This window comes from Streptomyces sp. NPDC102258 (assembly GCF_055584685.1).
The window spans coordinates 53,946-108,835 of sequence record NZ_JBVJLO010000016.1 but is presented as its reverse complement, the minus strand read 5'-3'; the positions used below and the strand labels follow the sequence as shown (position 1 = coordinate 108,835).

Here is a 54,890-nt window from a genome sequence, read left to right as displayed (position 1 = left end):
TTGGCAAGACTGACACCCCTGCCGGCAGCGGTGGGCAGGGTGTGTGAGATGAGCCGGGGCGGCCGCGATGAGGTCGGGGGCCTCTCGTTCTGCTTGGAGTGCCGCGATGGCACGTGGGTCGGCGTAGGCAGCACGCGGGTTCATCGAGGAATCGGGGTGGCGCCGGTCGCTGTGACCGACAGTTCCCATAGCCGTGCGGCCCTGTCGGGGTCAATGGCGTACTCGCGGACGCCGCCGTCGTCCATGGGCTCGGCGGGAGCGGAGATGCGCGCGACATCGCAGTCTTCGAGGTAGAGCCCGCCGCGACCGTCCAGGAGCGGAGATGTGGCTGCCCACAGACCGGTGGCGGCGCCCTGGGAGGGTGTCTTGAAGTCAGCGCCGATCACCTTGCCGTGCTCGTCCACCCATCCTCGTTCGATCTGCTCCCGAAGCTTCATCTCCCGCTGGAGTTCGGTAATGATCTTTCCCGGGTGGAGGGAGAACGTCCGGACTCCGTCGTTGCGCCCGAGGGCGTCGAGCTGCACTGCGAACAGGGCGTTGGCGGTCTTGGCCTGGCCGTAGGCCAGCCACTTGTCGTAGCCGGTGCGGAAGTGCGGGTCGTGCCAGCGGATGTCGGTCAGGGTGTGCCCGGCGGAGCTGTTGATGATGACGCGCGCGCCGTCGGCGGCGGCCAGGAGCGGGTAGAGCTCACAGGCGAGTGTGAAGTGTCCGAAGTGGTTGGCGGCGAGCTGGTATTCCCAGCCGGGCCCCACGCGCCGCTCGGGGGTGGCCATGACGCCGGCGACGGCCATCAGAAGGTCGAGCCTGTTGGTGGAGTCGCTGATCGACGCGGCGCCGGCACGCACGCTGTCGAGGTCTGCCAGATCCATGGGAATGACTTCGCAGCCATCCACATCCTCAAGTGCCGCGCGGGCCACGGGGGGCCGGCGTGCCGGAACGATGACCCGGGCCCCGGAGGCCGCCAGGCTCCGGGTGGTTTCCAGGCCGAGCCCGGAGTAGCCCCCGGTCACGATGGCGGTCGTGCCGGAAAAGTCGCGGCCGGCCATGACGTCCTCGGTAGTGCTGGTGGCAGAGAAGGGCGAGCCGAGTGGCTGCTGATCAAGGGTGGTCATGCCGATGACGCTACGAGCTAGAGCAGGGTCTAGATCAAGTCCTAGACTGCGCGGCATGGAGACTACCGAGACGCCTGCGGAACCACTGAGCATCGGCGAGGTGGCCGAGCGGACCGGACTCAGCGTGCATGCGCTGCGCTTCTACGAACGCCAGGGTCTGCTCGTCGGACCGGTCCAGCGCACCACGGGCGGCCGACGGCGATACACCACAGTCGATGTCGACTGGCTGCTGATCTGCGTCAAACTGCGTGAATCCGGCATGCCGCTCGCCGACCTCCAGCACTTCGCCGAGCTGGTACGCCACGGCCCGGGCAACGAGGCAGAACGTCTGCAGCTCCTCGATGCTCATCAGCAACGTGTGGTGGCACAGATTCAGGCGCTGGAGGAGTGCCGTTCCCTCATTGCCTGGAAGGTCGACGTTTACGCCGAGCACCTCACCCGCGGCGAGGCCGGAGGGCTCTGGGACCCGACGGGCTGAGACAGGGACGGACACGACCTCGTCTCGTCGCGGACCCCCGCCCTCGCGCTGCCCTTCGCCGACCCGGACCGAGCCGGCGCCGAGCTCTCCCTCGTCCACCAGCTCTGAGTGTTGGACCGCTCGTCGAGGCTTTCGAGGACCATACGCACCCGTTGGCAGCACCTCGTCCAGACTCGGCGGACCGTACCGGCCGATAGCCACACCGCGGCGCCGAGCGGAGGGTCGTGGGCACGGACCGCACACGAATCGGGGCCCGGAGCACGTGTGGTCCAGGCCCCGATTTCAACCGGGCCGGCTGTTCAGCCGCAGGACGTCGAGGTCACCGGGTGTCGTGTCTCTTGCCCGCGAGCAAGGACAGCAGCTCGACCATGGTCGCGTTGACCGTGCGCTGCTCGTCGATGATTCCGGCGATCTTCGGTGGTCGGTCGCCGGGATCGGGTAGTTGTTCTTGTCCGTGGCGGAAGATCGGCAGCAGGGTCTCGGCGGCATCGCAGCCGGTGCACGCCGTGGTGCCCGACACGGTCAGTACGTCGAGGGCGGCCATCGTCTTGATCGGGACGGTCCGGTCGCCGGCCAGGGGGCAGCCTCTGCATGCAGGGTGACGGGCCGCCCGCGGCGGCTGTCCAGCACCCACGCCCAGGGCGTGGCGGTCGCCGCCAATTCGGTACATCCATAGGCAGGATTCGAGCTGCTGGCGCCCGTGGAGCCGTACGCGTTCAATTTCCTGGCCGTCGCAAAGGAGGAGCGTGATCGGGGCGGTGGCGGTGCGGGATCCGTCACGGTGAGGTGGGGCAAGCTGCTCTCGCCGGGCCCGCTGGCACGGGAGGCAGAAGGGTGAGGCCGGGAATCCGTACCGGGCAAGGGGATCCGCGCCGGGCACATGGGCCGGTCTGGCTGAGCGCCCTCCTGGAACGCGGCTACCAGCGTCCGCGCCCGCACATCGACGCACACCCCCGGCACGAGATCCGCGCGCCCCTCCACGTCGAGAAGAGGCCCGATGCCCACCCCCAGGGGCATGCTCACTGACGAGGTGAGCGCAGACGGGAAAAGAGCGCACCTGACCCCGTCCAGGCGAGCTGGTGGGTGACCCTGGCCGCGGCCCGGTCGGGTGAGCCGACATGCCGTTCGCCCTCCTACCACGCGCCCCCTCGCCGCCAGGGTTCGTGCTGCTGGACGGGCACCTTTCCGTGCATGCAGGTGGCGTCTTGACGTCCAAAGTAATTAGCTGCCATATTATGAGCATGACGACGGACGGGGACGGCAGCGAGCAGCCCACACTGGAGCAGGCCGACTGGCAGGTGCGGCACTACGGTCTGGAGGTGGACCCACAGGCGGTGCTGGTCGCGGTGCGACTGATCTCCGCGGGTGCGAGGGTCGGCCGGGCGGCCGAGGCCCACTTCGCCAGGTTCGGGCTGTCCACGGGCCGCTACCGTCTCCTCTCCGACCTAGAGGGGCACGGCGGAGAGAAGTCCCCTTCGCAACTGGCGACCGACCTCGATGTCTCCAGGGCCACGGTCACCGGTCTGCTCGACGGACTCGAACGCGAGGGACTGATCGCCAGGCGCCCGTCCACCGAGGACGGCCGCGGCACGGTGGCGGTCCTGACCGCGCGCGGTGCGCAGCGCCTGCGTGACATGGCGCCCGAACATTTTGGGCGGCTGGAGGCGATGGTGGGGGGGCTCACCGTCGAGGAACGCACGGTGTTCCTCGACCTGCTCGCCCGCGTCGTGCGCGGTAGTTCGGCCCTGACCGCCGACTGACCGCAGACTCACCGCCACAGGCGGTACGGGGCTCTCATCCCGCGGATGAGAGCCCGTTTCACGACGCGATAATTAGGCACCTAATTATCAAGTGGAAACGGTCCCTTCAACCGTCCGGCCGATCCCTTTCTCCTTTCCGAACTCGAACGAGATGAAGAGGCCCACATGCCTGCGACGAAGCCTGCGATGAAGGAAAGAACCGGCCCGAGCAGGGCGGCCGCCCGGCCGTTCTCGCTGTGGCGCGAGGTGCTGACCGCCTACGCCGCCCCCGCGGTGATGGCCGGCAGCGCAGGAGTCGTCACCGGTCAGGCGGACCTGACTCGGGCGGCGTGCACCTCTATCGCCGGCACCTCCGCCGTCGTGGCGTTCCTGGTCGGCACCTGGCTGCGGCACGGTGGGCGGCCACGCCGCTGGACCACGGCCCTGCCACGTGTCGTCCTGACCGTGGTGCTCGTCAGCGCGGTCGCCAGTGTGGCGGCCGGGGTGGGATGGTTCGCCGCCGAGTGGCTGCCGACCCACAGCTCACTTCACGCCGCCCCCTGGCTGCGGCGTATGCGCATCGACCTGCCCGTCTCCGCCGTCCTCGCCACCACCATCGTCACCCTGCGCTGGCGCAGCACCATCGCGAAGCACCAGCTGTAGCCGACCCGGCACCGTACCCCCGGTGCCGGACGCCCGACCGAACTCACCCGGCGGCTCCCCCGCCCGGGAACACCAGGCATTGAGGACACACGATGATCGTTGTCTTGGGAGCGACCGGCACCACCGGAACCGCCCTGCTCCACAGCCTCCGGGCACTCGACGTACCCGTCCGCGCACTCACCCGCACCCCGCACCGTCCGCTCCCCTGCACCCCCCGCCCGCACAACCGGCCCGTCGAGGTCCAGTACGCCGACGCAAGCGACCCCGACTCGCTGCGCGCCGCCTTCAAGGGAGCCGACCAGCTCTTCCTCGCCATGGCCAACGGCCCCGCCCAGGTGGAACTCGAAACCCGCGTCATCGACATCGCCGCCCACAGCGGCATCGGACACATCGTCAAGCTCTCCGCACCCGCCGCCGAGCCCGACTCGCCCGTCGCGATATCCCGCGGCCACCACGCCGTCGAGGAACACCTGCGCGCCTGCGGGCTCACCGGCACCGTCCTGCGCCCCTACGCTTTCATGCAGAACATCCTGCGCCTCGCGCCCACCGCGGCGCAGGGCCTCGTCCTCGGCGCGATGAGGGACGCCCGCTGCAACTACATCGACTGCCGGGACATCGGCGACGTCGCGGCCGCCGTCCTCACCCGCAGCCACCTCGCCGGCGGCACCTACACGCTGACCGGGCCGGAGGCCCTCTCCCACCCCGACCTCGTCGCCCGGCTGACCGCCCTGACCGGGCGTCGGATCCAGTACGTGGACCTCGCCCCGGACGAGATGCGCGACAGCCTCGTTCACCAGGCGGGCATGCCCGCCTGGCTCGCCGCCCATGTCGTGGAGATCCAGCGCCTCGCCATCGCCCGCCCCGAAACCCCCACCAGCACCGTCGCCGACATCCTCGGCCGCCCGCCCCGCAGCCTGGACGCCTTCCTGAACGAACACCGGGACCACTTCCTCCGGTAGCCCGACTCGTAGCCCCGGCCACCCCCGCCCCGGGCTTCCGGCGCTGGGGTGGTGGGCCCTGGACCCGACCGCAGAGTTCGGCCCGGCCTGGGTGGTGCTTGTGGCGGTGATGGCCTTGGCGCGGCCGGCACCCGGCGTTCGACGCCCACCCCCGCCGGCAGCGCCCCGGATGCCGCTGGTGCGCCCGAAAGCGTCAAGCGGGTGCACGCCTGCAGGACACGCGCCGGCCCATCCTCGCCGAGGGTGTGACAGCAACCGAGGCGGCGACCGCCGTCGGCTACGTCAGCACCTTCCAGTTCAACCGCGAATACCGTCAGGCGTACGACCTCCCGCCCCAGGACACCGTACGAATCCGACCGACACCTCGTCGCCCTCGCCGACGCAGGAGGAAGTCGGCCCGGCATGTCGAGGGCGACCGGCAGCTCCAGCGCCGGTACGTCCTCCTCGACGGCGGCGTGGTCGGCCATGAGGTCGGTGACGGCCCCGTACGGAGCGCGCCGCGGCTGACGCCGTGGTCGCGGGCGAGGGCGGCGATCGAGCGGCCCTCCAGGTGCGCGGTACGGATGCTCTCGGTCTTCGCGGCAGCCAGGGCGGGCGGCGCCCGCCCTTGTTCCCCTTGGCCTCGGCGGCGGGCAGTCCTTCGTAGGTCGGCTCGCGCTGGAGGGCGCGCTGGAGTTCTCTGGCGGCGGCGAGGGTCTGCACCATGAACCTCAGGGTGGACAGCAGCTCTCCCGTGCGAGGGTGACGGGCGGTGAGGTCCCTCGCGAAGACCGCGCCGTCGTGGCTGCGCAGCGCGACCTGGTCGCGGTGCAGGACATCGAGAGCACGTCGAGAATGTGCCATGTGCCCGGTGCCCCGGACGAGGCGGAACGTCTCGGAGATGTGCCCGGTGTCGCCCGGCCCCGCGTACACGAGCAGCTCGGCGAACTTCGGGCGCTGAAGCAGGCGGAGGCGCCCCCAACGAGAACACCAGCCGGCTACTGCGGCAGTACCTCCCGAAGGGCGCCGACCTCCGCACATCCGACCAGGCCGACTGGACGCCATCGCCCGCGCAAGGTTCATGGCTACCGCGCTCCGGCAGAGGTCTATGCTGACCTCCTGAACAGCGGGGACGCACTGACCGCTTGAGTCCACCATCGTTCGCCGACAGAGCCCTCGGGGGTGGAGCGCTCCTCGTCCGGGCCCATGGGGCAGCCAGAGCACACAGCCTTGGTGCGACTGCTGCTGGATCAGCGACCGCTGTTAGCCTGCCGTCCATGATCAAGAGCGGCCTGGCAGGCCGAATAGGCCGCATGGCGGGGGACAGCAGGCCTGAGCGCGTACTGATCGCCGCCAGTTTCGTCAACCGCGTCGGCAATGGTCTGTTCAACGCGGCGTCGGCGCTCTATTTCACCTTGATCGTGGGCCTGCCGGCAGTGCAGGTCGGCGCCGCGCTCACGATCGCCGGGGTGATCGGCCTGTGCGCGGGGATACCAGGCGGACATCTCGCCGACCGGCGAGGGGCGCGCACGATCATGATGGTGGCCCTCGCGGTCCAAGCGGTGTCGATGGCGGCCCTCGTCCTCGTGGAGAGCTGGGCCGCGCTCACGATCATCACGACGGTCGACCAGATCGCCGCGGCGGCTGGTGGGGCGGCCTGGGGCGCTCTGGTGGTCCGGGCCGGGGGTGAGCGCCAGGCCCTGTTCCGTGCCAAGCTGCGCACGTTCGTCAACCTGGGCGTCGTCCTGGGAACGGTGGGTGCCGGGCTGGCGCTCGCCGCGGACACCCGCAAGCTCTGTACGCCGTGGTCGCCGTCGGATACATCGGCTCCCTGACCACCCTGGGTGCCGTGCTGCGGCAAGGCATGGCACTCGGCGTCGCCTACGGCATCTGGGGCGCGAGCGGGGTCGCCCTGACCGCTGTCCTGGCCGCGATCCTCTTCGGAGACCCGCTGACCGCATTGGTGGGCCTCGGCCTGGTCGTGATCGTCGCCGGCGTGCTCTGCGTCGAGCTCGGCTCACAGGCCGCCCGCGCCCGGCGGATACCCGAACAGGAAGAGAGCGTGATGACCTGGGGCTTCCTGACCCTTGCCATTCTCACCAAGGTGGCCGCGACCCTGTCGCTGCGGATGGCCTCCCAAGGGGGCGGCATGAAGTGGCGCGTGGCGACTACCGCCGGCTACGCCGCCGCGTTCATCTTCCTCACCCTGACCCTCCACCACGGCATGGTCGTCGGTGTCGCCTACGGCATCTGGGCAGCTGGCGGCGTCGCACTGACCACCAGCGTCTCCCGCCTCCTGTGGAACGAACCTCTCACCAAGATCATGGCTCTCGGCATCGGCCTGATCATGACCGGCGTCCTGATCGTCGAACTCGGCGCCGACACCGCAGCGGCGCGTGCCTCGGCTGGGCCGAGGGCAGGTCGACGGTGCCGGCGCAGACCGCCTTGTACCGCTTGTACTCGACGGTGCCCTTGTCGACGGCGGTCGAGCCGCCCGCCTGGTAACAGGGTGGTGAGGCCGTCGCCCTGGGGCTTTTCAAGCCCTTTTTTGACTGTTTGTGAATGTCTCCGTCACAGGGTGGGGGTGATGCGTAACGTCCTGGTCCGGCATGAGCCGCTGGGGCCGGTGCCGCGGACTAGAGGTGGGGTCTCGATGCGGGATGCCAAGGACACGACGGCGGAGCAGCGGTTGGAGATGCTGCGGGGGCTGCTGGCGGGGGCGCGGGGTGATTCTCGTGCCGGGCAGGTGCTGGCTCGTGGGGGCGGTGTGCTGGTGGGGGTGGCGTTGCACGGGGCGGACCGGTTGCGGGAGGGGCTGGAGCTGACCGGTCTGGAGAGCAGTGTGCTGAAGGTGCTGCGGGCGGTGGTGCCGGATGCGGAGATCAAGGAGTGGGGCCGGGTCTACCGGGAGGCGGTGGATGCTTCGGGGGATGTGGCGGTGGTGCCGGAGGTGTTCACCGGGCGGGCGGTGTCGTCGGGGTACGGCTTCGCTGACCTGGAGGCCGTTCTGAGTGCGCTCGCGGAGAAGTACGCGGCGGCGGGCAACGGGGCGATCGTGGACCGGGAGGCGCTCGCGCTGGGCAAGAGCGTCGACAGTGACGCGTTCAGGGCGGCGACGCGGGTGAACCGGTTCGGCGCCACCGTCCTGGACCGCACCCGGCCGCCCGGCGGACAGGCGGCCCAGAGCCCGGAACCCACCGCGGAGGACGGGCAGGCGGAGGCCGTTGAGCGGGCGGCTGCGCCGGTGTTCCAGGTCAACATCGAGGCGGACAGTTTCTATGTCCATCGGGCTGTGGGCGACCAGTGGGGAGGCAGGGACGAGATCTACTGGTGTGCCTCGGCCGCCAGCGACAAGACCAGTGCCCCCGCCTACCGGTCCAACGAATTCGGGGCGGTCACGGCGGGCCAGACCCGCTCCTTCAGCGACCGGCCCCGTACCCTGTTCAAGGGAGCGGCCAGCACCGGTGTGGTGCTGACCGTCTACGCCTGGGAAGCCGACCAGAGCACCAGTGCGTACTACGACAAACTCGAACTCGCCCTGAACACGCTGTCCAAGGAACTGTTCGACACCTGGCAGTGGCAGCTCGTCTCGGCGGTCGCCGACCCCGGCAGGATCATGGGTCTGCTGATGGAGTTCCTCGGCTTCGCCATCTTCTCGCTGGAGTGGTTCCGTAACCAGGACGACCTCTCCTGCGCCCGTGCCTTCTTCCTGGACCAGTACGACCTGGCCGTGCTGGCGCACCGCAAGACCGCCGACTGGCACTTCGACGGAGACGGCTACCACGTCCTCAAGGTGCGCTACGCCGGCGACCCGGTGCCGTTCCCCACCGGCACCCTGGAATACGTCGTGCGGGAAGGCGGCACCTGGAGCGTCCCGATCGCCCTGCCCTTCGAAAGCATCACACCCCCGGCGCTGGCCTCCTACAAAGACCATCTCTACGTCATGTACGTCCAGCCCGGCAGCCGGATGGTGGTGTGGTCCCGACTGGAGGGACAGCACTGGACCCAGCCGCTCCAGGTCGGCGGCGACACCACCTACTACGCCCCCGCCCTCGGCGTCGCCCACGGAAAGCTCTACTACGCCGTCACCGGCGACAGCAACACCCTGCACTGGCGGACGTTCAACGGCACCTCCTGGACCTTTCAGACGCTCTCCGGCTACACATCCATCATGGCCCCGTCCCTGTCAGCAGAAGAGTTCGGCGGGAAAATGTGGATGAGCCACACCGGGGCGTGGAAGGACGTCCCCTACCTCAACACCCATGACGGCCAGAATTGGAGCCAGTCCCACCAGGACAACGTCTGGCTGTTCTCGCACAAGCCGGTCGCGATGTTCCCCTTCGCCGGCAGCATGCACCGCTTCGCCCGCGACAACGACGGCAGGATGCACCACAGCACCTCGACCAACGGCACCAGCTGGACCTCTCACGGCACCATCGCCAACTGGGCCCCCACGCACGGCCCGGCCCTCGCCGGCCAGGACAACAACATGTGGATCTTCCAACGCGGCGCGGACCGCAAGCTGTGGGCCGCCCACACCACCGGCGCCAGCGCCGCGTTCACCACCGCCCACATCATCGGCGGGGACAGCGGCCTGACCCTGATGGACGAGCCCGCCGCTACCACCCACAACGGCAGGATGTACGTCATGTACCGGCGCTGACCGCACCCACTCCACGTCGGCGGCCTCCACCAGCGTCCGCCAAGCAGGCACAGCCCCGATCGCCCGTTCGGTGCCCGCGCGTCGGGCGGGTGAGGGGGAACGCCGTGCTGCCCGGTACCGTCGCCGGGTTTCACCGCGCAGCACTGCGCGTCGACATCGGTGGTGATCCTGTGTGGAGGTGCCACCCGTTGGCCTTCGCACATTCGCTCCGCTTAGGCTTCACGTTGGCCCGCGCCACACCTGGTGGTTGCGGAAGTCAAGGAGGTGGAAGGCCGATGCTCGAGCAGGCTTCGGCACCCGAGGGCGGCGCTACTGACAAGCGCCTGCATCTGGTGCCCGACGAGGTCGTCGAGGTCGGCCGGATGGAGGCGGTGCGCCGCTACGACATCCTCGACACCCCGCCCGACGGCGCGTTCGACCGGGTGGCTGCGCTGGCGGCCCGCCTGTTCGACGTCCCCGTGGCGACGGTGACGATCGTGGACGAGGGCCGGATCTGGTTCAAGGCCGCGCACGGCCTGGACGGCGTCAGCGAGATCGGCCGCGACCCGGGCCTGTGCGGCTCCGCGGTCCTGCGGGACGACGCGCTGGTGATCCCCGACACTCTGCTCGACGACGTCGCCTGCGGCAACCCGCTGGTCACCGGGCCGCTCGGCGTGCGGTTCTACGCCGCCGCGCCGATCACCACGACGGACGGCCACAAGCTGGGCACGGTCAACGTCCTGGACACCAAGCCCCGCTCCATCACCTCCGAACAGACTGCCACCCTGACCGATCTGGCGGCGATCGTGATGGACGAGATGGAGCTGCGCCTGTCCGCGCTGCGCACCGTGCGCCAGGAGCAGCAGTCGGCCGAGGCCGAGCGGGCGGCCCGGGAGCAGGCGGAGAGGGACAAGGCAGCGATCGCGTCCTTCGCCTCCACCTTGCAGCGCACTCTGCTGCCGCCGGCGCTGCCGACGGTGCCCGGCCTGGAGCTGGCCTGTCACTACCACACCGCGTCCGTGCACGACGTGGGCGGCGACTTCTACGACGTCTTCCCCCTGGCCGCCGGGAAGTGGGGACTGTTCCTGGGGGACGTGTGCGGCAAGGGCGCCGAGGCGGCCACCATCACCTCCCTGGCCCGCTACACCCTGCGGGCCTCCGCCCAGCACACGGACGATCCCGTCGCGGTACTTGAGGCCCTGAACAGCGCGCTGCTGGCCGATGTCTGGGCGGGCAGCCGGTTCTGCACGGCTTTCTTCGCCACCCTCACCCCTGATGAGGCCGGGGGCTTCACCGTGGAGCTGGCCACCGGTGGGCACCCCCCTGCCTACCACCTCAGCCCGGCCCCGCCCGAAGCCGGGGGCGCCAGGCACACGCGGGTGGAAGCGGTCCGTCCCAAGGGCGGCATGCTCATCGGGGCCTTCCCCGGCGCCCGCTTCGCCTCCACCACCTTCCACCTCGCCCCGGGCCAGGCCCTGCTCCTCTACACCGACGGCCTCATCGAGGCACACACCAGCAGCGACACCATGCTCGGTGACGAGGGCCTGACGGCCTTCCTCACCGCTCGTCCCGCCTCGTGCGGGGCGGGCCAGTTGGTCCAGGACACCGTCGGCCTGCTGGACGCCCTGCCCGAGGGCGCGAGTGACGACGTCGCCCTGCTGGCTCTGTCGGTTCCCGCTCCCGACCAGGCCGCCGCCGCGACGGGGGCCAGATCCACCTCCCACATCACCGCCGCGCCGGCCGGCGAGGAGCACTGACCGCCATGACCGACGACATCGAGCTGACCCTGACCGCCACCCCCGGTCCCGCGGCGGTCGCCACCGTTACGGGCGAGATCGACCCGCATACCGCACCCGGCTTGCGTAGCCGCGCGCTGGAGCTCATCGACCAGGGCCACCGCCACTTGATCCTTGACCTGTCGGGTGTGGGCTTCTGTGACTCCGCCGGTCTCAGCGCACTGATCGGCATCTGGCACGGCGCCCAGGAAGCAGGCGGCTCCCTGGCCCTGGCCGCCGTTCCCGACCGGCTGATGCGCATGCTGACCTTCACCGGAGTGGACAGCCTCCTGCCCCATTACCCGAGCACCGCCGACGCGCTCGGCGCCCACCAGGGCGCCCCCGACGCCGCCTGAACCGCCCCTTCGCCGGCTCGCGTGGCTCCCCGGGCGGCGAAGGCCGGCCTGCGCGGTGGTACGACGAACGGTCGAGCGCCTCGGGTGTGGTTCAGGCTTCGGCGTGCTAGGTCCTTCTTCAGCCCGGAGTGGACCGGCGGCTCGGGCGCGGGTTCAGCTGAAGGTGCGGCGGTAGGTCTGGGGGCTCACGCCCGTGGTGCGTTTGAAGCGGTCCCGGAAGGCAGTGGGTGAGCCGAAGCCGACCTGGGCGCCGACGCGTTCGACGGAGTGCTCCGTGGTTTCCAGCAGGTGCTGCGCCTGGCGGACGCGGGCGCGGTGGAGCCATTGGAGCGGGGTGGTGCCGGTCTGGTCGCGGAAGCGCCGGATCAGGGTGCGGGTGCTGGTTCCGGCGCGCGCGGCGATGTCGGCCAGGGTGAGGTCGCGCATGAGGTTGTCCCGCAGCCAGGCGAGCAGACCCTCGAACTCGGAGCCCTGCGGCAGCGGCGCGTGGTCGTGGACGATGAACTGCGCCTGCCCGCCCTCCCGTTCGAGGGGCATCACCGACAGACGGGCGGCGTCGGCGGCGACGGCCGAGCCGTAGTCGCGGCGGATGATGTGCAGGCACAGGTCGAGTCCCGCGGCGGCGCCGGCCGAGGTGAGGAACTGGCCGTTGTCGACGTAGAGGACGTCCGGATCGACGTCGAGGTCCGGGTGGAGGGTGGCCAGGAGCCCGGCCGCCTGCCAGTGGGTCGTCACGCGCAGCCCGTCGAGGAGCCCGGTGGCCGCCAGGGGGAAGGTGCCCACACAGATGGAGGCGATCCGCGTGCCGTCGGCGGCCGCCGACCGCAGCGCGTCGCGTACGGCGGGCGGGAGCGGGGCGGTGGGGTCGGCGATGCCAGGCACGATGATCGTGTCCGCGTCCCGCAGGCCCTCGATGCCCCACGGCGCGCGCAGCGTGAACGCCCCTGCGTCGGTCTCGTCGCGCTCGGCGCACACCCGTACCTGGTAGCCGGGGCGTCCGTCGGGCCGGCGGGTGCGGGAGAAGACCTCGATCGGCGTGGACAGGTCGAAGGGGATCACTCGGTCCAGCGCGAGAACGGCGACGGTGTGCATGGCGAGAACATACCTCCTCACCGTACGACGGATCCGGGCGGGTTCCTTGGCAGGCCCAGGTCACCCCGCTTGTGAGACGCCCAAGGGGCTCTGGCAATTTCCCGTTGAAAACTGTCACTAGTGCCACTGGGCGACCGGAGCGAGGGACGGTTGACTTCAGGGCGTCGGGGCGGAGAGGAACCCGCCGCCATGCCGCCCGGCGCGCGACCCCGAAGGAACGCCCATGCACACGCAGATCGTCCTGTTCGACGGCTTCGACCCGCTCGACGTCATCGCCCCCTACGAAGTGCTGTACGCCGGCGGCATGGCATCGGGTGGCGCGGTGACCGTGGAACTGGTCTGCGCGGAGGGCCCCCGAGAGGTGATCAGTGGCACCGGCGGGCTCGCGCTGCGGGCCGCCGGCGTGCTCGATCCGGAGCGGGCGGACGTGGTCCTGGTGCCCGGCGCCTCCGGCCGCGTGGGCGAACCCGGCGAGGACCCGGGAGGCGGCGCCGACGCGGGGGCGGGGAAACGGGACGAGTTCATCCCGGTGCTCCTGGGCCGCACGCTCGACACCGAACTCCCCGCGCTGCTCCGGCGGGCCATGGACGACCCGGACACCACCGTCGCCACCGTCTGCGGCGGCTCGCTCGTCCTGGCCATGGCCGGACTGCTCGACGGGCGCCATGCCACCACCCACCACCTGGGCCTCGACCTGCTCGACGCGACCGGTGCCCACGCGATCCGCGCCCGGGTCGTGGACGACGGCGACCTCATCACCGGCGCGGGCGTCACCTCGGGGCTCGACCTCGCGCTCCATCTCCTGGAGCGCGAGCTGGGCCCTCGCGTCGCCCACAGCGTCGAGGAGTTGTTCGCCCACGAGCGGCGCGGCACGGTCTGGCGCACGTGGGGCGCGGATCCCGTCCCGTTCTGAACACTCGGTCGCACCCCGGCTCTCCCCCTACCCCACGCAGCTCGATTCCACGTACCGCATCCTCAGGAAGAACATCGCCATGCCCGTCGAAGGCACCTGGAACCTGTCCATCTCCACGCCCGTCCGCCGGATGGAGGCCGTGATCGAACTCGGCCGGTACGAGGGCTCCCTGACCGGGACCGCCCACGGAGCCGGCGAGGAGGTACCCCTGCGCGACGTCCTCCTCGATGGCGACCGGCTCACCTGGCGGCAGACCATCACCAAGCCGCTGCGCCTGGATCTGGCATTCGACGTGACGGTCGACGGTGACGCCCTGCACGGCACCTCGCGGGCCGGCCGCCTTCCGGCGTCGAAGGTCACCGGCGAGCGCAGGCCGATGCCGGAGCGCGAGGCGTGAACAAGCTCCTGCTGTCCCTGCACGTCCTTGCCGCGCTGATCGCCATCGGCCCGGTGTCCGTCGCCGCGAGCATGTTCCCGGCCACCCTGCGTCGCGCCCTCGGCGACTCGGGAGACCGTGAGGCCCGTACGACGACGGGGCCGCGCCCCGATCCCGGCAACTCCGCGTCCCCCGAAGCCCGTACGACCCTGCGGACGCTGCACCGCGTCTGCCGGATCTACGCCGGTGTGGGCATCGCGGTCCCCGTCTTCGGCTTCGCCACGGCCAGCGGTATGGGCGTCCTCGGCGACGCGTGGCTGATCATCTCGATCGCGCTGACCGGGGCGGCGGCCGGCGTCCTGGCCCTTGTGATCCTGCCCGCGCAGGACCGCGCCCTGGCCGGGGCGACGGGACGACCTGGCCCATTGTCCATCACGTCAACTTACTTGCTGCCGAGCCGACTTGCCATGACCACCGGCACCTTCAATCTGCTCTGGGCCACCGTCACCGTACTGATGATCATCCGTCCCGGCTCCACGACGGGAGCGTAACCGTGCGCCTGCGCCCACGTCACCTGCATCCCCCGCTCCTTCTGCGTCCCCTGCGTCCCCCTGGGCCTCCGCGCCCCCTGCGCGTCGCGGCTCACGCCGAGCTGATCTCCCTGATCGCGATGCTGGCCAACGTGTTCACCGTTCACCTCAAGTCCCTGTCGTCCCTGTTGGGCCCGGCGCACGGCTGCGCCTACCTGTTCGTCGTGGTCGCGATCGGGCGCCGCCCGCACGCGCCGACCGCCGTCAAGGCACTGGCACTCCTTCCGGGCGTCGGCGGGCTGCTGGCGCTGCGACGACTCGATCGCGGCGTCGCGCTCCGCACCCCGGCGGGACCGGCGGGAGGGGTGACCCCCTCGTGAACCTCATGCGCCTCGTGTCGCCGGTGATCGTCGGCCTCGTCTACTGCCTGCTGATGTCGCTGATCGGAGAACCGCACCGCCGCCGCTTCAACGCCGTCATGGTGGGCGGAGCGGGCGCCGCCTACTTGAGCGGGGGCGCGTTCGGCCCGTGGGAGCTTCCCTTCGTCGCGCTCATGGCGTACGTCGCCTACCGCGGCGTGGAGTCCTGGACGTTCATCGGTATCGGCTGGCTGCTCCACACCGCCTGGGACCTGACCCAGCACCTCAAGGGCCATCCGATCCTGCCGTTCGCCCACGACTCGTCCCTGGCATGCGCCATCTGCGATCCGGTCATCGCTCTGTGGTGCTTTCGCGGAGGGCCTTCCCTGATCGCGCTCGGCCGCCGCCGGTTCGGGCGGTCCAGCGGTGGTGCGGCCGGACGAAGTCCCCGAGAGCCGTCGCCGCGGCGCCCGGCGCTTCCTGGGGCAGGAGGTGACCGGCGGCGGGGACGGTGAGCAGGGGCGCCTGGGGAATGCGCAGCAGGAGGCGCACGCGCGGCACGCGCAGCGGCGGTTTCACCACGTCACTCTCACCGACCAGGACGGTCACGGGAACCGTGATGTCACGCGCGGCGCGGGTGATGTCGCGCAGCCGTCGTTCGACGTGGCCCCTGGAGGCAGTGCTGCGCACCCTGCACGCGGGTGCGCGCCTGGTGATCCCCGGGCGCTCGGTGGAGTGCCCGGGGACCGGCGCCGTCTTCGGTGGGAGGACTCAGACGTTACGGATGAGGTCGACGATGTCCTTGCGCCCCGAGGCGGCGATGAGCGCGCTGTCGTCGGTGGAGGCTGCGGCGATGCTGACGCGCGCCGCCTGTACGGCCTGCACCACGGGGTTGGCCGCGCCGCCGGTCTCGCCCCGCTTGTCGTTGAGCTTCTTCGGGTTCAGATAGTCGTACGTGTCTCCGCGCTCTCGGCGCGCGGCGACCGCCTCCTCGACGCGGCGGACGTCACGCGCGGCGATGTAGTCCACCTGGGAGACCTTCGCCCAGACGCCCACGCCACCGGTGACGAAGAAGTGGTTGGGTGAGCCGTTGGGGTTCAGAGCGCTGTTGTCGACGAGGTAGGTGCGGCCCGAACCTACCGTCAGGGTCTTGCCGAAGAGCGAAGCCCAGCTGTCCTTGGACTTATTGAGCAGCCTTTCGACCTGCTCGCCGACCTCGACGGCCTCGGCGATGACGGTGGCGTCGTCGACGCTCGCGTACAGGATGCTGTTGACCGCCGCGGCGACCGTGGCGCTGGCGCAGTGGCGGTAGGAGTGGCGCTGCAGGGACATGTCCAGTCGCAACGGCGTGGCGCTCTGGACGTTGATGGCGACGACGTTGCCGATGATCGATGCAGTGGCCATGGCAGGTGCTCCCTCCCCGGTCGGCGCCGGTCCCCTTGGCGGGACCGGCAACCGCGGCTACACGCCAACCACTGTGTCAAGATCCGATGAACGCCCTGTGAATGTCCGCTGAATGGGGTGTGAGGCGCCCACTCCCCTCTCACACCGTCTTGATCCGCCGCCCTCCACCATGTAGGCCGCACCGGTGCTCATCCCCATCGCCCCGGCACCGACGACACGAAGTCGAGCCCGCACCGGACGAGACCGGCTACGGGAAAACGGTACCCACCGGGCCACCCACTGACGGGCCCTGGCCTTCGTGCTCCGCACCGAGCTGGAACACCGCAGGTTGCTTCACGAATGGGACCCGATCCCCGAGGGTGCGCAGCAGGCCGGACAGGTCCTCGGCGGGACCGGAGCCTACGGCGGAGCCGGTCCTGCGACAGGTCGAAGGCCACGCAGTAGGCGGGCCGACGCGCGCGCCGCACCGCGAGGGCGGGCCGACGGTGGAATCGTCACGCGTGCATCGGAGATGGCCGACAGACCGGGGAACTACGCTGGTACCCCTTCTGACCGTCCAGGGAGCAGCGTGCCGCCGTCCTTCTTTCACCGGATCACCAAGTACGACCCCGCCGATCGCGACGAGCACGGCCACTACATCGGTGCAGAGGACACGGTCAGCGACCATGGACCGGTCGAGGCGGCGTACCTGGCGGCGATCGCCGCGTTCGCAGAGGCGGCGGGTGTCGCCCGGCTGGCGATTCGTGAACCCGCGGTCGCCGGATTCGTCCACTTCGGCGTGGAGCCGCCGGTGGAAGGGCACGGCCTCGACGGGCTCTTCCCGCCCGATCTCACCGGCTACCACGACGGTGCCGAAATTTCCCTCCCGGTCGCTCTGGAGCTGGTCCGGGCCATGCTCCGTGACCAGGGCGCCTGGTGCCGGCTGGAGGTGGGGGACGTGTTCAGTGTGCACGTCGGATGGGACCAGTACATGTACGTCGGCACCGACCGGCCCTGCGCGGACGCCGTGACCCGCACCCGGGAACTCGGCCTCTTCCCCGAGCCAATGACGGCTTCGCCCTACGCGGTGGAGCAGGACGAGCCCGAAGTGACAGATGTCGCCGACGAGGACTTCTGGGCGCGCGTGCACACGACCCTGGCCTCGCGACAGACGGTTCTCCTGGAAGAGAGCTACGTCCGCAACGCCACACGCTGGCACCGGCTCACGCCCGAGAACCTCGACACAGTGCGTGCCGGACTCAGCCCACGCGCTGTGCTGCACGTCTGGCCCGACATGACCCCTGACGTCGGTGCGGTCCTCGCCACGCTCCCCGAGGAGGGATCCGTGGAATTCATCTGGGAGACACAGGGTGGGACGATCAGCCACGTGATCGTGGACGAAACCGAGCACCAGCAGCTCGCCACCCTGGTGACCGGCGCGCTAGCGGCCTGCACCCTGCCCCTGTACGTCGACGAACGCAACCCGTTGCTCAGCGCCGTCCTGCCCGACAGCGACGGGGTGTTGCGCGCCCGGTGGTGACCTGGTTCAAGCCGGGCGACCTGCCGTCGCTGTGCATTGGAGTTGTCCAACGACTCACCCACTCAGCCCGGCTGGTCCCGGCAAGGAGCGGATCTGGGAGAGGTCGGCCGACCGGGCATCACCTGGTTCCGATAGCCGTCGGTGCTGTGTGGGGCCGGGTCGGCCGCCGATCATGGAGGTGAGCAGGTCCCCTTCTGCGTCACGACGACCGGCCCGGCTGAGTCCCCCGTACCGCCCCCCAGCACACCCCTTCATCCGAAATGTTCCCACCACCGGACATCGCCGACACCGGAGCGCGGGCAGCTCCGGCGACCGCGGCCGGACACGGAAATGGGCGTTGGTCCGCCCCCACGTGGGGGTGGACCAACGCCCATTCCTGCCGTCTGGTGCCGGGTGGTACTACCAGCGATACCAGCGGCCACTGCCGCCCTTGGGACGGGCGACGAAACCGATCAGCCACAAGACCAGCACCGCGATGGCGACCCACCAGAGGATCTTCACAGCGAAACCGGCACCGAAGAGAATCAGAGCGAGCAGAAGAACAAGAAGCAGGGGAATCATAGTTATCAACCTCCGAAGCACCGCATGCCCCGCCAGCACCCGCACATGCGCCTGACATTTACAGGTTTCTTATCCGCGCAGGCGGGAAGGCGCCATCCACCCCGGCCATGAACTACCCGTACGGCCCCGAAGAGACAACCCGAGCGCGATCCCGCACACCCGATCCCGCCACCGGGCTGCGAGCCCCCTCAGCCGGGCCGCAGGCGGACGTCGCCCCGATTACGGGCTGGGATCGGGAGCAGGGAGCCTCGGGGGATACTTGTGGCATGGATGGGTCAAGGAGTTCCTGGGTCACCACCACGCACGACTGGTCCGGCACCGTGGACGCGGACCATCTCGGCCAAATCCGCGAGGTACCCGCGGAGTTCGCTCGGGGCGGCCCGCGGCACCTTGTTCTCGAAATCGTCGCCTACGCCGCGGACGAGGCGGCGAGCCGGGGCGGTGGACGGTGTGAAATCACGCTGCACACGGACGGCTCGGTGGCGGTGAGGGACGACGGGCGGGGAACCGACACCCGCTTTGACGAGCACGGCCGGGGGGTGAAGAAGCCGGTCATGTCCACCAAGGACCTCCGGTTCTTCGACTCCCCCGGCTCGGAACTGCTTCCCGACGGGCACCCGCGTCGCGGGATGTCCGTCGTCGCGGCCCTGAGCGAGTGGCTGATCCATACCAACCGCCGTCTCAACGGATCCTGGAGTCAGCGCTATGAGCACGGCGTCCCGGCGACCGGGCTGGAGCCGGTCGACTCGGACGGGACCACGGGGACCTGCGTCCGCTTCCTGCCGGATGAAGCCCTGTGTGCGCAGCGGCCGCTGACGGTGGCTGACCTGACGCCATGGGCCGCGCACTGGGCCGCCCTGACCGTCTCCATCGAGGACCGGCGCGACATGGCGGAGGGGGCCGGCCGTGACCGCTGACCAGTGGTACGTCCTCATCGAGGAGGACACCCGGACCTCCCGGCGCGCCGACGGGGTCGATCTCAAGCTGCACCGCTGGACACTGGCGGCCAGCCATCCCGTGGGCGATACGGAGGCACAGGCTCTCGCCGTGGCCGAGGACGCGGCCCTGCACTACCTCCCGGCCGTCCTGGCGCGCCACGCGAGACCGGGGGACACTCCGGCTCGCCAGGCCTTTCGCACCCCTGATGGCACCTGGCTGGTCCAGCTCAAGCAGCGCCACCGCGATTGCCACATACGCGTGACCATCGCCCGACTCGCCCACATACAGGAGGAAACACAGGCCCCGGCGAAGACGCTCAAGGAAAAGCTGCGCCACGCCCTGGAAGGCCCCGAGCCCACCACCAGCCTCTGGACGACCAAAGCCCCGTAGGGGCACTGAGCCTCACAGCCTCACCCTCGAACGCCACCGGTCGGCCGCACCAGGCCCCCTGGCTGCAGCTCAACGACGGTGAGCGGCTCTCGGCGCCTTGATGGCGGCTGTCGTCGCCTCGCTCCGCTCCGCCGGCACGTCAGCGTTGTCTTGTACGCCAGATACGGCCTGTCCGCGCTCACACCGGCTGGGGGCGGGCTCGCAGCGCATCTGTCGTACGGTTGCGGCGCCTTACCGCCGCGCGCGGTGGGTTTGCCCGTTGCGATGATGGTCGGCGGCTCATTGGTTCTGCGTTGTGGTCCTGTCGGTCAGGCTGTGGGCGGTGGTGGCGGCCTCGCCGAGCTCGGGGATTTCGGCACCGTCGAACGTGGCGGCCTCGCTGCTGCGGGGGAACATCGCCTGCTCGTACTCGCTGAACGCGGCTTCGATGTCATCGGGGTGGGTGGCGAGGGCCCGGCCGAGCTCCGCGCCGTCGAGCATGGCGAGGTTGGCGCCTTCACCGTTCGGGCCCGCGAGGTGGGCGGCGTCGCCGAGCAGGGTCACCCCCGCCACGCGGTCCCACCGGTGCCCGATCGGCAGAGCGTAGTGAGGACGCAGGACCGGCGCGGTGTCGCCTTCGGTGATGAGCGCGGTGAGTTCCGGGGCCCAGCCGTCGAACTCGCGCGCGATCCGGGTGGCGGCCCCTGCCGGATCGGTGAAGTCGATGGTGGCGAACCAGTCCTGCGGCCTGGCCAGCGCCACGTACGTGTGCAGGGTGTCACCGCTTTCCCGGTGGGCGAAGATTTCCGTGCCCGGCGAGGACGCGATCAGCATCCCGAAGCCGACCGCCTTCGCGGCGGCAGGGTGGCGGGTATCGGCGTCGAACAGGTGGGTCTCGACGAACGACGTGCCGGCGTAGTCGGGGGTGGCGGTGGAGAGCAGCGGCCGGACCCGTGACCACGCGCCATCCGCTCCGACCAGCACGCGGGTTACGACGCGGTTGCCGTCGGCGAACATCACCTCGTGGAGACCGTCGCCGAGGGATCGGGTGCTGCTGACTTTGTGCCCCCACCGGACGGTGCCGGCCGGGAGTGATTCGAGCAGGATCCGGCGCAGCTCGCCGCGGTACACCTCGGGACGTCCGCCGGTGCCATCGTCGGGCTTGTCGAGCAGGACGGTCCCGTTCCGGTCGAGCACGCGCATTCCTTGGCGGCGCTCGATGACGATGGCGTGGAATTCGTCCATCAGGCCGGCCGCCTTGAGGGCGAGCTGCCCGTTGTAGTCGTGGATGTCGAGCATCCCGCCCTGCGTGCGCGCGGTCGGAGAGGTCTCGGCCTCGTAGACCGTGGCCGGGATTCCGTGGAGGTGCAGGACGCGGGCCAGTGTGAGTCCGCCGAGTCCTGCGCCGATGATCGTGACGGGCGTGTGCATGGGGGCTCCTTCGTCGTCCGGCCGCCCGGGGAGGAGCGGCCGTCGGCGAAAATGTGTCAGTCACTGCTGACGAGCCGCCGATGGTTGACCGACAGCCCCCGACAGCGGGCTGACACTGCGGCTCCGGCGTTCGATCAGGCCCGCGTCAAACGCAGGTCAGCCCGGCTGCGCGTACGACCGTCCCCTCGCGCCCCCACCTGGTCGGGCCAGACTGCGGGCGGTGCCTCTCGCCGGGCCTTCCCCTCGGCGGGTAGCGGAGAAAGGGGCTGTCCGGGGCTGGCGTGACGTCCTGCGGTCACTGCTAAGGCTTGTCCGGGCGTTCGGGTTCGTTGAGCAGGTTGCGGATGGCGTTGCTGTATCCCGCCGTGTCGGTCAGGCCGAAGGCCACGCGTTGGAGCAGGAATCCGTGCAGCAGGCCGATCAAGACGCGGGCGCCGTTCTCCGGATCCACGGGTTGAGCAGCGTACGCCGACTGTCCGCGGCGCAGGGCGTCGGCGATGGTGCGACGGACCCTTTCGAAGCCCTCGAAGGCGCGGGTGTGCACGGCGTCGTTGCGCAGCAGTTCCGACCAGGTTTGGACGACGCAACGGAGTAGTTCCTCGACGGGCACCACTTGGCCTGCGGCGTCGGTGACGGTCTCGACGCTCAGTGCCTCAAGGGATGCGGCGACGAGGTCGCCCAGAGAAGGGGCGTCAGCGGCCTCGGCGACTCGCTCCATGGGGTCGAAGATCAGCTGGAAGGCGTCCGCCGCGATGGCCGCGATGATCTCCTCCTTGCTCGCGAAGTAGCGGTAGGGGGCGCCCGCGGAGACGCCGGCCGCGGCGGCGATGTCCGGCATCGAGGTCTGGTGGAAGCCGTCCCGCGCGAAACAGCGGCGCGCCGCCGCCATGATCTCCGCACGCTTGGCTTCACGGCGCTCGGGCGTGATGCGCGGCATGGCTGGACCTCCGGCAAAGTAAATGCTCGTTCACCTTGACAGCCATCCTATCGGCGCCCATCGTAAAGTGAAAGGTCATTCACGGAAGGGAGTCTTGATGGGTACTGAGCTGACCATCGGCACTTACCGGTACGAGCACACCGAGGCGCTGTTCGATGGCCGCGTGCGGATCGACGGGGTGGACGACGTCATCCTTGAGACGGAGCCGCTGGTCTCGGACCTGTTCCGGCACATGATCGAAGGCCGCTACGACGTGGCGGAATTGGGCCTGACCTACTTCCTGCGCACCTTCGACCTGGAGGACTCGCCCTTCATGGCGTTGCCGATCTTCCCGAACCGCAACTTCCGGCACTCGGCCATCTTCGTGAACACCGAGGCGGGGATCGGCAAGCCGCAGGACCTCGCCGGCAAGACCATCGGCGAGTTCGCGCTCTTCGGACACGACGCCGGGGTCTGGCCCAAGGGCATCCTCTCGGACGAGTACGGCGTGACCGTCGACCAGTGCCGCTGGGTCATCGGCGGTACCGACCATCCCATCCCCACGTTCGACTGGCTCCCGCAGCCGGTGCCGGACGGCGTGGACGTACGGCACGCCGCGGACGGCCAGACCCTGGGGGCCATGCTTGAGTCAGGAGAGATCGACGCGCTCATCTCGGTCGACGTGCCCCAAGCCCTGCTGCGGGGCTCGACGAAGATCGCCCGGCTCTTCCCCGACTACGAGAGCGTCGAGCGCGACTACTACCGGCGGACCGGGATCTTCCCGCCGATGCACCTCGTCGCGGTCCGCAAGGACCTGCTGCACCGCACCGAGGACCTGCGCTCGGTCTACCGCGCCTTCACCGAAGCCAAGGACCTGACCGAACGCAAGTACCGTACGGATGCGTCGAAACAGCACATGAGCCTGCTCACCCCTTGGATCAGCAGCCTTTTCCAGCGCAACCGCGACCTGCTCGGCGAGGACTGGTGGCCCTACGGGCTGGCCGCGAACCGCAAGGCCGTCGACACCTTTCTGCGCTACCACCACGAGCAGGGGCTCTCCAAGCGCCTGCTGACCAGCCAGGACATCTTCGTCCAGGAGTTCCTCGACACCTGAGCGACCCATCCGCCCATCGGCCTTGGCCGGGGTCCCGGCGTGTTCACCAGCTGATGCCGGCCGCCACCGGGAGGTGGTCGCTGCCGGTCTCCGGCAGGACCCACGAGCTCTTCGGGGTCACGTCCCGGACCAGCGGTCGACGCGGCGGCCGGACCGGCCGCCGCCCGGATCCGGCTCCCGGCCGTGGCGACGAGTACCGCGAACTCGCCGACGGCTTCGACGCGATGCCGGCCCGGCTCGAAGCGCACGTCGCCGAGCAGCGCCGGTTCGCGGCCAACGCCTCGCACGAGCTCCGTACGCCCCTGGCCGTCTCGAAGGCCCTCCTCGACATGGCGCGCAGCGACCCCGGCCACGACACCGGCGAGGTCATCGACCGCTTGCAGGCGGTCAGCACCCGGGCGGTCGACCTCACCGAGGCGCTGGCTCCTGCTCAGCCGCGCCGACCAGCGGTCGTTCACCCGCGAACCGGTCGACCTGTCGCTCCTCGCCGAGGAGGCCACCGAGACCCTGCTGCCCCTCGCGGAGCGGCAGGGCATCGGCCTGGAGACCACGGGTGACGTCGCCCGGACGCTCGGATCGCCGGCCCTCCTGCTGCACCTGACCACGAACCTCGTACAGAACGCGATCGTCCACAACCTGCCCGGTCAGGGAGCCGGGACCGTGTGGGTGACGACGCGCGTCCGCGGCCGGTCGGTGGTCCTCACGGTCGAGAACACCGGCGAGCCGCTCACCCCCCTGCTCGTGGCGACCCTCGCCGAGCCCTTCCAGTGCGGCACCGAGCGCACCCACGCGGGCCACGCCGGGGTCGGCCTCGGCCTGACCCTCGTCAGAACCATCACCGAGGCACACGACGGAACCCTCACCCTGACCCCGCGCCCGGGCGGCGGCTTCCGCGTCACCGTGGAACTGCCCGCGCTGTCGTCGGACGCCGACAGGTGACGTCGACTCAAGCTCGGCCCTCGCGGTCAGCCGATGTACGGGTTGTAGCGGCCCAGGCGCGCCAATAGCCTGCGGGCCGCGCCCTCAGTGAGGCCGAGGGCGGCCGCGGCCCGGGCGGGGGTGAAGTCGTGGAGGGTGCCGCGGGCGGCCCAGTAGCCGACGCGCTCGGCGGTGACCTCCAGTCGGCGGGCGGCGCGTACCGCGGCGATCGGCGAGGTCTTCGTCAACTGGTCGATCGCCGCCTCCAACTGTTCCAGCAGCGTGGTGACGCTGTCGGGCAAGGGGATCGTGGAGGCTTCGACGGTGGCGGTGTGCGCGTCCCAGTCGCGCTCACAGGCGTCGGCCTGGTCGTCGCCGGCCTCGGCGAAGTCCTGGCCACCGATCGACTCCCAGTCCAGCTGCTGCTCGGTGCCCTGCCAGCCGCAGGAGCACACCGCGCGGAGTGCGGCCGCCCGCGGGACCCGGGGACGGCGGCCGTCGTAGACGCTCCACTGCGACACCGCGGGCACGTGGCTGCCGGAGCCGATGTCGAAGTAGACCGGTTTGGGGACGGTGCCGTCGGCGAGGAGGACCTCGACCGCGCCCTCGTGTGACGTGCCGAACTCTTCTGTCGTCCACGTCTCCCGCTCGCCCATGGGGCCCCTTCCGCAACCGGCCGGTGTACCGCCGCGCCCGCATCGAGCGCTCGGACACGACGATGCCGTAGCCCGGGCGGTGCGGGGGCCGGAATGCGCGGATGGGTGACTGGCCAGCGTTCGCTGTTGTGTTCGCCGCCGCCCCGCGGTCACCACCGGGCGGGGCGGAGAAGCCGGAGGAGGCGTCGGCCGTGCGGCGGTGCCGGTGCCCGGGAGAGCAGCAGCACGGCGAGCAGGACGGTCACGGCCGCCCCGCTCACCAGCAGACCGGCCCTCAGGCCGGGAGTGTGGTAGGCGCAGGCCACCCGGGACGCCCCCGCGCCCAGCGGTACGGCGATCAGCCCGGCGAGGCTCCGGGGCGCCGTGGCCGCCGCCCCGTCCGTGGAGCATCGCCAGCCCCGCACGGCGGGAACGGCCACCAGGGCGGTCCCGGTGGAGCGTGCCGGGAGGACGGCTTCGATCGTATGGCCGGTGGCGGTGACGCGGCCCGGGGCCGGCGCCCGCACGTGGGCGAGCGCCGCGGCGAGGGCGTTCCGGTCCAGGCAGCCCACGGGAAAGCGCGGGACGTCCTGGGCCCGGTCGCCGGTGAGCGTGAGCAGCACCTCGCCGTCGGCCGGAACCGTGCCCAGCGGCAGCAGTCCGTTGTTCGTCATCGGGAACCAGGCCGACAGCCGGCGCGCCGGGCCGGTGAGCTCGCTCATGGTGCCGGAGAACCAGGGCACGTACGCGTACGCCGAGCTGCCGGGAGCGCAGGTGAAGGCGAATGTGCTGCGGGTGCCACGGGACAACCGCCAGCTCCCGTCGGGCCGCCCGGTGGCCACCGCGCCGCTCACCGTCCGCGCGGCGGGCACCGCGTAGACCCGTGCTCCCAGCACCTGCTCCTGACGGGCGAACACCGTATCCGCCGCCGCGGGGGCCGGCGCGCCCTGCCGCAGGGACACCAACGGGACCGCGTCGGCCGTCCGCCGCGTGAACCCGTCCCGACCGCCGTGGTCGAGGTAGCCGCCCACGCTCATGACCGCCCGGCCGACCGGGTCTTCGAAGCCGACCGTGTGGCGGCCGCCCATGTACCAGCCCGCCCCCAGCCCGCCCAGCGTCTGCGCGGTCCGGGCAGGCAGGAGGCTGCTGTAGTACGCACCGCCCTGACCGCCCAGCAGCAGCGGGTCGTTGTCGGCGAACTCGTGCGGGCCGGGATCACTGCGCAGGACCGGCCAGCGGTCCTGTGCCCGTACCGCCCGCCGCGCCGCCAGGGACTGCGCGTCCAGGGTCCGCTTCGGCTGCCACCACGCCTCCCGGTCCCGCTGCTCGGTCACCGACAGCACCGTGAACACCGTGGAGACGAACACCGTGGCGACCAGGGCCCCCGTCACGGCGGTGCGCACGCCCCGGCCGCGGCGGCGCAGCAGCATCAGCAGGGCCACGACCGCCGTGCCTCCGGCCACGGTCAGGATCCAGGTGGCGGCGGTGAAGTACGGGCTGGGGCCGACGACGATCAGCAGCACGCCCAGCACTCCGGCCCCCGCCAGCAGCTCCCGGGGACGCGGTCGCGCGGCAAGGGCCAGCCAGGCCACGGCCACCAGCATCCCGGCGAGGGTGAACGAGGCCCGGTACGGTCCCCCGTTCGGCAGAGCGAAACCGTGCCACAGCAGGATCGTCGGGCGCCACACGTAGGACAGCGCCACCAGCACGAGCAGCACGCACCAGGCGGCCCGCTGTCTGCCCGGGATCCTGCGCATGAACGGGTAGGCGAGAACGAGCAGCAGCGGCAGCATGCCCACGGACACCGTCGGCCCGCTCGAATGGAAACCTCCTGGCAGCAGGTGCGCGAGGTAGTCGCGTAGCAGGGGCAGCCCCGGGTAGTCGGCCGGGGGTGCCGGCTGCGATGCCCGCGAAGCGAGAAAGGTGACCGTCAGCACCGGTGCGACCAGCGCCACGCCGACCGCCGTCATCGACGCGGCCCGCAGCAGCACGCGCAGCCGGGCACCGCGTGGCCGCCCGTCGAGCAGCAGCCTGACCAGCAGCACCAGCAGCATGCCGAGGGTGGCCATCGCGGCGGTGTAGAAGTTGCCGGCCCACGACGCGGCGACGAGCAGGACGCCGAGCGTCCAGCGGCGCTCTTCCAGGCACCACTCGTACGCGAAACCCATCAGCGGGAGGGCCACCAGCCCCCACATCCACATGGGATCGGCGAAACCCTTGGACACCGTCCAGGCACAGACGCCGTACCCGACCGCCAGGGCCGCCCGCTGCCACGGCGGGCCCGGCCGCAGCCGGCCCAGCCACACCGTCATCAGCGCGGTCGCCAGCCCGATGCTCAGCAGCGTGACGAGGAAGACCGGCAGCTCCACCCGGTCGCGGGGGAACAGCACGACGAGCCAGGAAAACGGGTTCGTCAGGTAGGTGAAGAAGTCCGCCAGGAACGGGACCCCGTAGCCGCTGGCCCAGTTGAAGAGGAGGTCTCCATCGGCCCGGCCGCGCATCAGGTCCCACAGGTGGGCGTGGAACGGCACGAACTGGTTGCCCAGGTCGTTGACAGCCCGCGAGCGGGCGCCGAACGGGTACGTCCCGTGCATCGCCATCGCCAGGCAGTAGGCCCCCATCGCAACCGCCGCCGCAGCCGCCGGAGCCACGGCCGCCCCGCCCCGTGGGCAGGACCCGCGGCCCGACGGCTGATACGGCTCTTCGCGTGCGGGGGAAGAGGACATCGTCAGCACCATGCCCCAAGGCTCCCAGGCCGCGGACGTCCCGCGTGCCCGACACCACCGCAGCGCCCCCGCCGGCCAGGTCGTGCGGTACGGTTCGCCGTTGGCTACTGGCCCGGCGGCGGTGTGCGCGGTTCCTCCCCCGCGTACATGCCGGTGAGTTCGGCGCCGATGCGGGCCAGCCAGTGCCGTACCTCCGGTGGCTCCAGCACCTCGACGCGTGCCCCCAGCCCGGCCAGATGCGCCGCCACGGCCTTGGCGGCCGGGCCGTCGACCCACACCTCGGTCCAGCCGTCGGGCAGCGGAGCGCCGACGCGCACACGGCCGCCGAGGAAGCGTTGCAGCAGGGCCAGCGCGTCGGGGTGGACGCGGGCCCGCGCGGTGACCGCGTACATGCCGTCCTGGAAGGCCCCGGACAGGGTCCGCCAAGCCGTGGCGAGGTCGAAGTCGGGCGGCCGGACCACCGGTTCGCCGGTCGGCTCGACCGAGGTGACCCGGCTGAGCCGGAAGGTGCGCAGGCCCTTCTCCGTATGGGCGACGAGGTAGTCCACCCCCGCCTTGGCCACGAGCCCGAGGGGGTCGACCGTACGCTCGCCGGCCGGTTTGCCGACGCCCGCGTATCCGAGGCGGACGCGGATCCCGTCCACGACGGCGTCCTGGAGCGCGGAGCGGTGGGCGGCATCGGCGGTGACGGCGTTGCGGGACCAGTCTGTGGAGTCGACGACCCCCGCGCGGGTCGCGGCCTGGGCCTGCGCCCGCAGGGTCGGCGGCAGGGCCCGGATCAGCTTGCGCAGGGTGGTGCGCAGTTCGGGGGTGGCCGAGAGGGGGCCGGTGATGAGGAAGAGCGCCCTGATCTCGTCGGCGGTCAGCCCTGTGAGGTTGGTACGGGCCCCGCCGACGAGCGACCAGCCGCCGCCGCGGCCGCGCTGTGCGTAGACGGGGATGCCGGACGCGGCCAGGGCCTCCAGGTCGCGGCGCGCGGTGCGCTCGGACACCTCCAGTTCGGCCGCCACTTCGGAGACGGTGACGCGGCCGCGCTCCTGGAGGAAGAGCAGGGTCGCCACCAGCCGGTCGGCTTTCATGGGCCTCTTTTCGTATGCGGGGGTGCCGCGTCGTCGGGTCGCGGCGCCGTTGCTTTCCATTCTCTTCGGGAAACTGGCCAGAAGGTGGCCACTTTGGCTTCCAGGATGAAGACATGAACGAGAACAAGCAGGTCATCGAGATTCCGTCCGATTCCACCGCCGTTTCCTCCGCCGTTTCCTCCGCCGCCCCCTCCCCCTTCGATCCGCGGGCCGACCTCGCCGCTGCCGTCGCGCTGGCCGGCCGTACGCTGGCCGCCGTCCGGCCCGGGCAGTACGACGCCCCGACCCCGTGCGAGGACTTCGACGTACGGCGGCTGGCGAGCCACCTCGTCGCCGTCGTGCGACGGATCTCGGTGATCGGGCGCGGCGAGGACCCGTTCAGCGTGCCGTCCTTCGCCGACGAGGTCGCCGACGGCGGGTGGGCGGCGGCCTGGGAGCCGGGCGCCCGCGAGGTCGCGGAGGTGTGGGCGGACCCGGACATCCTCGGCCGACAGCTGCGGCTGCCGATGGGCGTCATGCCGGGCGCGGCCGCCGCGGCCGTCTACACCCACGAGCTCACGGTGCACACCTGGGACCTGGCCAGGGCGACCGGGCAGGACCCGGACTGGGACCCGGCTCTCATCGAGCGGGTGATCGGCGTCGTACGTCGTGCGCTGCCCGCCGAAACCCGCGGCGGGCGGATCCCCTTCGCCGATGTGGTGACCGTGGACCCCGAGGCCCCGGCCATCGACCGGCTGGTGGCCTGGGCCGGACGCCGGCCCTGAGGGTTCCCGGGCGGGGAGGGGGGACGGCCTCCGCGTGCGATCCCCGGACTCCGGCACCACCCTCGTGAGCCGGGGTCAGGGGAGGGCTTTCCGGTGGGTGCGTGTGGTCGTCTTCAGGGCGGCGGCCAGGGTGCTGATGCCCTCCTCGATGTCGGCCGTGGTGCCCGCCGCGTAGCCGAGGATCAGGCCCGGGGGGCCCGGGCGGTGCCGGTGCCAGGACAGGGGGTGGGTCTTGACGCCGAGTTCCAGGGCCGCCGAGGCGAGGTCGGTGTCGGCGAAGGCGGCCCCGTCGAAGGTGACCATGAGGTGCAGGCCGGCGCTGGCGCCGTGGACCCGGGCTCCGGGGAGCCGTTCGGCGACGGCGCGGAGCATGGCGTCGCGGCGGCGGCGGTGGCGGCGCCGTACGAAGCGCAGGTGCCGCTCCAGCTCGCCGGAGTCCATGAGCCGGGCGAGGACCAGCTGGGCAAGGACGGGGTTGCCGAGGTCGGCGTAGCGTTTGGCGGCGGTCACGGCGTCGCGCAGGCGCGGTGGGACCAGCAGCCAGCCCAGGCGCAGCGCGGGGGCGAGGAGCTTGGAGACGCTGCCGGCGTAGCAGACCGCGGCGGGGAGCAGGGCCCGCAGTGCGGGGACGGGGGCGCGGTCGTAGCGGTGCTCGGCGTCGTAGTCGTCCTCGATGACCAGTCCTCCCCCGGTCGCCCAGTCGAGCAGGTCCCGGCGGCGCCCGCCGTCGAGGACGACACCGGTCGGGAACTGGTGCGCCGGGGTGAGCAGGACGGCCCGGGCGCCGCTCGCGCGCAGCCCGGCCATGTCCAGCCCGGCGCCGTCCACCCGTACGGGGACCGTCTCCAGGTGTCCGTACTCAAGCTGTTGGCGGGCTCCGAGCGAGCCGGGGTCCTCGACCGCGACCCGGTGCACTCCCTCGTCCCGCAGGACGCGCGCCAGCAGCGCCAGGGCCTGGGCGACGCCCGCCACGACCACCACCTCGCCCGGGTCGGCGCGGATGCCCCGGTTACGGGCCAGCCAGCCGACGACGGCCCGGCGCAGGGCGGGAGCGCCCTGCGGGTCGCCGTAACCGAAGTCGGCCGGGGTCAGGGAGTCGAGCACCCGCCGCTCGGCCTGCAGCCAGGCGGTACGTGGGAAGGCGGTCAGGTCGGGCACGCCGGGCGAGAGGTCGATGCGGCAGGGTGCGGAGCGCAGGGCGTCGACGGGGCCGCCGCGGTCCGGTGTGCGGGGCGGGGCGACCGGTACGGCTACGGGGGCGGGCGGCGGGGCGGTGACGACGATGGTGCCGCCCCGGCCGCGGCCCGCCACCTGGCCGGTCTCCGCGAGCCGTTGGTAGGCCTCGGTGACCAGGCCGCGGGAGACGTGCAGTTCGGCGGCGAGGACCCGGCTGGCGGGGAGCCGGCTGCCGACCGGCAGGGTGCCGTCGGCGATGGCGGCGCGGAGCCGGCCGGCCAGCCAGTCGGTACGGCTCCCCGGCGGGGCCTGGCCGATGTCGAGCTGGAGGAAGTCGGAGCCACCGCCCTCGCCTTCGGAGCCAGGGCTTTGCGAGCCGGGGCTTGGGGACCCGGGGCCTTTGGTCTCGTGATCGCGGGACTCGTGGCGTTTGGACCCCTGAGTCATGGCCCTTTTGGATCTGCTCACGGGTCCATTGTGGGGAGACGCTGGGCCCCATGCACTCCACTTCTTCCGATTCCTTCCGGGACCTGATCCCCGGCATCGCCGGGATGGCGCTGGTCGGCAGCAGCGTCACCGTCTCCCACGCGCTCGTCGACGCGCCGCTGTTCGCCGTCCAGGCCGTGCGGTACGCGGCCGCCGCGCTGTTGCTCCTCGCCCTGGCCCGGGCCGCCCGAGTGCCGGTGCTGTGGCCGCGGGGCCGGGAGTGGCTGTGGCTGGGCGGGGTCGCGGCGACCGGTCTGGTGCTGTTCAACGTGGCCGTCGTACGCGGGGTGGCGCACGCCGAACCGGCCGTGATCGCCGTGGCGGTGGCCTGCGTACCGATCGTGCTGGGCGTGGTCGGCCCGTTCCTGGAGGGGCGGCGGCCCGCCCGTCGGGTGCTGCTCGCGGCTCCGGTGGTGGTGGCGGGGGCGGTGCTGGTCCAGGACACGGGCCGGACGGACGCCGCCGGGGCGGCCTGGGCGGCGCTCGCGCTGGGCTGCGAGGTGGCCTTCACCCTGCTGGCCGTTCCGGTGCTGCGCCGGCACGGGGCGTGGGGGGTCTCCGTCCACACGGTATGGCTGGGGGCGGTGATGCTGGTGGGGCTCACGCTGGTGTGCGAGCGTCCCGCCGCGCCGGCCTCGCTGCGGGCGGGGCAGTGGGCGGCGGCCGGGTACCTGGCCGTGATGGTGACGGCGGTGGCGTTCCTCCTCTGGTACCGCACGGTGGCGGCGGTGGGCGCGGGCCGGGCGGGGCTGCTGACGGGAGTCGCGCCGCTGGCGGCGGCCGGTGCGGGGGCCGTCACGGGTGGCGGGGCCCCCGGCCCGGCGGTGTGGCTCGGCCTGGCGGTGGTGGTCGCCGGCCTGGTGTCGGGGCTGCGTCCGGGCCGCGAGACGGCGCTGCCCGCACGGTCCGCCCGTACGGACGCGGACGGCGCCGCGCACGTGGGCCGTTGACGACCGCCCCTCCACCGCAACGGTCGTCAAGCGCCGCCCGCTGGGCGGGTTCACCCGGAAGAGCCGCAGCCGCCCGCCGGGGCCGACGGCGCTCAGGCCTTCTGCGACGAGCCGCGCAGGGCGCGGATGGCGGTCTCCTGGGAGTACGCGAGCAGGCCGATCGTCACGGTGCTCATGATGAGGGCGAAGAGCACGTGACCCAGGGTCGAGGTCACGGCCAGGCCCAGCGCGTTGAGCGCGAAGTGGCTGCCGACCCGCAGGACGATCAGCACGATGGCGACCCTGCGGGTGTCCTTGCCACGCCAGAGCGCCTTCGCGAGCTTGATGCGCCTGCGCATCATCGTCAGGGAGACGGTGATGTTCACGGCCAGCAGGACCAGCAGGACGGGCCAGGCCGCAGGGAAGGCCTTCAGGATGTCGAACGAGGCCGCGAGCACCCCTTCGAAGCCGAAGAACCAGATCGGAAGCCGGTAGTCGGCCGGGTTCATGGCACCGGTGTCGATCACCTCGGCCGGCGCGACCCCGCTCGCCGTCCTGACTGCCGTCTTCTTCTTGATGTCCATGCTGCTCTCCCCCGTGGTCTGCCGTGGTCGGCGAATGACCATATTTTTCCGCGGAGGAGGCCCCTGGAGGCAGAGCCCCCGGTCACCTGTGCCGTATGACAGCTGTCATGTGCCGGACGATAACCAGCCCCGTGGGTAAGGGCTCGTTATGGGGGCACACGACGGCCACGGAGCCGAACGGAGAGGATCGCGTCATGGAACAGCGTGCCGTACGAGCCGTGGGCTGGGCGCGTTCCCTGCCCCTCGACACCGACGCCAAGGCGGCGCGGGACTGGGCGCGCGCGCATCTGCGCACGCTGAGCTGGGTCGCCGACGCGCCCGAGACCGTGGACGACGTGCTGCTCACGGTCTCCGAACTGGTCACCAACGCCCACGTGCACGCGCGGAGCAGCGCTCAGCTCGTGATGACCTGGGACCAGAGCTGCCTTCACATCGCCGTTCACGACGGAAGCAGTGAGGTGCCCGTCCTGCGGCCGCCCAGTGTCGAACGCGACGGCGGGCGCGGCATCTTCCTCGTGGACGCCATGGCCGACGACTGGATGGTCCGGGCCTGCCCGACGGGCAAGGCCATCATCGCCTGCTTCCGCCCGCCGACCGCGTCCGAAGCCGCCCACTGACACGTACGACAGGGCGCCCCTCAGCCGGCGGCCATGTCGGGGCCGTGCAGGAGCGTCTCGTCCAGGTGGTAGCCGAGTTGCCGCAGGCCGCGGACGATGGCGTTCGCCTGTGCGCGGCGTTCGGCGTCTTCCGGGGGCTCGACGGCCGGGCCGGAATCGGTCGCGGGGTCCGGCGGCGGAGGGGTGACCTCCATGACCGCGTCCCACGCCTCACGGCTGAGGTACGCCTCGATGGCCGCGTGTGCCGCGTGGAGGTCGCCCGGCTCGACCGGGTCCGCTTCCGGTTCTGTCGTCATGCGGGCCCCGTAAGTGCAGGGACCGCAGGGGGAGCGAGCGCCACGCGGCGGCGCTGCCCGTCAGGCGGTGAAGCGGTCCGGGTCGGCCGCCTCCCAGTCGGATGCCCAGCTGTCGGGCGGTGATACGAGGAGTCCGCCGGGCGCGAGCCATTCATGGAGTTCCGCATAGGAGCGGACGGTGTGCGGATCCACCCGCTGGACCAGTTGGTGCGGGCGCAGCTGGGACGGGTCGTCGACGCCCATCGCGGCCATGATCTGCAGGGCGCTCTTGACCGTGGCTTCCTGGTACCGGTGCACGCGCCGCGCCTTGTCCCCGACGTCGAGGGCGCGTGCGCGCCGCTCGTCCTGCGTGGCGACGCCGACCGGACAGGTGTTCGTGTGGCAGCGCTGCGCCTGTATGCACCCCACCGCGAACATCATGGCGCGGGCGGCATTGGTGTAGTCGGCGCCCTGGAGGAGGCGTTTGACCAGGTCGCCGCCGGTGGCGACCTTGCCGCTGGCCCCGATCCGGATCCGGTCGCGCAGCCCCGTCCCCACCAGGGCGTTGTGTACGGTCATCAGCCCCTCGCCGAGGGGCAGGCCGACGTTGTCGGCGAATTCGAGCGGCGCGGCGCCCGTGCCGCCCTCCGCGCCGTCGACGATGACGAAGTCCGGCGTGACGTTCTCTTCCAGCATGGCCTTGCACACGGCCAGGAACTGCCGGCGCGAGCCGACGCACAGCTTGAAGCCGACGGGCTTGCCGTCGGCGAGTTCCCGCATCCGGGCCAGGAAGCGGACCAGCTCGCGCGGCGTGGAGTAGACGCGGTGGAAGGGCGGGGAGTTGACCGTCTTCCCCTCGGGAACGCCGCGGACCTTCGCGATCTCGGCATTGACCTTCGCCCCCGGCAGGACGCCGCCGATGCCCGGCTTGGCACCCTGGCTGATCTTCAATGACACGCACTTGACCTGCTCGTTCGCCGCCTTCTCGGCGAACTTCCGCTCGTCGAAGTCGCCCTCGTCCGTGCGGCACCCGAAGTAGCCGGTGCCGATCTCCCAGACCAGGTCGCCGCCCGGGCGCAGGTGGTATTCGGACAGGCCGCCCTCACCGGTGTCGTGGGCGAAGCCGCCCGCCCGCGCGCCGGCGTTGAGCGCGAGCACGGCGTTGCCCGAGAGCGAGCCGAAGCTCATCGCCGACACGTTGAGCAGGGCCATGTCGTACGGGCGGGCGCAGTCCGGGCCGCCGATGCGGACCCGGGGCGGGTCGGTGCGCACCGGCCGCGGCGCCATCGACGGGGTGAGGTATTCGCTGCCCGACTGGTACAGGTCGCGCTCGGTGCCGAACGGCTCCTCGGCGTCGGTGCCCTTGGCCCGCTCGTAGACGATGTTCCGGGTGTCCCGGTCGAAGGGGCGGCCGTCGAAGTTGCGCTCGACGAAGTACTGCTGGATCTCGGGGCGCAGGGCCTCCAGGGCGAAGCGCAGGTGTCCGAGCAGCGGGTAGTTCCGCAGGATCGAATGCCGTCGTTGTACGAGGTCGTACACGGCCACCCCGGCGAGCAGGAGCAGGGGGACGGCGAGAACACCGAACCAGGGCGTGGCGAGGAGCGCCGCGGCCGTGGCGGCCGCGGCCGACAGGGCGAGCAGGAACACGAGAAGAATCTTCAGCACGTCCTGTCTTCTGTCCCGAACCCTCTCGGACAACCGCTCCACCTGGGGACGATGTGGGGCTGCCGGCGCTCGGTGGGGTACGAACCGCCCGGGTCCCCCGCCGCACCCCGCCCCGGCATCGATCCGGTCAGCCTGTATGGCCGTCCGATGGACCGTGAGCTGCCGCCACCTGGGGAGGGGACGGGGAGGGATGTCCGAACGAGTTGTCCGTAAATCGTGCGCCGGTATGCGAGCGCCCTTCACTCCTGGCATGGTCGGACGCGGCTGGGGGCTAGAGGAAGGCCCCGCGCCGCCCCACACCTTCGATTCGAAAGCGAGTCTTGCCATGCGTTATCGCTGGGCCACAGTCTCCGCCGCCGCTCTCCTCTGCCTCGCCGGCTCCGCCGGCGCGGCGCAGGCCAAGCCCGCGAGCCTGTACGCCCCGTCCGCGATGGTCTTCGGCATCGCCCAGGGAGCCCAGGGAGCCCAGGGGGCTGAGGGCACCCAGGGCACCCAGGGCACCCAGGGAGAAGACGCCGCCGCGGGCACCGTGCTGCGCGCGGTGACGCTCAGCTGTGCCTACACCGCCGAGGGCACCCACCCCGCCCCGAGGGCCGCGTGCGATGCCCTCAACGCCACCGGGGGCGAGTTCGACCGCCTGCTGGCCGCGCCGAGCCGGGGCCGGGCCTGCCCGATGCGCTACGACCCGGTCACCGTCACGGCGGACGGCGTCTGGCACGGCAGCCGCGTCGCCTGGAAGCACACCTTCTCCAACGCGTGCGAGATGTCCGTGATCCTGAACGGAAACCCCGTCTACGCGTTCTGACGCGGCGGCTCGTCAGCTCGTCAGCCGCGGCGGCCTTCGCGGGCGAGGGCGGGCACGAAGCGGGCCGCGTCCAGGGTGCCGACGCCGGTGGCCATGTCGTAGCCGTTCACCGCGGTGTAGCCGGTGACGCCCTGGTAGCTGTTGTCCGTACCGTCGTTGACGTCGACGATGCCGGTCGTGCGGTCGTACGCGGAGTGCCCGTACAGGCGGTACAGCGCCTCGTGGATGTCGCCCAGGCGCTTGCCCGCGGCCTGGTCGGCCAGGGCCACGATGCCGGAGAACAGCGGGCTGGACTCGCTGGTGCCGCCCGAGACGTCCCAGCCCGTGGCCGCCGGGTCGTAGCTGGAGTACATCCACGCTCCGCCGTCGACCGCGGCGGCCATCGAGATGTCCGGGGTGCCGCGCCGGTCGCCGACGACGTTCTGGACACCGTTCTGGAAGGCCGGGCGGGTGAACACGTGGGACTGGCCGCCGCCGCCCGCGCCGTGGTCGTTGTAGACGCTCTCGGGGGCGGTCCGCCTGCCCGCGTCGTCCAGGTGCAGCTGGGTGCCGCCGACGGAGGTCACCAGCGGGTCGGATGAGGGCCAGGAGTTGACGCGCTCGTGGTAGTAGCCGGTGCCGTCGGCCGTGTTGTCGGTGGCGCCGCCGTCACCGGAGGAGGCCAGCACCGTGACGTGGTTGCGGGCGGCGGCCTCGAAGGCGTAGCGCAGCTTCCGGATGCTGGAGAAGTCGCCCTTGTCGAAGCCGGGGAAGGTGTTCTCGGTCGCGCCGAAGCTCTGCGTGATCACGTCGCCGATGCCGTGGTCGATCAGGGCCTTCTCGGCGTCCATCATCTCCGGCAGACCGGTGGTGCCTTCCGTCTCCGCGACCGCGGTCTCCACCAGGACGATCTTCGCGTCCGGTGCCACCGCGTGTGCCATTTCCACGTCGAGCGTCGTCTCGCCGGCCCAGCCCAGCATGTCGTCGTTCTTCGGGTCCCACTTCGGGACGTTGCCCCACTTGACGACCTGCACCTTGGTGCTGGGTATCCCGAACTGCTTGCTGTAGACGTCCAGATCGTGCTGGACGGTCGGCGAGCCGAAGGAGTCCACGATGACGATCGTGCGGCCCTTGCCGGTGATGCCCGCCTGGTACAGGGGGTTCAGGTCGTACGCCTGGCGGTACTGCAGCGGGGTGTAGCACGCGATCTTCCACTTGGTCCGGCACTCCTCGGTGGAGAGCGGGCTCCCCACGGCGCGGACCAGCTGGTGCCCGGCGACGGCGGGGCGGGCCGCGGTGTGCGCCGCCGCGGAGGTGTGGGCGGACGCGGTCACGATGCCGGTCCCGGTCACCGGGGCGGCAGCCGCCGCGGTGAGCGCGAGGCCGGCGGCGGCGGCCGTGGTGGCCGCGGCACGGGGCCACGTACGACGAACTGAAGGCATTGCGGACTCCCTTGGGGGGTGGCGCCGCGCGGAGCGGCTTCCGCGATCACACCTGCCAAGTCATGCGCGAAACAAGGCTGTTTGACGCTTGATGCCGAACGCTTTACCTGAATGCGCAAGATGACGCCGAGTACCAGGATCTGGTCAAATGGCGCCCGGCTTCGGTCGGTTCGGGCAGAAGTGGGCCGATTCGCTCCCGCCTGGAGTGTCCGGCCAGCGGACGCGACCCATCGGGATCCGGACACCTTTCGGCCAATACCTGACGTGCCCATGGCGATCATGAAGATCGCTGGCAACCTCTGCTCATCCCCGGCACCAACAACGCGAACAACACGAGCAAAACGAGCACCACCGGCTCCACATGCTCCGCCCGGCCCGCCGGTCTCATCCCGGCTGCCGGTTCGTTCCACCCCCCACACTCAGAAGGAGTCCGCGTGAAGTCCACGCACCGGCGGAACGCCACCGCCACCGGCGCCCTGCTCGCAGCCGCCGCCCTGCTCACCGTCGGCGTCCAGGCCGGCAGCGCCAGCGCGCAGCCCGAGCCGTCCGCACCCACGACGGCCCCCGGGGGCCAGCCCGTTCGCAACCCCGGCGCACTGCCCGCGCAGCTCTCCCCCTCCCAGCGCGCCGAGCTCATAGCCAAGGCCCAGAGCACCACGGCCGCCACGGCCAAGGAGCTCGGCCTCGGCCCGCAGGAGAAGCTGCTGGTCCACGACGTGGTCAAGGACCAGGACGGTACCACCCACACCCGGTACGAGCGTACGTACGAGGGTCTCCCCGTCCTCGGCGGCGACCTGGTCGTCAGCCGCACGGCGGCCGACCGCACGCAGAACGTGAGCAAGGCCTCCGTCGCCCAGCTGCAGGGCGTCTCCACCTCCGCCCCGGCCGACGCTCCGGCGGGCGCCTCGGCGAAGGCCCTCGCCGCCGCGAAGGCGGTCGGTTCCAAGGCCGACAAGACCGACGCCGCGCCCCGCAAGGTCGTGTGGATGGCGACGGGCGTACCGACCCTGGCCTACGAGACCGTCGTCGGCGGACTCCAGGACGACGGCACCCCGAACCAGCTCCACGTCATCACCGACGCCAAGACGGGTGCCACGCTCCACCAGTGGCAGGGCATCGAGACCGGTGTCGGCAACACCCACTACAGCGGCCAGGTCACCCTCGGCACGTCGGCGTCCGGTTCGAGCTTCACGCTGAACGACGCCGCCCGCGGCGGCCACAAGACGTACAACCTGAACCGCGGTACGTCCGGCACGGGCTCGCTCTTCACCCAGTCCACCGACACCTGGGGCAACGGGGCCAACTCCAACGCCGCCACCGCGGGCGCCGACGCCGCCTACGGCGCCGGGGTCACCTGGGACTTCTACAAGAACGTCCTCGGCCGCTCCGGAATCCGCGGCGACGGCGTCGCCGCCTACTCCCGGGTCCACTACGGGAACGCGTACGTCAACGCCTTCTGGGACGACGGCTGCTTCTGCATGACGTACGGCGACGGAACGGCCAACAACGACCCGCTGACCTCGCTGGACGTCGCCGGTCACGAGATGACGCACGGCGTCACCGCCGCCACCGCGGGCCTTGAGTACAGCAACGAGTCGGGCGGCCTGAACGAGGCGACCTCCGACATCATGGGCACCTCCGTCGAGTTCTACGCGAAGAACCCGAGCGCGCCGGGCAACTACCTCATCGGCGAGCAGATCAACATCAACGGCGACGGCACCCCGCTGCGCTACATGGACAAGCCGAGCAAGGACGGCGGCTCCGCGGACGCGTGGTACTCCGGCGTCGGCAACCTCGACGTCCACTACTCCTCGGGCCCGGCCAACCACTGGTTCTACCTGGCCTCCGAGGGCTCCGGCGCCAAGACGGTCAACGGGTTCAACTACGACTCGCCGACCTCGGACGGCCTGCCCGTCACCGGCATCGGCCGGGACAAGGCGCAGCTGATCTGGTACAAGGCGCTCACCACCAAGTTCAACTCCAGCACGGACTACGCGGGGGCCCGCGCCGGCACGATCGCCGCGGCGACCGAGCTGTACGGGGCCGGCAGCGCCGAGGTCAAGAACGTCACCGACGCCTGGGCCGCTGTCAACGTGGGCGCCCGTGCGGGTGGCGGCACCACCCCCGGCAAGGTCTTCGAGAGCACGGCCCGGGTGGCCATTCCGGACTCCCCCGGCCCGGCCGTCACCTCGTCGGTCGCCGTCAGCGGCATCACCGGCAACGCGCCGAGCGCCCTCAAGGTCGGCGTGAAGATCACCCACACCTACATCGGCGACCTCCAGATCGACCTCGTGGCCCCCAACGGGACCTCGTACCGTCTGCAGAGCTCGTCGTCGGACTCTGCGGCGAACCTGGACAAGACCTACACGGTCAACGCCTCGGCCGTGGCGGCCAACGGCACCTGGAAGCTGAAGGTCCAGGACAAGGGAGCCTCCGACGTCGGCACGATCACCGACTTCAAGCTCACCTTCTGACCAGCCGGACGACCCTGATGTGACATGAGGTGCCCGGAGCCGTGGAGGCTCCGGGCACCTTCGTCCGCTTCCTTGCGTCTCCCGCCGGATCTCCACCCCCTTCTCCACCCTCGGGTCCAGGCGTGGCGGGCGGCATCGCAGCAGTCTTGGGACATGACAACAACCGAGTGGATCACCGACATCGCCCTCATCCTGGTCGTCTTCCGACAGCTGCGGGAAGGCCGCCTCGACCGCAAGACCTTCCTGCTCCCGCTGGGGATCGTGGCCTTCGTGGCGTACTCGTACCTGGACTCCGTCCCCACCGCCGGCAACGACCTCGTCCTGATCGCCATCCTGACCGCGGTGGGCGCCGCACTCGGCATCGCCGGGGGGATCTACACCCGGATCCGTGCCCTCGACGGGCAGCTCCTGATCAAGGCGGGTGCCGTGTCGGCGGTCCTGTGGGTCGTGGGCATGGGAGCGCGGATGGGATTCCAGACGTGGGTCGAGCACGGCGGCGGGGCTGACGACGTCGCCCGGTTCAGCCTCGCGCACCACATCACCAGTCAGCAGGCATGGGTCACGGCCTTCGTCCTGATGGCCCTCACCGAGGTCGTCACCCGGGTGGCCACGATCTTCCTCCGCAGCCGGACGCTCGCGGCGGCCCGCCCCGTGCCCGTCCTCGGCCCCACGGCCTGACCGTGCCGTATCTTCGGCCCGTGCCCACAGACCAGAGCGCCCCGCCCCCCGGGAACGACACCGGCCGGAGGGCGGGCGCGCACTCCAACCTCGGGCACGACCCGCGCCTGCAGTGGGTGGCGTCCCTCGCCGTCGTCATCACGGGAATCCTGACGATCCGGCCCATGGGCCTCGGCGGCCGGGACCTGGCCGTCGCCTTGCTCTTCGTGATCAATTCCGTGGCGCTGCTGGCCCGGCGACTGCCCGAGCACAAGGTCCCCCCGCGCATCGCCCTCGTCTGGCTCACGCTCGGCGTCGTCGCGGCGGCCGCCCTCATCGGCCTCAGCAGCAGCGGAACGGGCTACCTCTTCGCCTTCTTCCTCGCCGGTCACATCGGATACCGGCTGGAGACCAGGCCGGCCCTCGTCCTCGCGGCGGTGTGCAGTCTGCTCTGCGGCGCCGTGCTCTACCTCCGGCTCGGACCGGGGCACGAACTGCTGCCCTGGGCCTTGGGCCTCGCCACCGGCACCCCGGTCCTGATCGGCATCATCAATCGCACCCAGCGGCAGGGCGTACGGGCGGCGATCGAGGCGGCGGAGTCGGCCGAACGCGCCGCCCGCGCCGAGGCCCGTACCGCCGTACTGACCGAGCGCGGCCGGATCGCCCGGGACGTGCACGACGTACTGGCCCACTCACTCGCCGGGATCAACATGCAGCTGGAGCTGGCGGACGCGCTGATCGACACGGGCGACCTGGAGAAGGTCCGGGAGGCCCACACCAAGGCCCACGATCTGGTCAAGGAGAGCCTGAAGCAGGCGCAGTGGACGGTGCATGCCCTGCGTGAGGACACCCTGCCGCTGGAGGAGACCCTGACCGCGATGCTCGCGTCGTCGGGGCACCACGACGTCCTCACCGTCACCGAGACAGGGACCGAGACCGAGACCGTACGCGACCTGCCCGCCCAGGTGGTCCAGAACCTGCTGAGGATCGCCCAGGAGGCCCTGACCAACGCGGCCCGGTACGCTCCCGGGGGAGCCGTCGCCATGGAGCTGGAGTTCGCCCCGGCGTCGACCACCCTGAGGATCCGCAACCGCCCCGCCACCCGCCGGGTGACCCCGGGCGCGGGCAGCGGGATGGGACTGATCGGCATGCGTGAACGTGTCGCCCTGCTGGGCGGAACGCTCACCGCGGGCCCGGTCACCGACGGCCCGCACCAAGGCGACTGGCAAGTGGAGGCAGTGATCCCGCGATGAGTGAACCAGCAGCACCCGAGCAGCGGTTGAGGGTGGTGGTCGCCGACGACCAGGCCGCCGTCCGCGAACCCCTCGCCGCGGTGCTCGCCCTGGCCGGGGACATCGAGGTCGTCGCGGCCGCCGCGAACGGCGCCGAGGTGCTGGCAGCGGTCGCCGCCGGGCCGGTGGACGTGGTCCTGATGGACTTGAGGATGCCCGTCATGGACGGCATCGAGGCGACCCGCCGGCTGGCCGGGGAGCACCCGGAGGTGGCGGTGGTCGTCCTGACCACCTTCGCCGACGACGACTCGATCCTGGGCGCCCTCGGCGCGGGCGCCCGCGGGTACCTGACCAAGAACGCGGGCCGCCAGGACATCACCCGCGCGATCAGGGCCGCCGCCGCCGGCCAGTCCGTACTCGACCGCGAGGTCCAGGACCGCCTGCTCGCCACCGTCAGGACCAAGGCTCCGACGCCGTCCCAGCCCCTCCCCTTGCCCCCGGACCTGACTCCGCGCGAACGCGAAGTACTCGCGCTGATCGGCCAGGGCCTGCCCAACCGGGGCATCGCCGAGCGGCTCTTCATCAGCGAGGCCACGGTCAAGACGCACATCAACAACCTGTTCGCCAAGGCCGGGATCCGCGACCGTCCGGAGGCCGTTCGCCGCGCCATCGCCTCGGGCCTCGCCTGACGGTCCCCTGCCGACGGGGGGGCGGCGGCCGGCAGGGCCGGGGGCCGGTATGCCGACGATCCGGGGGACCACGTATCCGCCCTTGCCGGGGCCGCCGAACTCGTCCACGATGCTGCACGAACCCGGCCACACCGATCCTGCCCGGCCGGGGCATCACAGAACGGGGAAACAGTGACCGAGAAGAGCAAACCGGCAACACGCTCCGCCGCGGCGGCCGTACTCGTACCGCTCCTGGTGGTGGCGGGGCTGCTGCTGGGCCCGACGGCGGCCGCGACGGCGGCGGCACCGGCCGCGCGCCCGGCTGCCTCCACGACCACGCTCCCGCAGGGAACCCTCGCGGCGGGCACCAACGCGGCAGCCGGACTGCGCGCGCCGGTGTCGTCCCAGGTCCGGGCCGTGACCGGCACCAAGAAGGACAAGAAGAGCAAAAAGAAGAAGAAGGGCGGATTCCTCGGAAAGCTCCTGATCATCGTGCTCGTGGTGATCGTGCTGCTCGTGGTCCTGTACGGAGTCCGGCGGGCCATGCGGCGCAGGGGGTAGCGGAGGGGCCATGGCACGCGCGGGAAAACCGCGCCTGCCGTCGCCGCCGAGAATGTTAGGGTCGCCGTGACAGCAGACCTATGCGAGGAGAAGCAGCAGACGTGGTGGGTGACGACGACATCTCCGGGTGAGACCCGGACTTGACGGCCACCGGACAGCGCACCAGGAGCGCCGCCGGGGTGGCCGACTTCGTCGTATCCCTTTCCCCCATCTGCCAGGGCAGAGCTGTGTCCTGCGCCCTTCCTTCCGTTCGAGGTCTTCGTCATGTCCAACGCCGCCGTCGTCTGCTCCCAGCTCTCCTTCACCTGGCCCGACGACACCCCGGTCTTCCACGACCTGTCCTTCAGCCTGGCCCCGGGCCGTACCGGCCTGGTCGCTCCCAACGGCTCCGGCAAGAGCACCCTCCTCAAGCTGATCGCGGGTGAACTCAAGCCCGCCGCCGGCTCGGTGTCCGTCACCGGCACCCTCGGCTACCTCCCGCAGAGCCTCCCCCTGACCAGCGACCTCACCGTCGCCGAGGTACTCGGCGTGGCAGCGGTCATCCGCGCCCTGGACGCGGTCGAGTCCGGCGACGTCGCCGAGGAACACTTCACCACCATCGGCGACGACTGGGACATCGAGGAGCGCACCCGTGCCCAGCTCGACCGCCTCGGCCTCACCGGCCTCACCCTGGACCGCGGCCTGAACACCCTCAGCGGCGGCCAGATCGTCTCGCTCGGCCTCGCCGCCCAGCTGCTCAGGCGTCCCGACGTGCTGCTGCTCGACGAGCCGACCAACAACCTCGACCTGGACGCGCGGCGCACGCTCTACGACGTCCTCGGCGACTTCAGCGGCTGTCTGCTGCTGGTCAGCCACGACCGCGCCCTGCTCGACCGCATGGAGCGGATCGCCGAACTCGACAGCGATGAACTGCGGCTGTACGGAGGGGCCTTCACCGCGTACGAGGAGGCGGTGCGAGTCGAGCGGGAGGTCGCCGAGAAGAACGTCCGCAACGCCGAACGCGAACTCAAGCGGGAGAAGCGGGAGATGCAGCAGGCCCGCGAACGCGCCGAGCGGCGCGCCGGCAACGCCGACCGCAACCTCAAGAACGCCGGACTGCCCAAGATCTTCGCGGGCAACATGAAGCGCGGAGCCCAGGAGGCCGCGGGCAAGTCCGGCACGGTGCACGCCTCCCGGGTCAGCGAGGCCAAGACGCGCCTCGACGAGGCCGGACGCGCCCTGCGTGACGAGGCGCGCCTCACCCTGGAACTGCCCGACACCCAGGTGCCCGCGGGACGCAACCTCTTCCTCGGGGAGGGGATGCGGGTCCGCCTCGGGGGCCGGGACGTTTTCGCCGCGGGCGGAGTCGACCTGTCCGTGCGCGGCCCCGAGCGGATCGCCCTGACCGGGCCCAACGGCGCCGGCAAGACCACTCTGATGCGGCTGGTCACCGGTGACCTCACCCCGGACGGCGGGGCGATCAGGCGCGGCGACGGCCGTATCGCCTACCTCTCGCAGCGCCTCGACCTGCTGGACCTGGACCGGACGGTGGCGGAGAACTTCGCCGCCTTCGCCCCCGAGCGGCCTGAGGCAGAGCGGATGAACCTGCTCGCCCGCTTCCTCTTCCGCGGCGCCCGCGCCCACCTCCCGGTCGGGGTGCTCTCCGGCGGTGAGCGGCTGCGCGCCACCCTGGCCTGCGTGCTGTGCGCCGAACCGGCACCGCACCTGCTGTTGCTCGACGAGCCCTCCAACAACCTCGACCTGGTCGGCGCGAGCCAGCTGGAGGGTGCGCTCAATTCCTACCAGGGCGCCTTCATGGTGGTCAGCCACGACGAGCGGTTCCTCTCCGGGATCGGGGTGAACCGGTGGCTGCGGCTGGCCGACGGAAGGCTGGACGAGGCGGAAGCCCCCGCGGTGTGAACCGCCGCCCGGTGTGACACGGCCCGCTTGGGAGGGGCCGGGGCAAGGGCTGAGGTCCCGGCGTCGGCGGGTGCGCGCCGCCGCCCGCGCTTCAGTCCCCACTGGTCACGCCACGGTGCGGCACCCACGTGCGACACGCCCGGCGTGGGGGCCCGCGTGTCCGCCTACCGGCCCCGGCCGTGTGCGCCGCGTACCCGGAACACGCGCACCGCTGATCAGCAGTCCGTACCGGCGGGCTCGCACCGACCGCCTGCCGGATCCGCCCCTACCCCCCCCCGGCACCGGTTCGATCCGCGTACCCTCCTCGGTTTCGTCGCGGACGAGCCGTTGCGGTTCCGCCCGGGCACCCTGTACGAGTACTCCGACTCCGGCAACATCGCTGTCGCCCTCATGGCCGAGGCCGCCACCGGCCGCCGCTACGAAGACCTCCTCAAGGACCTCGTGCACCGCCCCGTCGGCCTGCGTGAGACCAGCCTGCCCCTGGGCTACCGGCTCCCCGGCCCGTACCTGCACGGCTACGTCCGGACTCCCCCGGACTCCCCCGCGCGCATGGAACACCGGCGCCCCGGGCACCCGCCTGGGTCAGACCACTCACAGCCGGAACCAGGAGACGCCATGATCCGAGACGCCGTGACCTGTGACCGTGAGGGCTGCCTCGCCCTCTACCTGAAGCCCGACGAGCCGGCGAACGTCCGTTTCGAGGACGCGATCGTGGAAGCCGGGTGGGCCCACCGGCCGGCAGCCGTAGCCCTGCCGGGCTATCCGGCCGCGCCCGACGTCCTCGCGTTCCTCTGCCCCGCGTGCGCGGCCGACCGGGGCCCCGTCCTCGAACGTGGAAGGTGCCCCACGTGCTCCGGTTCGACCGAGAACCTGCAAGCGGGGACCACCTGCCGCTACTGCCGGAAGGTCGTCCCTCGCCTGGCCGACAAATGGTGCTGAGCCGGGGAGGGATGACGGAGCGGCACGGTCCGGGGCGTCCCCGATGCGTGCGCCGCCCCGGTCGTCACTCTTCGTTGAGCCAGCCGCATACGTAGTACTGCTGCTGCTCGTCCCGCTCGATGATCCACTGATTGAGGACGTCACCGGCGAGTTTCCCGGTCTCGGGGTCCCGCCGGGTGAGCTTCGCCTCCACGCTGAGCTCGTCCATGTTCGGTGGGATCTCGTAGGGCTGGAGTTCCCAGCGGTCGACGAAGTAGCCGTTGAGGACGAATCCGAGCAGGCCCGCGCGCAGCCGGGGGCAGGTGCCTTGGCGCAGCGAGGTCATGTCGTGGTTGGCCAGGCCGTTCATGTACAGCGCGAAGACGCGTTCTACCGCCTGGCGGTCGAGGGGGGCGCGTGTGGGCTTGGGGTGGGTGGGGGTGAACGTGGGCGTGGGAGTAGGGGTGGGCGTGAACATAGCAGGTGCGGGAGGGGACGCGGAGGGGGACGGAGACGGGGACGGGAGGGTGGGCGCCGTGGTGTCGACCGTGCCGGTCCGGCCGGTGGCGTCGTCATGGGATCCGGAGTCGGGCGCCCACCAGGGCACCGCGACCAGGGCGGCCACAGCGACCCCCACCACGCGGAGCAGGAAGTAACCCCGCCGCCGGACCGGACGGGCTGGGGCGAGCGCCGGTGGGGGCAGCGGTCCTGCTCCGGGCTCGACGTTCGGTCCCTCAGCCAGCCGCAGCGTGGACGCGGGCTTCGGCCGGGAAGGTCCCGCTTCGCCCGCCGGTCCGGCGAGCAGGTCGTACGCCTCCTCGGCGGTGGGGCGCTCCGCCGGGTCCTTGCGCAGGAGGCTCGTCAGGACAGGGGTGAGCTCCCCGGCCCGGACGGCGGTGGCGGGTTCTTCGGTGGCCACGGCGACGAAGACGGCCCAGGAACCCGAGCCGCTGAACGGAGGGTGTCCCTCCACGGCGGTGAACAGCGTCGCGCCCAGGGACCACAGGTCGGATGCGGCGGTCGCCGGGAGTCCCCGTACCTGCTCGGGTGACATGTAGACCGGGGTCCCCATGAGCGCCCCCGAGCGGGTGAGACCGGACTCGCCTTCGACGGCGGCGATCCCGAAGTCGGTCAGCACGACCCGGTCGCCTTCGAGCAGCACGTTGGCGGGCTTGATGTCGCGGTGGGTGACGCCCATCGCGTGTACGGCGCGCAGCGCGGACAAGACCTGCCGGCCGATCCTGGCCACCCGGGCGGGCGGCAGCGGGCCGTCCTCCTTGATCAAGTCGTCCAGGGAACGGCCGTGGACGAGCTCCATCACGATCCACGGGCGGCCGTCGTCGCCGGCTATGCGGTCGTGAACGGTGATGACGCCCGGGTGTTTCAGCCTGGCGGCCGCCCGTGCCTCGCGGTCGAGGCGGTCCATCCAGGCCTTGCGCTGGGAGGCGTCGAGGTCGTCGGGGAGCCGGAGTTCCTTGAGGGCGACGTCCCTGTCGAGTTGCTCGTCGTGAGCCCGCCAGACGGTCCCCATGCCGCCTTGGCCGAGCAGTTCGGCCAGCCGGTACCGGCCCGCCAGTAATCGTCCGCGATCGTAGGTCACGCCCGGGAACCTAACCCAACGCCCCCGGCTCTGAAAACGAGCCCCCGGCACGAGTACGGTGCCGGGCCGCCGCCGGACCGCGCCCATGGCCGGGAACGCCGGGCCGGGATGCGGGACCGGAGGCTCTCGTGGCCGCCGGTCACAAACGTCCGGGCGTCTGACCTGTACGGGCAACCTGGCCGAGATCACCATCGGGATCGACGTACAACCGTCCGATGGGAGGCAGGGAACCGATGAGGGCAATCACCACCGGTGTGGAGGCGGCTTCCGGACGCCGAGGTTTGAGAGGTCCGGGGGCGGTGGAAGGGCCGTGAGGGGGTATGGCAAGCCGCTGATCGCGGCGGTCATAGGCGCGTTGATCATTCTGTTCGGGTTCACTCCGGACTGGGGCGACGGAGCGAAGGAGTGCGCCGGACACCAGATGCACGCGGGCGACACCTGTATCGGGTCGTCCGGGGCCTACGGTTACGACGACATCGGGGCCAAGGACGCGGAGAACCGGCACAACAAGAAGCTGATCCTCGCCGTCATCGGCGGGATCGTGCTCGCGGGCGCCCTCGGCGCCGCGGGACACACCGCGGTCCAGGACATGGGGGACGCCGTCCGGCTACGCAGGTCCGCCGCCGAGCGACGCGCCGCCGCCGCCCGGGACACCTGGGTGCGGCCGGAGAATCCGGGCCGGCTGGAAATGCGCTCGGCAGACCTTGGGCACGGCGGCAGGGTCGATCTCCACACACACGCCCTGTGCTATACGCCCGGCCCGGGCACGGGCCAGGCCGAACAGTGGGTGAGCTGGGACCGGATCACCCAAGTCGGCTTGGGCGACACCCCGGACGGCTACACGGCCCGCTCCATCCGGATCTCCGCAGAGGGCAACATCGAGCCGCTGACGATCAAGGGCCTCACCGGCCGCCCCGGGTTCGTGACTCACCTCGCGGGCCTCGCCGCGACAGCGGCCAAGCGGAAGGCGTACGAGGCGCTCGCCGGCCCGACCGGCCTGCGCCTGTCGCCCGCCACGTCGCTCTTCACACCCCTCGCGACGACGATCGCCACCAGTCCCCGAACCGATCTGCGCCTCACCCCGTACGGACTCCTCTACAGGGAAGGCGGCATCGAGCGCTCACTGCCCTGGTCCCGCATCACCGGCATCGAGAGATTCGAGGACACCGCATGGGGGCTACGCGTGGCCGTCATACGCCATGGCAACCTCAGCGACCTCTTCGCCCTCAGCACCATCGCGGACCAAGCCGCGTTCCTGGTCGCCCGTGAACTGTGGGCGACCGCACACAGCAGATGAACTGCGGCTACACGGAGCCATCCGCCTGGTCCGCGCGTGCCGGGGCGCCGGTCCGGAAGCCCGTGCGCACAAAGCCCTTGCGCAATGGTCAAGAGTTGTTGACCATTGGGGGCATGCCTACCGACGATCTTCCCGAGACGTTCCGCGTCACCACCGACGAGCAGTTGCGCGCCGTTTCCAATCTCACGCGCCACCGGATCATGGCCGTCCTCCGCTTCGAGCCCGCCACGATCACCCAGATCGCCGAGCGAGTGGGCCTCGCGAAGGGGAGTTCCAGCTACCACGTACGGCTGCTCGAACGGGCCGGCCTGGTGAAGGTGGTACGGACACGGAAGGTCCGGGGGGTCACCGAGCGGTACTACGCGATGGCCGCGCGGGCGATCGAGCTGCCGGATCCGGGCGAGGGAGGGCCGGACGTGCTGATGCGGCATGCGGTGGCGGACCTGGAGGGGGCGCCGGTGGATGGTGAGCGGCACGTCCGGATGGCGCATCTGCGGCTCACCGAGGAACAGTTCGCGGAGCTGGGGGCGCGGCTGGAAGCACTGGCGGACGAGTACCGGGAGCTGTCCGATCCCTCGCTGCCGGACGCGTCCCTCGTCTTCGCACTGTTCCACCCGGCAACGCGCGCACAGACCGGAGGCGAGGCCAAGTGACCTCGGGCGCAAGAAAGCTGCTGCCGACCGGGTTCGGACGGCTGTGGACGGCGCAGACGGTGTCTTCGCTCGGTGACGGGGTGTCGCATGCAGCGCTGCCGCTGCTCGCGCTGACGTTGACGCGGGACCCGATGGCGCTCGCCGTCGTCGCGGCCGCCGGAACGCTGCCGTGGCTGCTCTTCGGGGTGCTCGGCGGTGCGCTGGTGGACCGCTGGGACCGTCGGCGCACGATGTGGGTCACGGACGCGGCGCGTGCCGTGCTGCTGGCGGTACCGGCGGCGGCCGCCGCTCTCGACGTGCTGAGCATTCCGCTGCTCGCGGCCGTCGCCTTCCTGCTCGGTCTCGGCGGCCTCTTCTTCGACACGGCCGCCACGGCCTATCTGCCGGACCTGCTCGGCCGCGACCCCGCGCTCCTGGAGCGCGCCAACTCGCGCCTGCGCGGCTCCCAGACCGCCGCGTCCGGCTTCGCGGGGCCGCCTGCGGGCAGTGCCCTGCTCACGCTCGGTCGGGCGGTTCCACTGCTCGCCGACGCGGTGTCGTTCGCGGTGTCGGCACTGCTCGTACGGTCGCTGCCGGCCGTACCCCGCCCCGTACCGCAGGTCCGTGAGTCGCTGCTGCGGCAGGCGCGGGCCGGCGCCTCGTACGTATTCCGGGACACGTTGCTGCTCGGACTCGCGTTGCGCCCGGCCGTCGGGAACATCGCCTTCCTCGCCGTGGAGACCGTACTCGCCCTCTTCGCCCACGACCGTCTCGGCATCGGCACCTTCGGTTTCGGCCTGCTCCTCACGGCGGAGGCGACCGGCGGACTGCTCGGCGCGGGCATCGCCTCCTTCCTCGGCCGGCGTCTCGGCACCGGCACCGCACTGACGTGCACGGCCGCCGTCGAGGGGCTCGCCATTCTGGGTCTCGCCGCCGCCCCGAACCCGTACGTCGCCGGTCTCGCGCTCGCCGTCTGCGGAGCGGGCATGGGCGCCACGATGGTGCTCGCCCCCTCCCTCCGACAGACGATCGTGCCTGCCGACCTGATGGGCCGGGTCGCCTCCACCTCCCGCATGCTCGCGATGTGCGCCGCCCCGCTCGGCGCCCTCCTCGGCGGCTGGCTGGCCACCGCCTACGACGTACGCACCCCGCTCTACACCGCCGCCGGCCTCCTCCTCACCATGACGGCCGTCACGTCGACCATGACCAACAACCGCCGCGTCGAAGCGGCTCTGCGCTCCGCCGCGCCGGCCAGTGCCACGGCGGACGGCGGATCAGGCGGACGGTTCGCGTCCGCCTGATCGGCCGTGGCGGAGTGTGCCTCTACTTGCCGGCGTAGGGCAGGAGTGCCATTTCGCGGGCGTTCTTGATGGCGGCGGCGAGTTTGCGTTGCTGCTGGGCGGTGACGCGGGTGACGCGGCGGCTGCGGATCTTGCCGCGGTCGGAGATGAACTTCCGCAGCAGATCGGTGTCCTTGTAGTCGATGTACGTGATCTTGGCCGCGTCCAGGGGGTTGGGGCGCGACTTCACGGGCTTGCGGATTTCTTGGCGGCGGGCCATGAGGTTCTCCTGGTTCAGGGGTTGTCAGACGGGGTCGAGAAGGGTGTCGAAGGCGGCGGTGAGGTGTTTCCAGCCCTCACGCCCGGCCGCGTACTCGGCGTCCGTCAACAGACAGGATTCGAGGAGCTGTTCGAGGCCGTCGCGGTCGAGGCCGGGTGAGGTGAAGACGAGGTGCTGGCAGCAGTCGCCGTGTTCGGGATGCCAGTCCATGGCCGCGGCGGCCCGCCGCACCGGCGGGACCATCTCCCACGCGGCGTCGGGAAGTGATGCCAGCCAGGGGCCGGCGTTCTCCACGCACAGGGCCCCGCCGGCCGAGTCCCAGGCCAGGAGGGTGTCGGGGCGGTCCGCGAGCCAGAACCTGCCCCGGCTGCGCGCCGCCGCGCAGCACAAATCCTCCAGCGCTTGATAGAGGCGCTCGGGGTGGAAGGGCCGGCGGCGATGCCAGACCAGCGTGGTGACACCGGCGTCGTCGGCGTCCTGGGGCAGCAGCGCACAGGCGGGATGCTGCGCCGCCGCGGCGGCCTCGACATCGAAGCCCGCGAAGACCGCTTCCGCCAGTTCTCCCGAGCCGGCCGGGATCTGGCGGGCGGTGGGGTGCAGTTGGGCCAGCAGAGCACGGTCCTCGTCGTCGGCCTCGTCGTTGTCGACGAGGGCAAGGACGGGTGCGTACTCCAGCTGCCGGGCCCAGGTGTCCCCCACCGTCCGCTGATCAGTCGGCGCCGCGGCTAGGCCGGCTTCGGCGAGGTCGTCGCCGTTGGCCAGGTAGGGCAGGACCAGGGCCGGGTCCACGGCGGTGATTACATTGGTGAGCACCATGTCCTCTCCGGCGTGTGCGGCGACGACCTCCGCCATCCCCCGGGGCTCGACCGAATCCCACAGCTCCACCATCGCGAGGCGGGTCAGGCCGGCACCGGCCAGGCGTTCCAGTTCGGGGACCAGGTCCTCGCGCAGCGCGCAGCAGGCGCAGTCGTTGACCAGCGGCGCCTCATCCTCGGAAAGCAGGCCGGTGGCGTCGCGGATGAGGCGTCGTACGGTTCCGTCCGCCGCGCCGGACAGGTCGTGATGGAGAGCCACACTGCCCGGAACCGCCCGCAGGAGCCGGTCCACGACCTCCTTGCGGGCGTCGGCGTGTATCCCGGCGACGATCACTACGGGCAGGCGTGCGTCCCGCTCCATCAGCGGGCCCCGTAACGGCGCTCGAAACGTTCGACACGGCCGGCGGTGTCCATCACACGGGCGGTGCCGGTGTAGAAGGGATGGCTCGCCGAGGAGATCTCCACATCAACGACCGGATACGTCTGGCCGTCCTCCCACACGACCGACTTGGCGCTGGTCAGGGTGGAGCGGGTGAGGAACGCCGTGCCGCTGGCGCTGTCACGGAAGACGACGGGACCGTAGGCGGGGTGGATGCCGGGCTTCATGGAATGTCCTTCAGGTAGCGGGTTCGGTCAGCGTTCTTCGCGGAAGTCGACGTGCCGGCGCAGGACCGGGTCGTACTTGCGCAGCACCATCCGGTCGGGATCGTTGCGCCGGTTCTTACGCGTGACGTAGGTGAAGCCACTGCCCGCGGTGGAGCGCAGCTTGATGACCGGGCGGAGTTCGTTGCGTGCCATGACGCTACTATATGGGAATGGTTTCCATTTTCAACACTGGGATGAACGACCGGGGCCCTTGAGGAGGGAACCCGGACCGCTCCGGCGACGTCCAACCGGCGAACGTCCGCTGAGCTACGAGGAGGCCGCCGGATGGGATCACGGGCAACGGGGATAGCCGTACTGCTCGGAGCGCTGCTGGTGGCCACCGCCGGCTGCGGCAACTCGGGCCCTCGGACCGCGAGTCCCGGCTGCACGGGCAGCGGGGAGGCGGTCGCCACGGAGACCGTCGTCACGGCCGCGGACAACGGCCGGCGGATGTGCCTGCCGCTGCACGGCACCGTACGGGTCAACCTGTCGGACACGGATACGGATACGGATACGGGTACGGCCGGGCCCGGGGCGCCGGTGAGCCTGTCGGGGCCGGCGCTGTCCGAGGTTTCGGACCACCTCTACCGGGGTGTGACTCCGGGCGCCACCGTTCTGACCTCCGAGGTCCCGGCCTGCCCCGGGTCGCCCGCGCCGGGCACCGTCAAGTGCCTGGCGCTGACGCAGTGGCGGGTCACCGTGGACGTACGGTGACCCGCCCGCTCCCCTTGGGGTCCGCTGACTTCGCCATCAGGGGGCGAGTGCCTCCTGGAGTCTGGCCAGCATGAGCCGGGCGGCCGGGGCGCGCTGGTCGGGGCGGATGGCCAGGCCGAGGCAGGCGTGCGTGGCGGCGTCGGTGACGACGGCCGGCTCCAGGCCCTCGCCGCTCGCGGAGGACGGGCTCAGGACGGCGACCCCGGCTCCTCGGCGCGCGAGGCCGAGCAGGGTCTGCGGGGAGCCGGCCTCGATGTCCACGCGGGGTTCGGTCCCCCGCTGGAGGCACGACCGCTCGTACGCCTCCCGGATGCCGGTGCCGCGCGGCAGGCACAGGACCTTCTCCCCCTCCAGATCAGCGAGCCGTACCGGCCCGCCCCGCAGTCGGTGACCCTCGGGCACGGCGACGGCGATCGGCTCGTCGATGAGCACAGTGGTGTCGAGACCGGGTTCGGGCCGTCCGGCGAACGCGATCAGGGCGAGGTCGAGGGAGCGCGTGAGGACCTGGGAGCGCAGGGCGTCCGAGTCGTCCTCGTGGAGGCTCAGCGTGATGCCCGGGTGGGTCCGCCCGAGGCCCGCGACGGCGTCCAGGAAGCCGGGGATCGCGCAGCCCCTGATCATGCCCAGGCGGACGCGGCCCCGGACCGCCCGCGCGAAGCGGGCCGCGGTGTCCTCGATGCCGTCGACCGTCTCCAGGGCCGCCCGGGCCAGCGGCAGTACGGCCTCCCCCGCGGCCGTCAGCCGGACCCTGCGTCCCGATCGTTCCAGCAGTTGCTGTCCCAGTTCCCGTTCGAGCTTGCCCACCTGCGTGCTGATGCCCGACTGGCTGACGTGGAGCCGTGCGGCGGCGGCCGTGAAGGTCCCCTCGTCGACGACCGAGACCAGGTAGCGCAGCTGATGCAATTCCATAACCAATGATGATACTCGCCATCCGGATCATCTGTTGGACTGATTGACCGACTTACGGGAGGCTGGTCGCATGACGACTCCGACAGTTATTTCCGAGAAGTACTTCAGCGCCTGGCAGACGGGCGACTTCGAGACCCTGCGCGACCTGTTGGCCGACGACGTCGACTTCGTCGGCACCCTCGGCCGGGCCCAGGGCGTGGACGAGTGCATCGCGGGCCTGCGCGGCATGAGCCGGATCCTGGAGCGGATCGAGGTGCGCGCCCGGGTGGCGGACGACACGGACGTGATCACGTGGTTCGACCTGCACACGGCGGGCGCGCCGCCGGCTTCCACGGCGAACTGGAGCCACGTGGAGAACGGGAAGATCACCAGCATCCGTGTCACCTTCGACCCCCGGGAGATCCTCGCGGGGCAGAGCCGCTGATCCCCGGTCACGGCGCCGCCCGCCTCGCACCGGGCGGTCGGAGCCGCACCGAGGCCGCGCCGACGCTGCCGGCCACCCCGGCGCACCGCTAGCAGGCCGGGGAGGAGCCCTTCTGGCCCTTGAGGTCGCGGTTGTAGAGCCAGCCGGTGGTGTTCGTGCCGTCCACGCGCACGAACGTCCACTGGTTGCCGTACGAGTTGACGATGTAGCAGTGGTACCAGAGCTTGGTGCCGCTCTTGACCAGGCTTCCCTGCGCGCACTGCTGGTACGGCGCGGCCAGCAGGTGGTGGTCGCCGGAGATGTAGCCGTACGTACCCGGCGACGGGTCCTTGTGCGTCCAGCCTGCGCAGCCCGTCGGTACGGGGTGCGGCTTGGCCGGGGCCTGCGAGGAGCCCTTCGGGGAGGGCGAGGACGACGCGCCGGCCTTCTTCGAGGCACTCGGTGACGGCTTCGCCGTGGGTCCGGGGCTCGCTGAGGGGGACGGCGGCGGGGCCGGCGTGTCCGGCTGCCCGTCGGCGGACGGGGAGCCGGCGGGCGCCGGCGTCGAAGCCGGAGCCGACGCCCGCGCCCGGTCACCGT

General features: G+C 71.3%; 54 protein-coding genes and 2 pseudogenes (1 of these 56 only partly in view). 34 read left to right on the top strand and 22 right to left on the bottom strand.

Annotated features, from left to right (window positions below; genetic code table 11):
• Window positions 1-140: 140 nt before the first annotated feature.
• Window positions 141-1,112, bottom strand: coding sequence for an SDR family NAD(P)-dependent oxidoreductase (locus tag ACZ6ZT_RS25015; RefSeq protein WP_469722130.1), 972 nt, complete (start codon window positions 1,110-1,112; stop codon window positions 141-143).
• Window positions 1,113-1,167: 55 nt separating this feature from the next.
• Here ACZ6ZT_RS25015 and ACZ6ZT_RS25010 point away from each other — a divergent pair, with 55 nt between their 5' ends.
• Window positions 1,168-1,590, top strand: a complete 423-nt coding sequence (locus ACZ6ZT_RS25010) for a MerR family transcriptional regulator (protein ID WP_469722129.1) — start codon at window positions 1,168-1,170, stop codon at window positions 1,588-1,590.
• A gap of 319 nt (window positions 1,591-1,909) precedes the next feature.
• On the opposite strand, the gene ACZ6ZT_RS25005 is transcribed toward ACZ6ZT_RS25010, so the two are convergent.
• Window positions 1,910-2,260 (bottom strand): hypothetical protein, encoded by a 351-nt coding sequence (locus tag ACZ6ZT_RS25005; protein WP_469722128.1) that lies wholly within the window; start codon window positions 2,258-2,260, stop codon window positions 1,910-1,912.
• Window positions 2,261-2,831: 571 nt separating this feature from the next.
• Between ACZ6ZT_RS25005 and ACZ6ZT_RS25000 the strand changes: the two genes are divergently transcribed.
• The 7 genes from ACZ6ZT_RS25000 to ACZ6ZT_RS24970 all read left to right on the top strand — a co-directional run bounded on the left by ACZ6ZT_RS25000 (window position 2,832) and on the right by ACZ6ZT_RS24970 (window position 11,703).
• Window positions 2,832-3,350, top strand: coding sequence for a MarR family winged helix-turn-helix transcriptional regulator (locus tag ACZ6ZT_RS25000; RefSeq protein ID WP_469722126.1), 519 nt, complete (start codon window positions 2,832-2,834; stop codon window positions 3,348-3,350).
• A 186-nt stretch (window positions 3,351-3,536) separates the two neighbouring features.
• Window positions 3,537-3,992: a hypothetical protein gene (locus ACZ6ZT_RS24995; RefSeq protein ID WP_469722125.1), complete on the top strand. Its 456-nt coding sequence runs from the start codon at window positions 3,537-3,539 to the stop codon at window positions 3,990-3,992.
• Between the two features lie 92 nt (window positions 3,993-4,084).
• Window positions 4,085-4,951 carry an SDR family oxidoreductase gene (locus ACZ6ZT_RS24990; RefSeq protein WP_469722124.1) on the top strand — a complete coding sequence of 289 codons (867 nt, stop codon included), beginning with the start codon at window positions 4,085-4,087 and terminating at the stop codon, window positions 4,949-4,951.
• A gap of 1,256 nt (window positions 4,952-6,207) precedes the next feature.
• Entirely contained in the window at window positions 6,208-6,765 is a 558-nt protein-coding gene (locus tag ACZ6ZT_RS24985; RefSeq protein WP_469722123.1) for an MFS transporter, read from the top strand.
• The gene (locus ACZ6ZT_RS24980) at window positions 6,735-9,593 is read left to right on the top strand and encodes a DMT family transporter (RefSeq protein ID WP_469722122.1); all 2,859 of its coding nucleotides are present in this window, start codon (window positions 6,735-6,737) and stop codon (window positions 9,591-9,593) included. The genes ACZ6ZT_RS24985 and ACZ6ZT_RS24980 overlap by 31 nt, the downstream gene beginning before the upstream one ends.
• 275 nt (window positions 9,594-9,868) lie before the next feature.
• Window positions 9,869-11,329 (top strand): PP2C family protein-serine/threonine phosphatase, encoded by a 1,461-nt coding sequence (locus tag ACZ6ZT_RS24975; protein ID WP_469722121.1) that lies wholly within the window; start codon window positions 9,869-9,871, stop codon window positions 11,327-11,329.
• Between the two features lie 5 nt (window positions 11,330-11,334).
• The gene (locus ACZ6ZT_RS24970; protein WP_469722120.1) at window positions 11,335-11,703 is read left to right on the top strand and encodes an STAS domain-containing protein; all 369 of its coding nucleotides are present in this window, start codon (window positions 11,335-11,337) and stop codon (window positions 11,701-11,703) included.
• A 153-nt stretch (window positions 11,704-11,856) separates the two neighbouring features.
• Here the strand turns inward: ACZ6ZT_RS24970 and ACZ6ZT_RS24965 are convergent, their stop codons facing one another.
• Window positions 11,857-12,795: a GlxA family transcriptional regulator gene (locus ACZ6ZT_RS24965; RefSeq protein ID WP_469722119.1), complete on the bottom strand. Its 939-nt coding sequence runs from the start codon at window positions 12,793-12,795 to the stop codon at window positions 11,857-11,859.
• Between the two features lie 223 nt (window positions 12,796-13,018).
• Between ACZ6ZT_RS24965 and ACZ6ZT_RS24960 the strand changes: the two genes are divergently transcribed.
• The 5 genes from ACZ6ZT_RS24960 to ACZ6ZT_RS24940 all read left to right on the top strand — a co-directional run bounded on the left by ACZ6ZT_RS24960 (window position 13,019) and on the right by ACZ6ZT_RS24940 (window position 15,488).
• The gene (locus ACZ6ZT_RS24960; protein WP_469722118.1) at window positions 13,019-13,708 is read left to right on the top strand and encodes a DJ-1/PfpI family protein; all 690 of its coding nucleotides are present in this window, start codon (window positions 13,019-13,021) and stop codon (window positions 13,706-13,708) included.
• A gap of 79 nt (window positions 13,709-13,787) precedes the next feature.
• The gene (locus ACZ6ZT_RS24955) at window positions 13,788-14,105 is read left to right on the top strand and encodes a hypothetical protein (RefSeq protein WP_469722117.1); all 318 of its coding nucleotides are present in this window, start codon (window positions 13,788-13,790) and stop codon (window positions 14,103-14,105) included.
• The gene (locus ACZ6ZT_RS24950) at window positions 14,102-14,635 is read left to right on the top strand and encodes a hypothetical protein (RefSeq protein WP_469722116.1); all 534 of its coding nucleotides are present in this window, start codon (window positions 14,102-14,104) and stop codon (window positions 14,633-14,635) included. The genes ACZ6ZT_RS24955 and ACZ6ZT_RS24950 overlap by 4 nt, the downstream gene beginning before the upstream one ends.
• 131 nt (window positions 14,636-14,766) lie before the next feature.
• Window positions 14,767-14,994, top strand: coding sequence for a hypothetical protein (locus ACZ6ZT_RS24945; protein WP_469722115.1), 228 nt, complete (start codon window positions 14,767-14,769; stop codon window positions 14,992-14,994).
• Window positions 14,995-14,999: 5 nt separating this feature from the next.
• On the top strand, window positions 15,000-15,488 hold the full coding sequence (locus ACZ6ZT_RS24940; protein ID WP_469722203.1) for a DUF6010 family protein: 489 nt from the start codon (window positions 15,000-15,002) through the stop codon (window positions 15,486-15,488).
• 256 nt (window positions 15,489-15,744) lie between these two features.
• Here the strand turns inward: ACZ6ZT_RS24940 and ACZ6ZT_RS24935 are convergent, their stop codons facing one another.
• A complete protein-coding gene (locus tag ACZ6ZT_RS24935) occupies window positions 15,745-16,377 on the bottom strand; it encodes a hypothetical protein (RefSeq protein ID WP_469722114.1) in 633 nt (210 codons plus the stop codon).
• Window positions 16,378-16,945: 568 nt separating this feature from the next.
• On the opposite strand from ACZ6ZT_RS24935, the gene ACZ6ZT_RS24930 reads away from it, so the two are divergent.
• The gene (locus tag ACZ6ZT_RS24930; protein WP_469722113.1) at window positions 16,946-17,896 is read left to right on the top strand and encodes an RNA-binding protein; all 951 of its coding nucleotides are present in this window, start codon (window positions 16,946-16,948) and stop codon (window positions 17,894-17,896) included.
• 399 nt (window positions 17,897-18,295) lie between these two features.
• On the opposite strand, the gene ACZ6ZT_RS24925 is transcribed toward ACZ6ZT_RS24930, so the two are convergent.
• Entirely contained in the window at window positions 18,296-18,457 is a 162-nt protein-coding gene (locus tag ACZ6ZT_RS24925) for a hydrophobic protein (RefSeq protein WP_469722111.1), read from the bottom strand.
• 266 nt (window positions 18,458-18,723) lie between these two features.
• On the opposite strand from ACZ6ZT_RS24925, the gene ACZ6ZT_RS24920 reads away from it, so the two are divergent.
• Both ACZ6ZT_RS24920 and ACZ6ZT_RS24915 read left to right on the top strand, forming a co-directional pair.
• Window positions 18,724-19,374, top strand: a complete 651-nt coding sequence (locus tag ACZ6ZT_RS24920) for an ATP-binding protein (RefSeq protein ID WP_469722110.1) — start codon at window positions 18,724-18,726, stop codon at window positions 19,372-19,374.
• On the top strand, window positions 19,364-19,786 hold the full coding sequence (locus tag ACZ6ZT_RS24915; protein ID WP_469722109.1) for a hypothetical protein: 423 nt from the start codon (window positions 19,364-19,366) through the stop codon (window positions 19,784-19,786). The genes ACZ6ZT_RS24920 and ACZ6ZT_RS24915 overlap by 11 nt, the downstream gene beginning before the upstream one ends.
• Window positions 19,787-20,065: 279 nt before the next feature.
• On the opposite strand, the gene ACZ6ZT_RS24910 is transcribed toward ACZ6ZT_RS24915, so the two are convergent.
• Window positions 20,066-21,196: an FAD-dependent oxidoreductase gene (locus ACZ6ZT_RS24910; RefSeq protein ID WP_469722108.1), complete on the bottom strand. Its 1,131-nt coding sequence runs from the start codon at window positions 21,194-21,196 to the stop codon at window positions 20,066-20,068.
• Between the two features lie 301 nt (window positions 21,197-21,497).
• On the bottom strand, window positions 21,498-22,133 hold the full coding sequence (locus ACZ6ZT_RS24905; RefSeq protein ID WP_469722107.1) for a TetR/AcrR family transcriptional regulator: 636 nt from the start codon (window positions 22,131-22,133) through the stop codon (window positions 21,498-21,500).
• 97 nt (window positions 22,134-22,230) lie between these two features.
• Here ACZ6ZT_RS24905 and ACZ6ZT_RS24900 point away from each other — a divergent pair, with 97 nt between their 5' ends.
• Both ACZ6ZT_RS24900 and ACZ6ZT_RS24895 read left to right on the top strand, forming a co-directional pair.
• Complete coding sequence (locus ACZ6ZT_RS24900; RefSeq protein ID WP_469722106.1) at window positions 22,231-23,226, top strand: substrate-binding domain-containing protein; 996 nt, start codon at window positions 22,231-22,233, stop codon at window positions 23,224-23,226.
• A 176-nt stretch (window positions 23,227-23,402) separates the two neighbouring features.
• Window positions 23,403-24,165: pseudogene (locus ACZ6ZT_RS24895) on the top strand (sensor histidine kinase); the annotation flags it as partial.
• 26 nt (window positions 24,166-24,191) lie between these two features.
• Here ACZ6ZT_RS24895 and ACZ6ZT_RS24890 read toward each other — a convergent pair.
• From ACZ6ZT_RS24890 to ACZ6ZT_RS24880, 3 genes are all read right to left on the bottom strand, one after another.
• The gene (locus ACZ6ZT_RS24890) at window positions 24,192-24,800 is read right to left on the bottom strand and encodes a hypothetical protein (RefSeq protein WP_469722105.1); all 609 of its coding nucleotides are present in this window, start codon (window positions 24,798-24,800) and stop codon (window positions 24,192-24,194) included.
• A 149-nt stretch (window positions 24,801-24,949) separates the two neighbouring features.
• Entirely contained in the window at window positions 24,950-27,379 is a 2,430-nt protein-coding gene (locus ACZ6ZT_RS24885) for a YfhO family protein (RefSeq protein WP_469722104.1), read from the bottom strand.
• A 230-nt stretch (window positions 27,380-27,609) separates the two neighbouring features.
• Window positions 27,610-28,584, bottom strand: a complete 975-nt coding sequence (locus ACZ6ZT_RS24880) for a helix-turn-helix transcriptional regulator (RefSeq protein WP_469722103.1) — start codon at window positions 28,582-28,584, stop codon at window positions 27,610-27,612.
• 113 nt (window positions 28,585-28,697) lie between these two features.
• Here ACZ6ZT_RS24880 and ACZ6ZT_RS24875 point away from each other — a divergent pair, with 113 nt between their 5' ends.
• Window positions 28,698-29,348, top strand: coding sequence for a TIGR03086 family metal-binding protein (locus tag ACZ6ZT_RS24875; RefSeq protein WP_469722102.1), 651 nt, complete (start codon window positions 28,698-28,700; stop codon window positions 29,346-29,348).
• 75 nt (window positions 29,349-29,423) lie between these two features.
• Here ACZ6ZT_RS24875 and pdxR read toward each other — a convergent pair whose 3' ends face one another.
• Complete coding sequence (gene pdxR / locus ACZ6ZT_RS24870; protein WP_469722101.1) at window positions 29,424-30,971, bottom strand: MocR-like pyridoxine biosynthesis transcription factor PdxR; 1,548 nt, start codon at window positions 30,969-30,971, stop codon at window positions 29,424-29,426.
• 50 nt (window positions 30,972-31,021) lie between these two features.
• Here pdxR and ACZ6ZT_RS24865 point away from each other — a divergent pair, with 50 nt between their 5' ends.
• A complete protein-coding gene (locus ACZ6ZT_RS24865) occupies window positions 31,022-31,960 on the top strand; it encodes an EamA family transporter (protein ID WP_469722100.1) in 939 nt (312 codons plus the stop codon).
• A gap of 92 nt (window positions 31,961-32,052) precedes the next feature.
• Here ACZ6ZT_RS24865 and ACZ6ZT_RS24860 read toward each other — a convergent pair whose 3' ends face one another.
• The gene (locus ACZ6ZT_RS24860) at window positions 32,053-32,523 is read right to left on the bottom strand and encodes a hypothetical protein (protein WP_469722099.1); all 471 of its coding nucleotides are present in this window, start codon (window positions 32,521-32,523) and stop codon (window positions 32,053-32,055) included.
• A gap of 194 nt (window positions 32,524-32,717) precedes the next feature.
• Between ACZ6ZT_RS24860 and ACZ6ZT_RS24855 the strand changes: the two genes are divergently transcribed.
• Window positions 32,718-33,140: an ATP-binding protein gene (locus ACZ6ZT_RS24855; protein WP_469722098.1), complete on the top strand. Its 423-nt coding sequence runs from the start codon at window positions 32,718-32,720 to the stop codon at window positions 33,138-33,140.
• Window positions 33,141-33,160: 20 nt separating this feature from the next.
• Here ACZ6ZT_RS24855 and ACZ6ZT_RS24850 read toward each other — a convergent pair whose 3' ends face one another.
• Window positions 33,161-33,436: a hypothetical protein gene (locus ACZ6ZT_RS24850; protein WP_469722096.1), complete on the bottom strand. Its 276-nt coding sequence runs from the start codon at window positions 33,434-33,436 to the stop codon at window positions 33,161-33,163.
• Window positions 33,437-33,496: 60 nt separating this feature from the next.
• Window positions 33,497-35,080 (bottom strand): FMN-binding glutamate synthase family protein, encoded by a 1,584-nt coding sequence (locus ACZ6ZT_RS24845; RefSeq protein ID WP_469722095.1) that lies wholly within the window; start codon window positions 35,078-35,080, stop codon window positions 33,497-33,499.
• A gap of 325 nt (window positions 35,081-35,405) precedes the next feature.
• Between ACZ6ZT_RS24845 and ACZ6ZT_RS24840 the strand changes: the two genes are divergently transcribed.
• A complete protein-coding gene (locus ACZ6ZT_RS24840) occupies window positions 35,406-35,885 on the top strand; it encodes a subtilase-type protease inhibitor (protein WP_469722094.1) in 480 nt (159 codons plus the stop codon).
• A 20-nt stretch (window positions 35,886-35,905) separates the two neighbouring features.
• Here ACZ6ZT_RS24840 and ACZ6ZT_RS24835 read toward each other — a convergent pair whose 3' ends face one another.
• Window positions 35,906-37,306, bottom strand: a complete 1,401-nt coding sequence (locus ACZ6ZT_RS24835) for a S53 family peptidase (protein ID WP_469722093.1) — start codon at window positions 37,304-37,306, stop codon at window positions 35,906-35,908.
• Between the two features lie 434 nt (window positions 37,307-37,740).
• On the opposite strand from ACZ6ZT_RS24835, the gene ACZ6ZT_RS24830 reads away from it, so the two are divergent.
• The 7 genes and pseudogenes from ACZ6ZT_RS24830 to ACZ6ZT_RS24800 form a co-directional block, all read left to right on the top strand.
• Window positions 37,741-39,780, top strand: a complete 2,040-nt coding sequence (locus ACZ6ZT_RS24830; protein WP_469722092.1) for a M4 family metallopeptidase — start codon at window positions 37,741-37,743, stop codon at window positions 39,778-39,780.
• 153 nt (window positions 39,781-39,933) lie between these two features.
• Window positions 39,934-40,458, top strand: coding sequence for a hypothetical protein (locus tag ACZ6ZT_RS24825; RefSeq protein ID WP_469722091.1), 525 nt, complete (start codon window positions 39,934-39,936; stop codon window positions 40,456-40,458).
• A 164-nt stretch (window positions 40,459-40,622) separates the two neighbouring features.
• A complete protein-coding gene (locus ACZ6ZT_RS24820; RefSeq protein ID WP_469722202.1) occupies window positions 40,623-41,690 on the top strand; it encodes a sensor histidine kinase in 1,068 nt (355 codons plus the stop codon).
• The gene (locus tag ACZ6ZT_RS24815; RefSeq protein WP_469722090.1) at window positions 41,687-42,358 is read left to right on the top strand and encodes a response regulator transcription factor; all 672 of its coding nucleotides are present in this window, start codon (window positions 41,687-41,689) and stop codon (window positions 42,356-42,358) included. The genes ACZ6ZT_RS24820 and ACZ6ZT_RS24815 overlap by 4 nt, the downstream gene beginning before the upstream one ends.
• A gap of 171 nt (window positions 42,359-42,529) precedes the next feature.
• Complete coding sequence (locus ACZ6ZT_RS24810; RefSeq protein WP_469722089.1) at window positions 42,530-42,898, top strand: hypothetical protein; 369 nt, start codon at window positions 42,530-42,532, stop codon at window positions 42,896-42,898.
• Window positions 42,899-43,162: 264 nt separating this feature from the next.
• Window positions 43,163-44,797, top strand: coding sequence for an ABC-F family ATP-binding cassette domain-containing protein (locus ACZ6ZT_RS24805; RefSeq protein ID WP_469722088.1), 1,635 nt, complete (start codon window positions 43,163-43,165; stop codon window positions 44,795-44,797).
• Window positions 44,798-45,070: 273 nt separating this feature from the next.
• A pseudogene (locus tag ACZ6ZT_RS24800) lies at window positions 45,071-45,736 on the top strand (serine hydrolase); the annotation flags it as partial.
• 64 nt (window positions 45,737-45,800) lie between these two features.
• On the opposite strand, the gene ACZ6ZT_RS24795 reads toward ACZ6ZT_RS24800, so the two are convergent.
• The gene (locus ACZ6ZT_RS24795; protein WP_469722087.1) at window positions 45,801-47,315 is read right to left on the bottom strand and encodes a serine/threonine-protein kinase; all 1,515 of its coding nucleotides are present in this window, start codon (window positions 47,313-47,315) and stop codon (window positions 45,801-45,803) included.
• A gap of 310 nt (window positions 47,316-47,625) precedes the next feature.
• On the opposite strand from ACZ6ZT_RS24795, the gene ACZ6ZT_RS24790 reads away from it, so the two are divergent.
• From ACZ6ZT_RS24790 to ACZ6ZT_RS24780, 3 genes are all read left to right on the top strand, one after another.
• Entirely contained in the window at window positions 47,626-48,612 is a 987-nt protein-coding gene (locus ACZ6ZT_RS24790; RefSeq protein WP_469722086.1) for a hypothetical protein, read from the top strand.
• 113 nt (window positions 48,613-48,725) lie between these two features.
• On the top strand, window positions 48,726-49,265 hold the full coding sequence (locus ACZ6ZT_RS24785) for an ArsR/SmtB family transcription factor (protein WP_469722085.1): 540 nt from the start codon (window positions 48,726-48,728) through the stop codon (window positions 49,263-49,265).
• Complete coding sequence (locus ACZ6ZT_RS24780; protein WP_469722084.1) at window positions 49,262-50,545, top strand: MFS transporter; 1,284 nt, start codon at window positions 49,262-49,264, stop codon at window positions 50,543-50,545. Before ACZ6ZT_RS24785 ends, ACZ6ZT_RS24780 begins: the two co-directional genes overlap by 4 nt.
• Window positions 50,546-50,567: 22 nt before the next feature.
• Here the strand turns inward: ACZ6ZT_RS24780 and rpsR are convergent, their stop codons facing one another.
• From rpsR to rpmG, 4 genes are read right to left on the bottom strand one after another with little or no spacing between them, the layout of a single operon-like run.
• The gene (rpsR, locus tag ACZ6ZT_RS24775; protein WP_469722082.1) at window positions 50,568-50,804 is read right to left on the bottom strand and encodes a 30S ribosomal protein S18; all 237 of its coding nucleotides are present in this window, start codon (window positions 50,802-50,804) and stop codon (window positions 50,568-50,570) included.
• A 24-nt stretch (window positions 50,805-50,828) separates the two neighbouring features.
• Entirely contained in the window at window positions 50,829-51,980 is a 1,152-nt protein-coding gene (locus ACZ6ZT_RS24770; RefSeq protein ID WP_469722081.1) for a CobW family GTP-binding protein, read from the bottom strand.
• On the bottom strand, window positions 51,980-52,225 hold the full coding sequence (locus ACZ6ZT_RS24765) for a type B 50S ribosomal protein L31 (protein WP_469722080.1): 246 nt from the start codon (window positions 52,223-52,225) through the stop codon (window positions 51,980-51,982). Before ACZ6ZT_RS24765 ends, ACZ6ZT_RS24770 begins: the two co-directional genes overlap by 1 nt.
• Before the next feature lie 27 nt (window positions 52,226-52,252).
• Window positions 52,253-52,417 carry a 50S ribosomal protein L33 gene (gene rpmG, locus ACZ6ZT_RS24760; RefSeq protein WP_469722079.1) on the bottom strand — a complete coding sequence of 55 codons (165 nt, stop codon included), beginning with the start codon at window positions 52,415-52,417 and terminating at the stop codon, window positions 52,253-52,255.
• 132 nt (window positions 52,418-52,549) lie between these two features.
• Here rpmG and ACZ6ZT_RS24755 point away from each other — a divergent pair, with 132 nt between their 5' ends.
• Complete coding sequence (locus ACZ6ZT_RS24755) at window positions 52,550-52,978, top strand: hypothetical protein (RefSeq protein ID WP_469722078.1); 429 nt, start codon at window positions 52,550-52,552, stop codon at window positions 52,976-52,978.
• Window positions 52,979-53,014: 36 nt separating this feature from the next.
• Here ACZ6ZT_RS24755 and ACZ6ZT_RS24750 read toward each other — a convergent pair whose 3' ends face one another.
• Complete coding sequence (locus tag ACZ6ZT_RS24750) at window positions 53,015-53,887, bottom strand: LysR family transcriptional regulator (protein ID WP_469722076.1); 873 nt, start codon at window positions 53,885-53,887, stop codon at window positions 53,015-53,017.
• Window positions 53,888-53,957: 70 nt separating this feature from the next.
• Here ACZ6ZT_RS24750 and ACZ6ZT_RS24745 point away from each other — a divergent pair, with 70 nt between their 5' ends.
• A complete protein-coding gene (locus ACZ6ZT_RS24745; RefSeq protein WP_469722075.1) occupies window positions 53,958-54,311 on the top strand; it encodes a nuclear transport factor 2 family protein in 354 nt (117 codons plus the stop codon).
• A gap of 88 nt (window positions 54,312-54,399) precedes the next feature.
• Here the strand turns inward: ACZ6ZT_RS24745 and ACZ6ZT_RS24740 are convergent, their stop codons facing one another.
• Window positions 54,400-54,890, bottom strand: partial view of a serine/threonine-protein kinase gene (locus ACZ6ZT_RS24740; protein WP_469722073.1) — the 3' portion only. 1,189 nt of this gene lie beyond the right edge of the window; only the last 491 of its 1,680 coding nucleotides appear in the window; its start codon lies off the right edge, out of view; its stop codon occupies window positions 54,400-54,402.

Coding starts and splice junctions, on each gene's coding strand:
- ACZ6ZT_RS25000 (WP_469722126.1), top strand. CDS start 2,832: ATGACGACGGACGGGGACGGCAGCGAGCAGCCCACACTGGAGCAGGCC.
- ACZ6ZT_RS25015 (WP_469722130.1), bottom strand. CDS start 1,112: ATGACCACCCTTGATCAGCAGCCACTCGGCTCGCCCTTCTCTGCCACC.
- ACZ6ZT_RS24920 (WP_469722110.1), top strand. CDS start 18,724: ATGGATGGGTCAAGGAGTTCCTGGGTCACCACCACGCACGACTGGTCC.
- ACZ6ZT_RS24865 (WP_469722100.1), top strand. CDS start 31,022: ATGCACTCCACTTCTTCCGATTCCTTCCGGGACCTGATCCCCGGCATC.
- ACZ6ZT_RS24985 (WP_469722123.1), top strand. CDS start 6,208: ATGATCAAGAGCGGCCTGGCAGGCCGAATAGGCCGCATGGCGGGGGAC.
- ACZ6ZT_RS24890 (WP_469722105.1), bottom strand. CDS start 24,800: ATGGGCGAGCGGGAGACGTGGACGACAGAAGAGTTCGGCACGTCACAC.
- ACZ6ZT_RS24880 (WP_469722103.1), bottom strand. CDS start 28,584: ATGAAAGCCGACCGGCTGGTGGCGACCCTGCTCTTCCTCCAGGAGCGC.
- ACZ6ZT_RS25005 (WP_469722128.1), bottom strand. CDS start 2,260: ATGTACCGAATTGGCGGCGACCGCCACGCCCTGGGCGTGGGTGCTGGA.
- ACZ6ZT_RS24935 (WP_469722114.1), bottom strand. CDS start 16,377: ATGGCCACTGCATCGATCATCGGCAACGTCGTCGCCATCAACGTCCAG.
- ACZ6ZT_RS24765 (WP_469722080.1), bottom strand. CDS start 52,225: ATGAAGCCCGGCATCCACCCCGCCTACGGTCCCGTCGTCTTCCGTGAC.
- ACZ6ZT_RS24900 (WP_469722106.1), top strand. CDS start 22,231: ATGGGTACTGAGCTGACCATCGGCACTTACCGGTACGAGCACACCGAG.
- ACZ6ZT_RS24990 (WP_469722124.1), top strand. CDS start 4,085: ATGATCGTTGTCTTGGGAGCGACCGGCACCACCGGAACCGCCCTGCTC.
- ACZ6ZT_RS24785 (WP_469722085.1), top strand. CDS start 48,726: ATGCCTACCGACGATCTTCCCGAGACGTTCCGCGTCACCACCGACGAG.
- ACZ6ZT_RS24965 (WP_469722119.1), bottom strand. CDS start 12,795: ATGCACACCGTCGCCGTTCTCGCGCTGGACCGAGTGATCCCCTTCGAC.
- rpmG (WP_469722079.1), bottom strand. CDS start 52,417: ATGGCACGCAACGAACTCCGCCCGGTCATCAAGCTGCGCTCCACCGCG.
- ACZ6ZT_RS24910 (WP_469722108.1), bottom strand. CDS start 21,196: ATGCACACGCCCGTCACGATCATCGGCGCAGGACTCGGCGGACTCACA.
- ACZ6ZT_RS24805 (WP_469722088.1), top strand. CDS start 43,163: ATGTCCAACGCCGCCGTCGTCTGCTCCCAGCTCTCCTTCACCTGGCCC.
- ACZ6ZT_RS24835 (WP_469722093.1), bottom strand. CDS start 37,306: ATGCCTTCAGTTCGTCGTACGTGGCCCCGTGCCGCGGCCACCACGGCC.
- ACZ6ZT_RS24855 (WP_469722098.1), top strand. CDS start 32,718: ATGGAACAGCGTGCCGTACGAGCCGTGGGCTGGGCGCGTTCCCTGCCC.
- ACZ6ZT_RS24875 (WP_469722102.1), top strand. CDS start 28,698: ATGAACGAGAACAAGCAGGTCATCGAGATTCCGTCCGATTCCACCGCC.
- ACZ6ZT_RS24840 (WP_469722094.1), top strand. CDS start 35,406: ATGCGTTATCGCTGGGCCACAGTCTCCGCCGCCGCTCTCCTCTGCCTC.
- ACZ6ZT_RS24905 (WP_469722107.1), bottom strand. CDS start 22,133: ATGCCGCGCATCACGCCCGAGCGCCGTGAAGCCAAGCGTGCGGAGATC.
- ACZ6ZT_RS24860 (WP_469722099.1), bottom strand. CDS start 32,523: ATGGACATCAAGAAGAAGACGGCAGTCAGGACGGCGAGCGGGGTCGCG.
- rpsR (WP_469722082.1), bottom strand. CDS start 50,804: ATGGCCCGCCGCCAAGAAATCCGCAAGCCCGTGAAGTCGCGCCCCAAC.
- ACZ6ZT_RS24970 (WP_469722120.1), top strand. CDS start 11,335: ATGACCGACGACATCGAGCTGACCCTGACCGCCACCCCCGGTCCCGCG.
- ACZ6ZT_RS24960 (WP_469722118.1), top strand. CDS start 13,019: ATGCACACGCAGATCGTCCTGTTCGACGGCTTCGACCCGCTCGACGTC.
- ACZ6ZT_RS24825 (WP_469722091.1), top strand. CDS start 39,934: ATGACAACAACCGAGTGGATCACCGACATCGCCCTCATCCTGGTCGTC.
- ACZ6ZT_RS24770 (WP_469722081.1), bottom strand. CDS start 51,980: ATGGAGCGGGACGCACGCCTGCCCGTAGTGATCGTCGCCGGGATACAC.
- ACZ6ZT_RS24885 (WP_469722104.1), bottom strand. CDS start 27,379: ATGGCGATGCACGGGACGTACCCGTTCGGCGCCCGCTCGCGGGCTGTC.
- ACZ6ZT_RS24975 (WP_469722121.1), top strand. CDS start 9,869: ATGCTCGAGCAGGCTTCGGCACCCGAGGGCGGCGCTACTGACAAGCGC.
- ACZ6ZT_RS24820 (WP_469722202.1), top strand. CDS start 40,623: ATGGGCCTCGGCGGCCGGGACCTGGCCGTCGCCTTGCTCTTCGTGATC.
- ACZ6ZT_RS24955 (WP_469722117.1), top strand. CDS start 13,788: ATGCCCGTCGAAGGCACCTGGAACCTGTCCATCTCCACGCCCGTCCGC.
- ACZ6ZT_RS24925 (WP_469722111.1), bottom strand. CDS start 18,457: ATGATTCCCCTGCTTCTTGTTCTTCTGCTCGCTCTGATTCTCTTCGGT.
- ACZ6ZT_RS24850 (WP_469722096.1), bottom strand. CDS start 33,436: ATGACGACAGAACCGGAAGCGGACCCGGTCGAGCCGGGCGACCTCCAC.
- ACZ6ZT_RS24755 (WP_469722078.1), top strand. CDS start 52,550: ATGGGATCACGGGCAACGGGGATAGCCGTACTGCTCGGAGCGCTGCTG.
- pdxR (WP_469722101.1), bottom strand. CDS start 30,971: ATGACTCAGGGGTCCAAACGCCACGAGTCCCGCGATCACGAGACCAAA.
- ACZ6ZT_RS25010 (WP_469722129.1), top strand. CDS start 1,168: ATGGAGACTACCGAGACGCCTGCGGAACCACTGAGCATCGGCGAGGTG.
- ACZ6ZT_RS24995 (WP_469722125.1), top strand. CDS start 3,537: ATGAAGGAAAGAACCGGCCCGAGCAGGGCGGCCGCCCGGCCGTTCTCG.
- ACZ6ZT_RS24750 (WP_469722076.1), bottom strand. CDS start 53,887: ATGGAATTGCATCAGCTGCGCTACCTGGTCTCGGTCGTCGACGAGGGG.
- ACZ6ZT_RS24815 (WP_469722090.1), top strand. CDS start 41,687: ATGAGTGAACCAGCAGCACCCGAGCAGCGGTTGAGGGTGGTGGTCGCC.
- ACZ6ZT_RS24940 (WP_469722203.1), top strand. CDS start 15,000: ATGCGCCTCGTGTCGCCGGTGATCGTCGGCCTCGTCTACTGCCTGCTG.
- ACZ6ZT_RS24745 (WP_469722075.1), top strand. CDS start 53,958: ATGACGACTCCGACAGTTATTTCCGAGAAGTACTTCAGCGCCTGGCAG.